Below are 57,671 nucleotides of genomic sequence, written 5' to 3'. Positions count from 1 at the left end.
GTCCCGGTGTTCATGGCCACGCCCACGTCGGCCTGGGCGAGCGCGGGGGCGTCGTTGGTGCCGTCGCCGGTCATCGCGACGAGCTTGCCGCCGGCCTGTTCCCGCTTGATCAGCGCCATCTTGTCCTCGGGGGTGGCCTCGGCGAGGAAGTCGTCGACACCCGCCTCCTCGGCGATGGCCTTGGCGGTCAGCGGGTTGTCGCCCGTGATCATGACGGTCTTGATGCCCATGCGCCGCAGCTCGTCGAACCGTTCCCGCATGCCGTCCTTGACGACGTCCTTGAGGTGGATCACGCCGAGGACCCGGGCGCCGCGGACGTCCTCGACGGCCACGAGCAGCGGGGTGCCGCCCGCCGCGGAGATCCGGTCCGTGAGGGTGCCGGCCTCGGCCGGGACCTCGCCGCCGCGCTCCCGGACCCAGGCGACGACCGAACCGGCCGCGCCCTTGCGGACCCTCCGGCCCCCGGTGTCGACGCCGGACATCCGGGTCTGGGCGGTGAAGGCGATCCACTCGGCGTCTTCGAGTTCGCCCTGGTGGCGCTCGCGCAGCCCGTACCCCTCCTTCGCCAGGACGACGATCGAGCGGCCCTCGGGAGTCTCGTCGGCCAGCGAGGAGAGCTGGGCGGCGTCGGCGACCTCGGCCTCGGTGGCGCCGCTCACCGGGACGAACTCGGCGGCCTGCCGGTTGCCGAGCGTGATCGTGCCGGTCTTGTCCAGCAGCAGGGTCGAGACGTCACCGGCGGCCTCGACGGCCCGCCCCGACATGGCGAGCACGTTGCGCTGCACCAGCCGGTCCATGCCGGCTATGCCGATCGCGGAGAGCAGCGCGCCGATGGTGGTCGGGATCAGGCAGACCAGCAGGGCCACCAGGACGACCATCGTCAGATGCGTGCCGGCGCGGTCGGCGAACGGCGGCAGGGTGGCCACGGCGAGCAGGAAGGCGACGGTCAGGGACGCGAGAAGGATGTTCAACGCGATCTCGTTGGGCGTCTTCTGCCGGGCCGCGCCCTCGACCAGGGCGATCATCCGGTCGATGAAGGTCTCACCCGGCTTCGTCGTGATCTTGACGACGATGCGGTCGGAGAGGACCTTCGTGCCTCCGGTGACGGCCGAGCGGTCGCCGCCCGACTCCCGGATGACCGGCGCCGACTCGCCGGTGATGGCCGACTCGTCGACGGACGCGACGCCCTCGACGACGTCACCGTCGCCGGGGATGATGTCGCCCGCCTCGCAGACGACGAGGTCGCCGACGCGCAGTGCGGTCCCGGGCACCTCCTCCTCGGGGCCGCCGTCCGGGGAGAGCCGGCGGGCGACCGTGTCGGTCTTGGCCCTGCGCAGGGTGTCCGCCTGCGCCTTGCCGCGCCCCTCGGCCACCGCCTCCGCCAGGTTGGCGAAGACGACGGTGAGCCACAGCCAGGCGCTGATCGCCCAGCCGAACCAGTCGCCCGGGTTCTCGAAGGAGAACACGGTCGTCAGCACCGAGCCGACGAGGACGACGAACATGACGGGCGACTTGACCATCACCCGCGGGTCGAGCTTGCGGACGGCCTCCGGCAGGGAGGTGACGAGCCGGCGGACGTCGAACAGGCCCGCGCCGACCCTTCCTTCGTCCTTGTGGCCGGTCGGCACATCGCTGTGCGGTGCCCGGGCCGGGGTGAGTGTGGACATCGCGTCCTCTGGGTTCTCGGTACGAGTGGTCATGACGCCAGCCCCTCGGCCAGCGGGCCCAGGGCGAGGGCCGGGAAGTAGGTCAGTCCGGTGACGATCAGGACCGCGCCCACCAGGAGCCCGGTGAACAGCGGTTTCTCGGTGCGCAGGGTGCCCGCGGTCGCCGGGACCGGCCGCTGCCCGGCGAGCGAGCCGGCCAGCGCGAGGACGAACACCATCGGCAGGAAGCGGCCGAGCAGCATGGCCAGCCCGATGGTGGTGTTGAACCACTGGGTGTCGGCGTTCAGACCGGCGAAGGCCGAGCCGTTGTTGTTGGCGCCCGAGGTGTAGGCGTAGAGGATCTCGGAGAACCCGTGCGCGCCGGAGTTGAGCGTCGAGTGCCCCGGGGTGGGCAGGGCCGTCGCCGCGGCGGTGAAGACGAGCACCAGCGCCGGGGTGACGAGGATGTAGAGGGCCGCGAACTTGATCTCGCGGGTGCCGATCTTCTTGCCCAGGTACTCGGGGGTGCGGCCGACCATCAGACCGGCGATGAACACCGCGATGACCGCCATGATCAGCATGCCGTAGAGGCCGGATCCGGTGCCGCCGGGCGCGATCTCGCCGAGCTGCATGCCCAGCATGGTGATGCCGCCGCCCAGTCCGGTGAACGAAGAGTGGAAGGAGTCCACCGCGCCGGTCGAGGTCAGGGTCGTCGCCACCGCGAAGATCGACGAGCCGCCGACGCCGAAGCGGGTCTCCTTGCCCTCCATCGCCCCGCCCGCGGCCTGGAGCGCGGGACCGTGGTGACTGAACTCGGTCCACATCATCAGCGCGGTGAAGCCGATCCAGATGGTGACCATCGCGGCGAGGATCGCGTAGCCCTGCTTCACCGAGCCGGCCATCACGCCGAAGGTACGGGTCAGGGAGAACGGGATCACCAGGATCAGGAAGATCTCGAAGAGGTTCGAGAACGGGGTCGGGTTCTCGAAGGGATGGGCGCTGTTGGCGTTGAAGTAGCCGCCGCCGTTGGTGCCCAGTTCCTTGACGGCCTCCTGCGAGGCGACCGCGCCGCCGTTCCACTGCTGCGAGCCGCCCATGAACTGACCGACCTCGTGGATGCCGGAGAAGTTCTGGATCGCCCCGCACGCCACCAGGACGACCGCGGCGACGAGGGACAGCGGCAGCAGGACGCGTACGACACCGCGCACCAGGTCCGCCCAGAAGTTGCCCAGTTCACCGGTACGGGACCGGGCGAAGCCGCGGACGAGGGCCACGGCCACCGCGATACCCACGGCCGCGGAGACGAAGTTCTGCACGGCCAGACCGGCGGTCTGCACGACGTGGCCCATGGCCTGCTCGCCGTAGTACGACTGCCAGTCGGTGTTCGTCACGAACGAGGCGGCCGTGTTGAACGCCTGGTCCGGGTCGATGGACCGGAAGCCGAGGGAGCCCGGCAGATGGCCCTGGACCCGCTGGAGGACGTACAGGAAGAGGACACTGACGGCGGAGAAGGCCAGGACACCGCGCAGATAGGCGGGCCAGCGCATCTGCGTGTCCGGGTCGGCGCCGATGGCCTTGTAGATCCACTTCTCGGCGCGCAGATGTCTGCGGGAGGAGTAGACCCCGGCCATGTAGTCGCCGAGGGGGCGGTGGACGAGGGCCAGCGCGGCGACCAGGGCCAGCAGCTGGAGCACGCCCGCGAGGACGGGACTCATATCGGTGCTCAGAACCTCTCCGGGAAGAGGAGGGCGAGGACGAGATAGCCCAGCAGGGCGACGGCCACGATCAGGCCGACGACGTTCTCGGCGGTCACAGCTTCGTCACCCCCTTGGCGACGAGGGCCACCAGCGCGAACACCGCGATCGTGGTGACGACGAAGGCCACGTCGGCCATCGTGAGCTCCTAGGGGAGATGCGGTCGGGAACTGACGCTTAGAGGAGAACTCCTCACCGGCCGGATCCGGCCACCGTTGACGCCACCCATACGGGACACAGCGCTCCTTTGACGCATCCCATACAGAGCCCCCCGGCCTTGTCGCAACGTTGACGCCATGGCTCGTCAAAGACCCGTCAACGCACATCGCCCCCGGTCCCGCGGCTCACTACCGTCGGACCCATGGACCCCCGCGACGACCCCCGCGCAGCGGCCGAGGCACCCCCGCCCCCGACCGGGGAGGTCGCGCACGACCTGCGCTGGGCCCAGGACCTGCGCAGCTCGATCCGCTGCGCGCTCGCGCTCCTGGCCCTGCTGGTCCTGACCGACGGCGTCGCCGGAACGCTCACCTTCCCGCGCGCCCTGCTGTGGTGCGCCCTCGCGGCGTTGCTCTTCCTCGTCCTGTGCCCCGCCCGGATCACCGCGGGCGAGGGCTGGCTCAGCTCCCACGGGCCGCTCGGCATCCGGCGGGTACGGACCGACCGGCTGGTGTCCGTGCGCTGCCTGGACGGCGTCGGACAGCGGCTCGTCCTGCGCGACGCCTTCGGAGCGCGACTGGAGATCGCCCCCCATGTGCTGGCGGCCAGCCCCGAGTTGTGGCACCGCCTCGACGAGGACGCGCGGACCTCCGCCCTGCGCGGCACCCTCACCTGCGGGGAGAGCGCGCTGCGCCGCGTCTCCGAGCGCATCGACCGCGAGACCGCGCGGACGGTGTTCAAGGTCTCGGGGCTGGACTGAATGTCCGCTCCCGACCGAGTGTCGGGGCCTCCCGGCCCGTCCCGGCGGGCTTAACCTCCGCCCGTGCTCAACGTGACGGGGATCCTCAAACGCCTGGTGATCGGCCGCGCGATGCGCAGCGAGGAACTGACCGAGACCCTGCTGCCCAAACGGCTGGCCCTGCCCGTCTTCGCCTCCGACCCGCTGTCGTCCGTGGCCTACGCGACCCAGGAGATCCTGCTCGTCCTCACCCTCGGCGGACTGGCGTACCTGCACTTCACACCCTGGATCGCCGGGGCGGTCGTGGCGCTGATGGCCGTCGTGGTGCTCTCGTACCGGCAGGTGGTGCACGCCTATCCGAGCGGCGGCGGCAGCTTCGAGGTGGCGACCACGAACCTGGGCCCCTCGGCCGGCCTGGTCGTCGCCGCCTCGCTCCTGGTCGACTACGTCATGACGGTCGCCGTCTCGGTCGCCTCGGGCGTCGACAACATCATCTCGGCGCTCCCCGGCCTCGCCCACCAGCGGGTCCTGATGGCGCTCGTCTTCGTCGCGCTGCTGGCGGCCATCAACCTGCGCGGGGTGCGCGAGTCGGGACGGGCCTTCGCGGCGCCGACGTATCTGTTCATCGGCGGCGTCCTGATCATGGTGGTCACCGGTCTGGTCCGCTACCTCCTCGGGGACCCGCCGGTCGCCGCGAGCGCCGCCTACGGGATCACCCCGGACCCGGCCGACGCGCATCTGACCGGTCTGGCCCTGCTGATGCTGGTCCTGCGCGCCTTCTCCTCCGGCTGCACGGCGCTGACCGGCGTGGAGGCGATCTCCAACGGCGTCCCGGCGTTCCGCAAGCCCAAGTCGCGCAACGCGGCCACCACCCTGGCCGCGATGGGAGGGCTCGCGATCGTCATGTTCGCCGGGGTCACCACCCTGGCGCTGGTCTCCAAGGTCCACATCACCGACGACGCCTGCCGGCTCACCGGACTCGACGGGGACTGCGCCACCTACACCCAGCGCACGGTCATCGCGCAGATCGCGGCCGCGGTGTTCGGCGGGGAGCACAGCGCCGGCTTCTACTTCATCCAGGCCGTGACGGCCCTCGTCCTGATCCTGGCCGCGAACACCGCCTTCAACGGCTTCCCCCTGCTGTCCTCCATCCTCGCCCAACACCGCTATCTCCCGCACCAGTTGCACAACCGAGGCGACCGGCTGGCCTTCTCCAACGGCATCCTGGCCCTCGCGATCGTCGCGGGCCTGCTGCTGTGGGGCTACCGCGCGAACGTCACCAGCCTCATCCACCTCTACATCCTGGGCGTGTTCACCTCCTTCACGCTCTCCCAGCTCGGCATGGTGCGGCACTGGAACCGTGAGCTGCGCGGCGAACCCGACGGCGCCACCCGCCGGCGCCACCACACCGCGCGCCTGATCAACGCGGTCGGCGCGGTCGTCACCGGCTTCGTCCTCCTCATCGTCCTGACCACCAAGTTCACCCAGGGCGCGTGGCTCGCCGTCCTCGCCGCGAGCGTGCTGTGGGTGACGATGCGCGCGATCCGACGCCACTACGACAGCACGGCGGCGGAACTGGCGGTCACCGACCCGCGCGGTGACCTCACGCCGCCCAGCCGGGTGTTCGCGATCGTGCTCGTGTCCCGGCTGCACAAGCCGACCCTGCGGGCCCTCGCCTACGCACACGCCACCCACCCCTACCGGCTGGAGGCGCTGACCGTCTCCGTCGACCCGGACGCCACGGCCGAGCTGCGCCGGCACTGGGAGGAGTACGGCGTCGACGTACCGCTGAAGATCGTCGACTCCCCGTACCGCGAGATCACCCGGCCCGTCGTCGGGTACGTCCGTTCCATCCGCCGCGAGAGCCCGAGCGACGCCGTCGCCGTCTTCGTCCCCGAGTACGTCGTCGGCCACTGGTGGGAGAACCTCCTGCACAACCAGTCCGCCCTGTGGCTCAAGAGCCGGCTGCTCTTCACCCCGGGCGTGATGGTCACGAGCGTGCCCTGGCGGCTCACCTCCTCCGTCCACGCCGACCGGCCGGCGGCCCGGGCTCCCGGCTCCGTCCGCCGAGGTGAACCGCCGGTGCCACCGCGGCCGCGGAACCGGTAGCCGGACGGCACCCGGACGGGTGACGGACCCCGCCCCGCCCGGCGCCCTCGTGATGCGGGACCAACCGGTCTTAACGCAAGATTGACGCCTGAGGCCCCTCGACGCTTGGGCCTGGGGATCACTCTCTGCATACGCTGATGGGCGCCGTCTCCTCGATGGCCGGAAAGTTCGAAGAGACGTACGTCAGGAGAGTCACCGATGGCCAGCACCGAGCCCGCCCCACCGAGCCGCTTGCGGGCGTGGATGCTGGAAGGCCTGTCCGACATCAGCAAGAGCAAGGGCCGCCAGCTGCCCAAGCCGGCCGAGCCCGCCCCCGTCCACAAGGGACAGCGCTGGTGGCGGGTCATGTGCCTGACCGGTGTCGACTACTTCTCCACCCTCGGCTACCAGCCCGGCATCGCCGCCCTCGCCGCCGGACTGCTGTCCCCCGTGGCGACCGTCGTCCTCGTCATCGTCACCCTCGCCGGCGCACTGCCCGTCTACCGCCGCGTCGCCGAGGAGAGCCCCCACGGCGAAGGCTCCATCGCGATGCTGGAACGCCTGCTCTCCTTCTGGAAGGGCAAGCTGTTCGTCCTCACCCTCCTCGGCTTCGCCGCCACCGACTTCCTCATCACCATCACCCTCTCGGCGGCCGACGCCTCCACCCACCTGGTGGAGAACCCCCATCTGAACAGCGCCCTGCACGACAAACAGATGGTGATCACCCTCTTCCTGGTGGCCCTGCTCGGCGCCGTCTTCCTCAAGGGCTTCCTGGAGGCGATCGGCGTCGCGGTCGTCCTCGTCGGCATCTACCTCGGACTCAACGTCGTGGTCGCCGTGGCCGGAGTCTGGGAGGTCGCCACCCACGAACACCTCGTCACCGACTGGTCCACCGCGCTGACCGCCGAACACGGAAACGTCTTCGCCATGATCGGCGTCTCCCTGCTCGTCTTCCCCAAACTCGCCCTCGGCCTGTCCGGCTTCGAGACCGGGGTCGCGGTCATGCCGCACGTCGAAGGCGACTCGGGCGACACCGAGGAGAAGCCCACCGGACGCATCCGCGGCGCCAAGAAACTGCTCACCACCGCCGCCGTGATCATGAGCGTCTTCCTCATCGTCACCAGCTTCATCACCACCGTGCTGATCCCCGAGAAGGAGTTCGAGCCCGGCGGCCAGGCCAACGGCCGCGCCCTCGCCTACCTGGCCCACGAATACCTCGGCAACGCCTTCGGCACCGTCTACGACGTCTCCACCATCTGCATCCTGTGGTTCGCCGGCGCCTCCGCCATGGCCGGCCTGCTCAACCTCATGCCGCGCTACCTGCCCCGCTACGGCATGGCACCCCACTGGGCCCGCGCCGTCCGCCCCATGGTGATCGTCTTCACCCTGATCGCGTTCCTCGTCACCTGGATCTTCGACGCCGACGTCGACAAACAGGGCGGCGCCTACGCCACCGGCGTCCTCGTCCTGATCAGCTCCGCCGCCATCGCCGTCACCATCGCCGCCCGCAAGGCCCGCCAGAAACACTGGGCCGTCCTCTTCGCGGTCATCTCGGCGGTCTTCCTCTACACGACCGTCGTCAACATCATCGAACGGCCCGACGGTGTGAAGATCGGCGCCTGCTTCATCGCCGGCATCATCCTCGTCTCCCTGCTCTCCCGGCTCGCCCGCGCCTTCGAACTCCGCGTGACCAGCATGACCATGGACGACATGGCCGAACGGTTCGTACGGGACATCGCCAGCCGCCGCATCCGCTTCGTCGCCAACGAACCCGACAAACGCGACATCGCCGAGTACCGCGAGAAGATCGAACAGATCCGCGCCGACCACGACCTCCCCGCCCAGGACGACTTCGTCTTCCTGGAGGTCACCGTCGGCGACCCCTCCGAGTTCGAGTCCGTCATGCACGTACGCGGCGAAGTCCTGCACGGCCGCTACCGCGTCCTCACCCTGGAATCCGCCTCCATCCCCAACGCCCTCGCCGCCCTGCTGCTCCACGTCCGCGACACCACCGGCGGCATCCCGCACATCTACTTCGAATGGACCGAGGGCAACCCCTTCACCAACTTCCTGCGCTTCTTCCTCTTCGGACAGGGCGAGGTCGCCCCCGTCACCAGGGAAGTCCTGCGCGAGGCCGAACCCGACCGCACCCGACGCCCCCGCGTCCACGTCGGCTGACCCCGCCCACGACACGACCAGGACCTTTCCGGGCACGTCCGACACACCGGAAAGGGGTGAGAGGCCGGTAAGAAGGCCCGTCACGGACCCGCTCACCAGCTCGCATACGGCCGACGGCTTGGCAGACTGGTCGAGTGCCCCAGAACGTACTGCTCGCCGAGGACGACCGCGCCATCCGCCATGCCCTGGAAAGGGCACTGACCCTGGAGGGCTACGAGGTCACGGCCGTGGCCGACGGGGTGGAAGCACTGGCCCAGGCCCACCGCACCCCACCGGACGTCCTCGTCCTCGATGTCATGATGCCCGGCATCGACGGCCTCCAGGTCTGCCGCGTGCTGCGCGCCGAGGGCGACCGCACCCCGATCCTGATGCTCACCGCCCTCGTCGAGACCGCCGACCGCATCGCCGGCCTCGACGCCGGCGCCGACGACTACGTCGTCAAGCCCTTCGACGTCGAGGAGGTCTTCGCCCGGCTGCGCGCCCTGCTGCGCCGCACCGGCAACGGCGCCCTCGACGAGGACGCGCCGCCGCCCGCGCCCCGCGAACCCCAGACGTCCAGCACACAGATCTCCGCGGCCGGACTGCGCATGGACATCCAGGCCCGCCGGGCCTGGCGCGGACAGCGCGAGCTGGAACTGACCCGCACCGAGTTCGAACTCCTCGAACTGCTCGTCCGCAACGCGGGCATCGTCCTCGACCACTCGACCATCTACGACCGGATCTGGGGCTACGACTTCGGACCCGGCTCCAAGAACCTCGCCGTCTACGTGGGCTATCTGCGGCGCAAGCTCGACGAGCCGGGGGCTCCGGCGCTGATCCACACCGTTCGGGGCGTGGGGTACGTCCTGAGGGAGGACTGAGTGCGAAGACGGCTGCGGCAGGTGTCGTCCCTGCGGACCACCTTCACCGTGTCCTTCGCGGCCGTCGCCGCCGCCGTCACGGTCCTCGTCGGATTCCTCAGCTACGACGCCGCCGCCCGGCTGGTGCGCGTCGACCAGCAGACGGTGTTCGCCGAGGTGGTGCAGGACCTGCGCGACCAGGTGCGCGAGCGCTCACTGGAACCGAGCGACTTCGCCTCCTCCGACCCCGACCACGACGGCCCCCTCGACGACATCATTCGGCCCAGCCGCACCGACGTGCAGGTGCTCGGGCCCAAGGGCGCGATCGTCGACCACGGCGTTCCGCCGCTGCCCGTGTACAGCCACGACCGGGCGATCTCCGACGACGCCAAGGCCGGCAGGCTCGAACAGCACAAGGACGTCGACGTCGCCGGCGACCGCTACCGGCTGGCGACCGTCTCGCTGGGCGGCGGGCGGGGTGCCGTCCAGGTCGCCCAGCAGTTCAGCGACACCGAGGATCTGCTCCGCACGCTCCAGCGCCGGACCGTGATCCTCGTCGGCGCCGTCGTGATCGCCGCCGGGCTGTTCGGCTGGTGGCTGGCCCGGCGCATCACCCGGCGCCTGGTCCGGCTCGCCGGGGCCGCCGAGGACGTGGCGCGCACCGGGCGTCTGGGCATCCAGGTGCCGGTGACCGGACACGACGAGGTGGCCCGGCTCGGCCGGTCCTTCGACCGGATGCTCGGCCGCCTCGCCCAGTCCGAGGAGGACCAGCGCCGGCTGGTCCAGGACGCGGGACACGAACTGCGGACGCCGCTGACCTCCCTGCGCACCAACATCTCCATGCTCCGACGGATCGACGAGCTGCCGCCCGACGCCCGCGAGGAACTCGTCGCCGACCTGGCCCTGGAGTCCCGGGAGCTGACCGACCTGGTCAACGAGCTCGTGGCTCTCGCGGCGGGCCAGTCGGACACCGAGCCCGTACGACGGCTCGACCTCGCCGAACTCGCCGAGGACGTCGCGACCGTCGCGCGGCGCCGCACCGCCCGGGAGATCACCGTCCGGGCCACCGGCGACACCACGGTCGACGGCCGCACGAGCGCCCTCCAGCGCGCGGTCTCCAACCTCGTGGAGAACGCCGCCAAGTTCGACCGGGGCGGAACGGCGCCGATCGAGGTCGTGCTGACGGGGCCCGTCGCGCGGTACGCGGGCGCGGACCGTCCCGGCGATCCGGGCACCCCCGCGGCCTCCGTGGTCCACCTCGGGGCCATCGGTTCCGGGAGCCGTCATGGGCTGGTCCGGGTCGAGGTGCGCGACCGGGGGCCCGGCATCGGCGACGACGACCTCATGCGGGTCTTCGACCGCTTCTACCGGGCCGCCGACGCCCGCAGCCTTCCCGGCTCGGGGCTCGGTCTGTCGATCGTCCGCGAGGTCTCGACGGCCCACGGGGGCGACCCGTTCGCGTACCCCCGCAAGGGCGGCGGCACGGTGATCGGCTTCACGGTGGAAGCCGCGCACGACCCGTCCTGAACCTCGGGTCCGGGTCCGGGTCTGGGTCCGGGTTCGGTCCGGTGGGTGGGTCGGGGCCGTGCCGGTGCATCAGCCCGTCGCCGTTGGATGAGGAGTGACCGTCGGTGGCGACGGGCATCGATGTACCGGCACGGCCCCTCGCGTCCCATCCCGGCTGCGGGTGCATCGTGGTGCCCGGTCCACCTTCCAGCCCCGGCCCGCGACGGTTTCAGCCCCTCCGGCGTTTGAGGAGCGGGGGGCCGGGGGCGGAGCCCCCGGGTTCGGGTCGGGTAGGGGCGGAGGGGGCGAAAAACGCTCGCTACGGCCGCAGCGCCGCCAGCTGTTCCTCGAAGGGGACCACGTGGAAACCGTCCGCCCGGCCGGGCAAGGCCGCCTGGGCCGGAAGCACGGCCTCGGCCCCACCCGGAGCCGAGGACACCGACTCCGAGCCCGCGGCAGGCGCGGGCGCCGGACGCGACATCAACCCGGCCAACTCCCCCGCCGCCCGCCCGACCCGCTCGGCCAGCCCCTCCGCGCCCCAGTCCTCCGAGGCCGCGTACACCCCGGTAGGCACGACCACAGCCCGCAGATAGGCGAACAGCGGCCGCAAAGCGTGATCGAGGACGAGCGAATGCCGCCCGGTCCCCCCGGTCGCCGCGATCACCACCGGCTTCCCCACCAGCGCGTCCTTGTCCAGCACATCGAAGAACGACTTGAACAGACCGCTGTAGGAGGCGGAGAAGACCGGGGTCACGACGATCAGACCGTCGGCGGAGGTCACGTCCTCGATCGCGGCGGACAACGCCCGTCCGGGAAACCCGTTGGTGAAGTTGTGCGCGATCTCGACCGCGAGGTCGCGCAGTTCCACGACCCTCAGATCCACCGGGCCGGACACCCGGCCGACGGTCGCGGCCGCCAGCCGGTCACCCAGCAGCCGCGTGGACGACGGAACACTCAGCCCCGCCGAGACGACGACGAGCTTCATACGCGGCTCACCTCCTCCTTCGCCGCGGCCACCCGTGCCGCGTGGGTGGGCGCGTCCGGCACCCCGGCCGGCCGGTTCTTGGCGAACTCCTCGCGCAGCACCGGCACGACCTGCTCGCCCAGCAGATCGAGCTGTTCGAGGACCGTCTTGAGCGGCAGCCCGGCGTGGTCCATCAGGAACAGCTGGCGCTGGTAGTCACCGGCGTACTCGCGGAACGCCAGCGTCTTCTCGATGACCTGCTGCGGCGAGCCGACGGTCAGCGGCGTCTGCTCGGTGAACTCCTCAAGAGAGGGCCCGTGCCCGTAGACGGGAGCGTTGTCGAAGTACGGCCTGAACTCCCTCATGGCGTCCTGCGAGTTGGGCCGCATGAAGACCTGGCCGCCGAGGCCGACGATGGCCTGCTCGGCCGTGCCGTGCCCGTAGTGCGCGTACCGCTCGCGGTAGAGCTCGACCATCTTCTTGGTGTGGTCGGCGGGCCAGAAGATGTTGTTGTGGAAGAAGCCGTCGCCGTAGTACGCGGCCTGTTCGGCGATCTCGGGCGAGCGGATGGAGCCGTGCCAGACGAACGGCGCGACACCGTCCAGCGGACGCGGGGTCGACGTGAACGACTGGAGCGGCGTACGGAACTTGCCCTCCCACGTCACCACGTCCTCGCGCCACAGGCGGTGCAGCAGCGCGTAGTTCTCGACCGCGAGGTTGATGCCCTGCCGGATGTCCTGGCCGAACCAGGGGTAGACGGGACCGGTGTTGCCGCGGCCCATCATCAGGTCGACCCGGCCGTCCGCGAGATGCTGGAGCATCGCGTAGTCCTCGGCGATCTTCACCGGGTCATTGGTGGTGATGAGCGTGGTCGAGGTGGACAGCACCAGCCTCTCGGTCCTCGCCGCGATGTAGCCGAGCATCGTGGTCGGGGACGACGGCACGAACGGCGGGTTGTGGTGCTCGCCGGTGGCGAAGACGTCGAGGCCGACCTCCTCGGCCTTCAGCGCGATGGCGACCATGGCCTTGATGCGCTCGCGCTCGCTCGGCTCCCGGCCCGTGGTCGGGTCCGGTGTCACATCGCCGACGCTGAAGATCCCGAACTGCATGGTCGCTCACCCTCCAAGTTGTTGATTGTTCAACCATACCCTCGAACCACCACCCTTCCCCAGCTATTCCGCACCCCGTCCGCACCTCCCTCCGCGAATACCGCTTGACCGCACCCCACCCCATGCGCGACATTTACCTGCGTGACACAGATACTGCACAACACAACAGAATCCAGGGAGCAGCACCCTCCCGCCCGCGCCCGCTGGGCGATCCTCGGCGTCGTCCTCGCCGCCGACGTCCTGGACCTCCTCGACGGCACCATCACCAACATCGCCGCCCCGACCATCGCCCACGACCTCGGCGGCGGCACCGCCCTCATCCAGTGGCTCGGCGCGTCCTACGCCCTCGCGCTCGGCGTCCTGCTCGTCCTCGGCGGACGGCTCGGCGACAAGTACGGCCGCCGCCGGCTCTTCCTGACCGGCCTCGCCGGCTTCACCCTCGCCTCAACCGCCTGCGGCCTCGCGCCGACCCCCGCGACCCTCGTGACCGCCCGGCTCGTCCAGGGCGCGTTCGGCGCCCTCGTCATCCCCCAGGGCTTCGGCATCCTCGGCGCGACCTGGCCCCGCGACCAGATCGGCAAGGCCTACAGCCTGTTCGGACCGGTGATGGGCCTCTCCGCCGTCGGCGGCCCCGTCCTCGCCGGGTTCATCGTCGACGCCGACCTCGCCGGCCTCGGCTGGCGCCCGATGTTCCTGATCAACATCGCCCTCGGCGGCGCCGCGGCCCTCGCCGCCGCCCGGCTGCTCCCCCGCGACACCGGAGACCGCACGACCAGCGTCGACGTCCCCGGCTCCGTCCTCCTCGGCGCCACCATGCTCGCCCTGCTCACCGGCCTCATCGAAGGCTCGGCACACGGCTGGAAGGCGCTCCCCGCCCTGTTCCTGCTCGCCGGACTCGCGCTGTCCGCCGGGTTCTGCCACCGCCAGCGCACCGCGCCCAGCCCCCTGATCCGGCCCTCCCTCCTGCACAACCGCGGCTTCACCTCGGGACTGCTCACCGGTGTCGCCTTCTTCGCCGCGGTCGCCGGCCTCCTCTACGTCGTCTCGCTCTTCCTCCAGCAGGGCCTCGGCCGCTCCCCCGCGGCCGCCGCGCTCGCCCTGACGCCCCTGTCCGCGGGCATCGTCGTCGCCTCGATCGCCGGCTACCGCCTGATCAACCGCCTCGGCCGCCGTCTGGTCCTCACCGGCTTCCTCGTCACCCTCGCCGGAACGGTCCACCTGCTCATCCTCGTCACCACCTCCGGCACGGACACCGGCGGCTGGGCCCTGGTCCCCCCGCTGTTCGTCACCGGCCTCGGCATGGGCGCCTGCTTCGGCTCGCTCTACGACGTCACCATCGGCGACATCGCCCCCGCCGAGGCCGGCAGCGCGGGCGGCTCACTCGGCGCCGTCCAGCAACTCGCCAACGCGATCGGAGCCGCGGCCGTCACCAGCGTCTACTTCCGCACCCACGGCGGCGGGACCCACGCCACCACCGTGAGCCTCACGGTCGTGGCCGCCATCACCCTCCTGTGCTGCCCCCTCGTAGCCCTGCTCCCCCACAAGGCACCGGACCAGCACCACTAGAGGCCCACGCCCCCGCACTCGGCACTCGGCACTCGGCACGAACGCCGTAAGCCCGTAGCCCGGAATCCGGAGCCCGGAGCCCGTCCGGTCGCGCTACGACACCTCGTCCGGGGCGTCCTGGAAGTCCCCCGACCGCAGCCGGGCCACCTGCACGGCGCTGAAGTCGACCGTGCGGCGCATGTGCCCGATGATCAGGGCGACCTCGGCGTCGTCGAGCCCGTCGAACAGGCCGTACCAGCCCGCGCCCAGCCGTTCCCACATCCGCCCGAACTCGGCGATCCTCTCCGGCACGGTCGCCACCAGCACCCGCCGCCGGTCCACCACATCGCGCTCCCGCACGACGTACCCGGCCTTCTCCAGCCGGTCCACCAGCCGTGTGGCCGAGCCGGTCGTCAGCCCCGTCATCTCGGCGATCCGCCCGGTGGTCACGGGCCCGTCCTCCAGGCTGAGCAGATTCACGCACTGGACGTCCGTCGGGTGCAGGCCGACGTGGTCGGCGAGGGCCTGGTTGAACAGTGCGTACGAGGCCATGTAACGCCGCGAGACGACCGCCAGTTCCTCCAGCAACCGCCCCCGCGCTTCCCCAGCCGTGGCCATACGGCCCCCTTCCACCAGCCCAGCCAAATCGTACGCCGCACATCCCCACCAACCACCGCCCCGCTCCCCCCACCAGCCTTCTTTCGCCCCCTCCGCCCCTACCCAACCCGAACCCGGGGCTCCGCCCCAGACCCCCGCTCCTCAATCCCCGGAGGGGCTGAACGCTCCCCGGAACCGGAACCGGAACCCGAAGGGCCGACCGGCGGAGAGACCACCCCCCGGGGCTCCGCCCCAGCCCCCGCTCCTCAAACGCCGGAGGGGCTGAGATTTCGCCGGCCCGGGGATGGCATGGCCACGGCCTGGGCCGACGTTGCGGCGGCCTGGGCTGACGTTTCGCCAGCCAGGGGCCGAATCTTCCGCGACCGGGGCTGACGATTCGCCGGCCCGGGGGCTGAAACCTTCCGCAGCCGGGGCTGAAACCTTCCACGGCCGGGGGCTGAAGCCCTCCGCGGCCGAGGGCTGGGAGGTGGACCGGGCACCACGACGCAGCCGCACCCGGAATGCGACGCGAGGGGCCGGGCCGGTACATCGATGCCCGTCGCCACCGACGGTCACTCCTCATCCAACGGCGACGGGCTGATGCACCGGCACGGCCCCGACCCCGCGCCCCTGGCAAAGTGACCCCATGCTGATCGCCCGCTCCGCCGCCCTCTTCGTCCTCGCCGCTCTCCTGGAGATCGGCGGCGCCTGGCTCGTCTGGCAGGGCGTACGCGAACACCGCGGCGCCCTGTGGATCGGCGCCGGCATCATGGCGCTCGGCCTGTACGGCTTCGTGGCCACCCTCCAGCCCGACGCCGAGTTCGGCCGCGTCCTGGCCGCGTACGGCGGAGTCTTCGTGGCCGGCTCCCTCGCCTGGGGCGTGGTCGCCGACGGCTACCGCCCCGACCGCTGGGACATCACCGGCGCCCTGATCTGCCTGGCCGGAGCCGCCGTGATCATGTACGCCCCCCGAGGGGGCAACTGACCCCGCCTATCCTGGCCGGAGACCTCAGACCGCAGACCCCGCCAAGGAGCAGCCGTATGACCCCCGCCGCCGCATCCCGTATCGCCGTCATCACCGGTGCAAGCAGCGGAATCGGCGCCGCGACGGCCCGCCGGCTCGCGGCCGAGGGCTACCGCGTCGTCCTCACGGCCCGCCGCAAGGACCGCATCGAGGCCCTGGCGGAGGAGATCACCACGGCGGGCGGCCAGGCGACCGCGTACGCCCTGGACATCACGGACCGCACCGCGGTCGACGAGTTCGCGACGGCGTTCAAGACCATCGGCGTGCTGGTCAACAACGCCGGCGGCGCCCTCGGCGCCGACCCGGTCTCGACCGGCGACCCGGCCCAGTGGCGCCAGATGTACGAGACGAACGTCATCGGCACCCTGAACATCACCCAGGCCCTGCTCCCCGCGCTCACCGCCAGCGGCGACGGCACGGTCGTCGTCCTGTCCTCCACGGCGGGCCACGGCACGTACGAGGGCGGCGGCGGCTACGTGGCCGCCAAGCATGCCGAGCACGTGCTCGCAGAGACGCTGCGCCTGGAGATCGTCGGCACGCCGGTCCGCGTGATCGAGGTGGCGCCCGGCATGGTCAAGACCGAGGAGTTCGCCCTCACCCGCTTCGGCGGCGACACCGAGAAGGCCGCCAAGGTCTACGCGGGCGTCGCCCAGCCCCTGACCGCGGACGACGTCGCCGAGACGATCACGTGGGCGGTCACCCGGCCCAGCCACGTGAACATCGACCTCCTGGTCGTCCGCCCCCGCGCCCAGGCGTCGAACACGAAGATCCACCGCGAACTGTGACACCGGACGAGCCCCCCGCCACAGAGCCGCCCCGGCCTCCGTCCCCGTCCCGGGCGGACGAACAGGCCCGCCTGGCCCTGGAGAAGAAACGCGAACGCTACGTCTGGTACTACCTGGCGTACTTCCTCTTCGGCATCCACATCGTGGCCTTCGTCATGATCTGGGCAGTCCTGTCAACAAAGTGACCCACCAACCGAGAGCAACGCCGCACCTCAACTGCCCGACACATACCTCGCACGGGTGAACCGACTCGATCACCCGCACGCCACCCGAACGCCCGACCTAGGCTCGCGCCACAACATCAGAACGACGGCCCCCGGCCGGGACTGCCATCCCGCCCGAGGGCCTGACCAGCACGGAAGTGAGCTTCCTGATGGCTGACCGCGAGCCTAACGCGCTCCCCTGCGCTCCGAACGAATCCCGCAGCACGGCACCAGAGTTCATGGATCTCGAAGTCCCCGACTACGCCTACATGTTCGGCTTCCTGCAAGCCGACGGGCACCTGTCCAAGGGGACGGGCCGGAAAGGCCGCCTGACCGTCGAGCTCAGCGCTCGCGACGTCGGCATCCTGCATGAGTTCCAACGCCTGACCCCGTACAACAGCAGCATCTCCGGACGGACCCGAACCACGAACTTCGCCGCCTCGCACGAATCGTCCATCTGGACCCTGTGCGCCCTAGAGGCAAGGACGAAGCTGAACGAACTCGGCCTGCTACGGCCGCAAGTCCAGGACCATCGCACCTCCGCGCGTCGCCTTCTCGCAACGCGACTATCTCCGAGGAGTGGTCGACGCGGACGGTTCGGTGGGCTTCACCGCCAAGGGCCTGCCATTCGTTTCTCTCACCACCGCCAGCGCCGCCATCGGCGCCTACCTGTGTTTCTACGCAGGCAGGATCACCGGCGTAGAGCGGTCTCTCAAGCGCAATGCCCGAGACGGCATCTTCAACATCCTGTACACGACAGAAGCGGCACAGAAATTGGGAGCCCACCTCTACTATCCGGGCTGCCTGTCACTGGACCGCAAGCGGACTGCCGCCGCAGCCCTCGGCACTTGGTCCCGCCCGGCCGACATGCGTGTAGCACCCGACCGCCGCCGCTGGACGCCATCGGAGGACCGACTGCTGTTGGCGCTGAACAACGACGCCGCAGCAGCCAAGGAACTCGGCAGGACCGAGAAGAGCTGCTACGTCCGCCTCTGGCGCCTGCGGACCGGCAAGACCCCCCTGCCTGCCGGCGCCTGACCGACCGAACGGTGAGGCCCCGAAGCGGGGCCCCACCGGCATCAACCCTTCACGCAGATGAACTGCTTCAGCTTCGCTACGACTTCCACGAGGTCACGCTGCTGCTCCATCACCTGCTCGATCGGCTTGTACGCGCCCGGGATCTCGTCCACGACGCCGGAGTCCTTGCGGCACTCCACACCTCGCGTCTGCTCCTCCAGGTCCTTCGTCGTGAACCGGCGCTTCGCGGCGTTGCGGCTCATGCGCCGACCCGCGCCGTGCGACGCCGAGTTGAAGGCCTTCTCGTTGCCGAGACCCTTCACGATGTACGAGCTGGTCCCCATGGAGCCCGGGATGATCCCGTACTCGCCGGAGCCCGCGCGAATGGCACCCTTACGCGTGACGAGCAGGTCCATGCCCTCGTACCGCTCCTCCGCAACGTAGTTGTGGTGGCAGGAGATCTCCGGCTCGAAGACCGGCTTCGCCTTCTTGAACTCCTTGCGGATCACGTTCTTGAGGAGCGCCATCATGAGCGTGCGGTTGTACTTCGCGTACTCCTGGGCCCAGAACAGGTCGTTGCGGTACGCCGCCATCTGAGGTGTGTCCGCCACGAAGACGGCGAGGTCCCTGTCGACCAGCCCCTGGTTGTGCGGGAGCTTCTGCGCGACACCGATGTGATGCTCGGCCAGCTCCTTGCCGATGTTCCGGGAACCGGAGTGCAGCGTAAGCCACACAACGCCCTCAGAATCGAACAAGAGTTCGATGTAGTGATTTCCGGCGCCTAGCGTCCCCATCTGCTTGACAGCCCGCTCCTCGCGGAACTTCACCGCGTCCGCCACCCCGTCGAACCGCCCCCAGAAGTCGTCCCACCCGGCCGTGGCCAGGCCGTGGAAACCGTCCGGGGAGACCGGGGAGTCGTGCATCCCGCGGCCCACCGGGATCGCCTGCTCGATCTGCGAGCGCAGTCGCGAGAGGTCGCCGGGGAGGTCGTTGGCGGTGAGGGAGGTCTTGACCGCGGACATTCCGCAGCCGATGTCGACCCCCACCGCCGCCGGGCACACGGCGTCCCGCATCGCGATGACCGAGCCGACCGTCGCGCCCTTGCCGTAGTGGACGTCCGGCATGACGGCGAGCCCCTTGATCCAGGGAAGGGTCGCCACGTTCTGGAGCTGGCGGAGCGCGACGTCCTCGACCGAGGCGGGGTCGGTCCACATACGGATGGGAACCCGCGCTCCCGGCATCTCTACGTACGACATATCGTCCTCTTCCCCCACAAAACCAACAGAAGTCTTAAATCGCAAAACCGGCGCCTAGGTCGACGTATAGGACAACGGACCGGCGTCCACGGCTGTGCGTGCGATACACATTGTCTCCAGGGGCCGCCCCCGCGCGGCAACCGAATAACCACAGGACACCCGGGCCGAAGCGCCGTCGGGAACCGTCGAGAGGAGCCTGACCGTGCAGCGGAAGGCGTACGTATCTGGCGCCGCCGTGCTCCTCGCGGCCGTGCTGGCGGGCTGCACGGGCGCCGGGGGCGCGGGCGGTTCGGCTCCGGACTCCAAGGGCGGCGACACGGGCACGACGGCCCCGGTGGCCCAGCCGGGCAAGTACCGCACCCTCCCGGAGGCGTGCGGGGCGGCCGATCACGACACGCTCGACACGCTGCTGCCCGGCATCCAGGAGAGCAACGACGAGGCGCAGCAGGAGAAGGCGTACGCGGGCGAGGCCACGCTCACGTACGACACGGACCGGCGTGACGGCTGCGACTGGAAGGTGGCGTCCGCCGCCGCCACGGACCACCTGTCCATCGACTTCGAGCGCGTGGTCTCGTACGACAACACGGTGAGCGACGAGAACAAGGCCGAGGAGCTGTACGCCTCCAAGCAGACGGCGGCCGACCTCCCCGCGCCCGCCGCCTCGGCCTCCGCGTCCGCCTCGGCGTCCGCATCCGGTGGCGCCACCGCGAGTCCGAGCGGCAGCGCGAGCGGCCAGGCCGACGACAACGCCGGCGGGGACAACGGCGCCGCCTCCGGCGCCCCTTCGGCCCCCGGCGCCTCCGCCTCGCAGACTCCGGCCGATCTCCGCTCGCGCGTTCTGGAGGATCTCGGCGACGAGGCGTACCTCGACGACAAGCTGAGCACCGGTTCGTCGACGGCTCAGCAGCGCACGGTGACTGTGGTGTTCCGCACGTCCAACGTGATCGTGACGATCGAATACTCGGAGCAGCCGACGGCTTCCGCGAGTGCCCCGGACAGCAAGGAATTGCAGGACAGGGCGCTGAAACTGGCCCAGAAGCTGGATTCCCGGCTCAACAGCTGACGGCCTCAAGGCCACTGGGTGCACCGGGGCGCAAACCCCCCGAACGGGAACCGTCCTGGCGCCCCACCGCGTACCGTGGCCCCTCGGACCCGACCGGTCGCACGTGCCATGTGCGGCCGTACCACGAGCCACGAGTGAAGGAACCATGCACCGACCAGTACAGCGAGCAGGCCGAGCCCAGCGACTCTCCCGCATCCTTGTCAGCGCGGCCGCCGTCCCGGTGATGTTCGTCGTCGCGGGCTGTTCCTCGGACTCCGGCTCCGGTGACGACGCGCAGAAGAACGAGAGCGCGGGACCGGGAGCGACGGTGTCCGCGAGCAGTGCGGCCCCCACCGTCCAGCCCGCCGCGTACACGACGCTGCCCAAGGCGTGTTCGGTGCTGTCGCAGAAGACGCTGGACGAACTGGTCCCGAAGGGGGCCAAGTCGGGTAAGTCGGGCAAGCTGGACGAGCCCAAGCAGCGCGGCAACTGCAACTGGAGCAGCCTCGACAACAACGGGGTGAAGGGCTCTCAGTTCCGCTGGCTGAACGTGGCGCTGCTCCGTTTCGACTCGGACGCGCGCGGCTCGGGCGACGACCAGGCCCACGCGTACTTCCAGAAGCAGGTCTCCGGCGCGCAGACGGTGGACGGCGCTCTCGGCAGCAAGTCGGCGCCGGTCGCCGGGACGGGCGCCGAGGCGACGGCCGTGCGGTACGGGCTGAAGAAGAAGGAAGGCTCCTTCAAGCAGCAGACGATCGTGGCGCGCGTGGAGAACGTGGTCGTGACGCTCGACTACAACGGCGCCGGTCTCGCGGGTGAGAAGACCCCGGACGCGGACACGCTGCTGAAGGCGGCCGAGAAGGCCGCGAAGGAGGCGGTGGGCGCGGTGTCCGCCGCGAACGGGGACGGTGGCTCGGCGGGTTCCGGCTCCCCGGACCCGGCCACCTCGTCCAAGGCTCCGTCCTCCGCCAAGTCGCCGTCGGCCTCGCCGTCGAAGACCGCCGCCGGGGACACGTCGAAGACCGCTTCGAAGAGTGCCTCGCCGTCCCGGTCGGCGGCGAAGAAGAGCTGACCCGGCCACCGCCGGATCCGGGGCACGCCCCGGCCTTCCGGAAGGCCCGTGGAGGGGGCCCGGTTCTCTTCGGAACCGGGCTCCGTCCATACCGCGCATCCGTACGCCACACACATGTGCCACTCTGTTGCGCGCAACAACACGCAAGGGAGGGGAGTACAGGTGGCCGCGCCCATACAGCTGACACGGATGCACAAGATTCTCATCGGCGTGGTCGTCGCCGGTGCGCTCGTCATCGCCGGAATCGGCTTCGCCGGTTCGTACGCGGCGGTCCGTGAGCTGGCGCTGAAGAAGGGGTTCGGGAATTTCTCGTACGTCTTCCCGATCGGCATCGACGCGGGTATCGGCGTGCTGCTGGCCCTGGACCTGCTGCTGACCTGGATCCGCATCCCGTTCCCGATGCTGCGCCAGACGGCGTGGCTGCTGACGGTGGCGACGATCGCCTTCAACGGCGCCGCGGCCTGGCCGGACCCGCTGGGCGTCGGCATGCACGCGGTCATCCCGGTGCTGTTCGTGGTCTCGGTCGAGGCCGCCCGGCACGCGGTCGGCCGCATCGCCGACATCACGGCCGACAAGCACATGGAGGGCGTGCGCCTCACCCGCTGGCTGCTCTCCCCGATCCCCACCTTCCTGCTGTGGCGCCGGATGAAGCTGTGGGAGCTGCGCTCCTACGAGCAGGTCATCAAGCTGGAACAGGACCGCCTCGTCTACCAGGCCCGTCTGCACTCCCGCTTCGGCCGCTCCTGGCGCCGCAAGGCCCCCGTGGAGTCGCTGATGCCGCTGCGGCTGGCCCGCTACGGCGTCCCCCTCGCCGAGACGGCTCCCGCGGGTCTCGCGGCGGCCGGCATCGAGCCGGCGCTGCTGCCGCCGGCGCCCGCGCCCGCGCCGGTTCAGACGTCGGTCCCGGCCGCCCCGGCGGCTCCCGAGCCGTTGGAGCTGGAGGCGAACGGCGGCGGCGAGCGTCAGCAGCAGGCCGCGTACGCCCAGCAGAACCAAGGCCAAGGCCAGGGACAAGGACAGGGACAGGCTCAGGGCGCCTATCAGGGCCAGGGGCAGAACCAGTACCAGGGCCAGGGCCAGAATCAGTACCAAGGTCAGGGCCAGGGCCAGTACCCGGGGCAGGCGGCGGACCCGAGTCTGAACCCGTGGTTCGCGACCCCGGTCGACCCCCAGGAGATCCCGTACGACGGTGGCTACGACCCGTCGTTCGGCCAGGAGGAGCAGTACCGGCAGTGGTTCGCCGAGCAGGAGGCACAGGCCTACGAGCCCGGCCCTGAGGAGACGGGTACCTTCCCGATCCCGGCGGGCCCCGGCCGTACGCGCCAGCTCGGTGAGGGCGGCGGCCCCGAGCAGCTGCCCATCCCGTCCCCGCGGGAGGAGCAGTCGCCGATCCTGGACGAGAAGGCCCAGGAGGAGGCGTACTACCAGGTGTTCCGTCAGTCGATAGACGGCAGCTTCCCCACGCCGCGGACGCTCGGCGACAACATAGAGGCCACGTACGGGACGAGGCTCGGCAGCACGGCGCTGAAGAACCTCACGGAGCGCTTCCAGAACCGTTTCTCCGCGGAGCTGGAGGAGGACCACATCGCCTAGCGGGCACGCCCGCGCGCGGCGGCACGCTGAAGCGGTACGAGGAAGGGGCTCCCGGTGATCACCGGGAGCCCCTTCCTCGTACCGCCTGGCGGTGCCTGGTTACGCGCTGAGCAGCTTGCGCACCCGGTCCTGGCCCACGGCGAGCAGCAGCGTGGGCAGGCGCGGCCCGGTGTCGCGGCCGACGAGCAGGTGGTAGAGCAGGGCGAAGAAGGTGCGCTGGGCGACCTTGATCTCGGCGGGGAGTTCCTTGGCGGTGGCGTCGGCGGGGAAGCCCGCCTGGACCTTGGGAACGCCGTAGACGAGGTGGGTGAGGCCGTCCAGGGACCAGTTCGTCTCCAGTCCTTCGAGGAGCAGGCGCAGCGACTCGCGGCCCTGGTCGTCGAGGGACTTCAGGAGCTCGGCGTCGGGCTCTTCGCGCACGACGGTGCGCTCCTCGGCGGGGACCTGGGTGTTGATCCAGGTCTCGGCCTTGTCGAGGCGCGGCCGGACCTCGTCCAGGGAGGTGAGCGGGTTCTCGGGGTCGAGTTCGCTGAGGATGCGCAGGGTCTGGTCCTCGGCGCCGGCGGTGATGTCGGCGACGGAGGCCAGGGTGCGGTAGGCCATCGGGCGGGGGGTCGGGGGCAGCTCGCCGGCGGCGGTGCCGACGGCGCGGCTGTACGCGGCGGCGTCGGCCGGCAGGACCGAGCCGTCGGCGACCTTGCCGGCGAGCTTGTCCCACTCGTCGTAGAGCCGCTGGATCTCCTGGTCGAAGGCGATCTTGAACGACTGGTTGGGGCGGCGGCGGGCGTACAGCCAGCGCAGCAGCTGCGGCTCCATGATCTGGAGCGCGTCGGACGCGGTCGGGACCCCGCCCTTGCTGCTGGACATCTTGGCCATGCCGGAGATGCCGACGAAGGCGTACATCGGGCCGATGGGCTGCTTGCCGCCGAAGATCCCGACGATCTGGCCGCCGACCTGGAAGGAGGAGCCCGGGGAGGAGTGGTCGACGCCGCTCGGCTCGAAGATCACGCCTTCGTAGGCCCAGCGCATGGGCCAGTCGACCTTCCAGACCAGCTTGCCGCGGTTGAACTCGCTGAGCAGGACGGTCTCGGCGAAGCCGCAGGCGGAGCAGGTGTACGACAGCTCGGTGGTCGCGTCGTCGTAGGAGGTGACGGTGGTCAGGTCCTTCTCGCACTGCCCGCAGTAGGGCTTGTACGGGTAGTACCCGGAGGTGGAGCTGCCGTCGTCCTCGGCGGCGGCGCCGGAGCCCTCGGCCGCCTCCAGCTCGGCCTCGTCGACCGGCTTCTGGCCCTGCTGCTTCTTGGCGGGGGCCTTCTTGGTGCGGTACTGGTCGAGGATCGCGTCGATGTCGCCGCGGTGCTTCATGGCGAACAGGACCTGCTCGCGGTAGGTGCCCGCGGTGTACTGCTCGGTCTGGCTGATGCCGTCGTACTCGACGCCGAGCTCGGCCAGGGCCTCGGTCATGGCGGCCTTGAAGTGCTCGGCCCAGTTCGGGTACGCGGAGCCGGCGGGGGCCGGGACGGAGGTCAGCGGCTTGCCGATGTGCTCGGCCCAGGACTCGTCGATGCCCGCGACGCCGTTCGGTACCTTGCGGTAGCGGTCGTAGTCGTCCCAGGAGATCAGGTGGCGCACGGTGTGGCCGCGGCGGCGGATCTCGTCGGCGACGAGGTGCGGGGTCATGACCTCGCGGAGGTTGCCGAGGTGGATCGGGCCCGACGGGGAGAGGCCGGACGCGACGACGACGGGTTTGCCCGGGGCTCGGCGCTCCGACTCCTCGATGACCTCATCCGCGAAACGGGAGACCCAGTCGGTGGTCTCGGTGCTCTGAGCCACGATCGGCACGTCCTTCTTCCTCAAACGCGAGTACGGCTGACGCGACCATTCTCCCAGCTCGGGCCTCAACCGCGAAAACGGCTTTTCACCGCGTGGGATACTGGCTTTCCCTGTACTCGGAGTCTCCGTATTTCAGAGTCTCCGTTCTCAGAGTCTCCGGAACCCGAGCAGAAACGGCAGCCACTCCATGGCCTCGGTCACGTCCCTCACCGCTTCCGTCCATCAGCGCCTCGCGGACGCCTTCTCGGCAGCTCTGCCGGAGGCCGGTTCCGCCGACCCGCTGCTGCGCCGAAGCGACCGGGCCGATTTCCAGGCCAACGGGATCCTGGCGCTGGCCAAGAAGGCGAAGGCGAACCCGCGCGAGCTGGCGACGCAGGTCGTGGCCGCGGTCGAGTCGGGTGAGGTGATCCAGGACATCGAGGTCTCCGGGCCCGGGTTCCTGAACATCACGATCACCGACCGGGCGATCGTCGCGAACCTGGCGGAGCGGTACGCGGACGGTGAGCGCCTCGGCGTGCCGCTCGCGGAGAACCCGGGCACGACGGTGATCGACTACGCGCAGCCGAACGTGGCCAAGGAGATGCACGTCGGCCATCTGCGGTCCGCGGTGATCGGTGACGCGGTCGTGCAGATCCTGGAGTTCACCGGCGAGTCCGTCGTGCGCCGGCACCACATCGGCGACTGGGGCACGCAGTTCGGCATGCTCATCCAGTACCTGATCGAGCACCCGCACGAGCTGGACCACAAGGGCGGCGAGGTCTCCGGCGAGGAGGCCATGTCGAACCTGAACCGGCTCTACAAGGCGGCGCGGACCGTGTTCGACTCCGACGAGGAGTTCAAGACGCGGGCGCGGCGCCGGGTGGTGGACCTCCAGGCGGGTGAGCCCGAGACGCTGGCCATGTGGCAGAAGTTCGTGGACGAGTCGAAGATCTACTTCTACTCGGTCTTCGACAAGCTGGACATGGAGATCCGGGACCCGGACGTGGTCGGCGAGTCCGGCTACAACGACATGCTGGACGAGACGTGCCGCCTCCTGGAGGAGTCGGGCGTGGCGGTCCGCTCGGACGGCGCGCTGTGCGTGTTCTTCGACGACGTGAAGGGCCCGGACGGCAATCCGGTGCCGCTGATCGTGAAGAAGTCGGACGGCGGTTACGGCTACGCGGCCACCGACCTGTCGGCGATCCGTGACCGGGTCTTCAACCTGAAGGCCGACAGCCTGATCTACGTCGTGGACGCGCGGCAGTCCCTGCACTTCAAGATGGTCTTCGAGACGGCGCGCAGGGCCGGCTGGCTGAACGACGACGTCAACGCGCACCAGCTCGCCTTCGGCACGGTGCTGGGCAAGGACGGCAAGCCGTTCAAGACGCGTGAGGGCGAGACGGTCCGGCTGGTCGACCTGCTGGACGAGGCGATCGACCGGGCGACGGCGGTCGTGCGGGAGAAGGCCGAGAAGGTGGGTCTGAGCGAGCGGGAGATCGAGGAGAACGGCCGGTACGTCGGCATCGGCGCCGTGAAGTACGCGGACCTGTCCACCTCGGCGGTGCGGGACTACAAGTTCGACCTGGACCAGATGGTCTCGCTGAACGGCGACACGTCCGTCTACCTCCAGTACGCGTACGCCCGTATCCGGTCGATCTTCGGAAAGGCGGGTGACCGTACGCCGGTTGCCCACCCGGAGCTCGAACTGGCCCCGGCGGAGCGGGCGCTGGGTCTGCATCTTGACCGGTTCGGGGAGACGCTGGAGGAGGTCGCGGCCGAGTACGCCCCGCACAAGCTGGCGGCGTACCTGTACCAACTGGCCTCGCTGTACACGACGTTCTACGACCAGTGCCCGGTCATCAAGCCGGCCCCGGCGCAGGAGGTCGCGGAGAACCGCCTGTTCCTCTGCGACCTGACGGCCCGCACCCTCCACCAGGGCATGACCCTGCTGGGCATCAGGACACCCGAGCGTCTCTGACCGCTCCGGCCCGCGGCGCGTTGTCAGTGGTGGGTTCTACAGTCACCGGCATGGCGACCCTTCCCAATCCGCTGCCGCGGTTGACGGCAGATCCGAGCGGGCGCGCGCTCGGGCTCGATCTCCCGGCCGGGAGACTGATCGACGCGACGAACGACGGCCCGTGGCACGAGCCCCTGCTGTGGCATGCCGAGGACCGGGCGGCTCCCGGGGACTGGGCGGCCCTGTCCGCGGCGAGGACCTCCGGTCTGCTGCCGGTGCTGCTGGACGTGGGCGGCCCGCAGCGCGGCCCGGAGGACTGGGAGTTGATGCCCGGTGAGATGTCGTATCCCGGGGACCACGATGCCGATGAGGTGCTGGCGGAGTTCTGGGAGGAGTACGCGGCCGACGAGCCCGGCCCGGACCAGGACTACCCCGGCAAGGAGAAGGTCGTCGAGATCTTCGGGGAGCAGCCCGGCCTCGACGAGACGATCGCCCCGTACGGCCCGCTCTGGCCCGGCCTGGCGGCCGCGGGGCCGCTCGCCGCGGATCCGGAGGCCCGCGCCGCCGAGATGGCCGACTCCCTGGCACAGCCCGGCTCCTGGCTGAAGGAGCCGCGGGTCGCCCTGGTCCCGGCGCGCCGCAGCGCCGACATCCCGGCGGTCCTCGGCTGGTCGGGTCCCCTGAACCACGAGAACGACGTGGCGCGTCTGGGCGCGGTGCTCCGCTCGTGGGAGGACCGCTTCGGCATACGGGTGGTGGCGCTGACCTTCGACCAGTTGGTGCTCTCGGTGGCGGCTCCGCCGGCCACGGTGGCCGAGGCCGAGGCGGTCGCGGCGGAGCACTTCGCCTTCTGCCCGGACAACATCGCCCAGGGCGATCACCAGACCCTGCGGGAGTACGCCGAGCATGAGGTGCTCAACGAGCGGGTGTGGTCCTTCTGGTGGGACTGAGCCCCTCGTCCGGGCGCCGGAGGACTCGTCGCCCGGAAGCGGGAACTCGAAAGCGGGCTGCGGCGGACAGCGGGTGACCCTGCCCCCGTCTTCGAGGAGATCCATGAGCCCGAGAGGCGACCGATGACCCTCTCACCGAGCGTCGGAGTCCCTGTTCCCCGTGCCGTCACCGCCACCGCCGTCGGGCACGACAGCGGTGGCGGGGCGGGCGAGGACGGCGACTCCGACGCCTCGGTGATCGAGCGGTCCTGGGACGAACCCGATGTGTTCGCCGAGCTGTTCCACCGCTACGCCGACGACATCCACCGGTACGCGGCCAGGCGGCTCGGCACCGAGGCCGCCGACGATCTCATGGCCGAGACCTTTGTGATCGCCTTCCAGCGGCGGCGCCGGTACGACCTGACGAGGCCCCACGCGCGGCCCTGGCTGTACGGCATCGTCACGCGTCTGATCGGCGGCCAACGTCGTTCCGAGGCACGGCAGTTGCGGGCGCTGTCACGCGTGGCCTCCCGGACCCCATCCGACGGGAGCGGCGGCGAGCCGCTGGCCGAACGGGTGACCGCCCGGATCAGTGCCGAGAACACGCGCGACGCCCTGACGGCGGCCCTGGCGAAGCTGCCCGCGCGCCACCGGGACGTCCTGCTGGTCATCGCCTGGGGAGACCTCGACTACGCGGAGGCCGCCGAGGCCCTGGGCATACCGGTGGGCACGGTGCGCTCCCGGCTGCACCGGGCCCGGAAGAAGCTGCGCGTAGCACTGGGCGGGTCGGATCCCACAGCCTTTCGAGAGGAAGAGGAGGAACCCCGCCGTGGATGACCTCAGCCTTGTACGCGGCCTCGGGGCCGACCGGGACGGACCGAGCGACCGGGCGCGGGCCGTCGCCTTCGCCCGGCTGACGTCCGCCATCGGTGAGGAGACCGGTGACGGGGGCACGGCGCTCGCGCGGCAGCGTCCGCTGTCGCGGCGGCTGGTGTTCCGCGCGGCGATCGCGGCCACCGGCACCGCGGCGGTGGCCGGCACGACGCTGTTCGCCATCCGCGCCGGCGGAACGCGGTTGACCGCGCTCAACGCGGCGCAGGTACTGCGCAGGGCCGCGGACCGGTCACGTGTGGACGACGACGGTATGCCGATCCCCCGCGACGACCAGTACATGTACTCCCGGGAGATCACTCATCGGACCTACGACAGGGGCGGGCGGAAGATGCGGCTCGTCGACGAGTGCTGGTTGTCCGTGGACGGCTCGAAGCCGACCCGGTACATCTACGACGGCAGGATCCAGGACGACCCGCCCCTGGGCAAGCACCAGGTGCAGTCGATCCCCCTCCAGTATTCGAAGCTGAAGAAGTGGCCGACCGATCCCGACGAGCTCCTCAAGTGGTTCGGGCACGGCACGGCCCCGGGCGGCAGCGAGGAGGACGGCCTGTTCGTGTACGCGGAGGCGTGCATGTTCCTGCGGGGCCCCCGGGTTCTGCCTCCGGGTCTGCGGGCCGCAGCGTTCGAGGCCGTCGCGAAGCTGCCCGCCGTCAAGATCGACCACGACCGGGTGGACGCGCTCGGGCGGCACGGCGTCGGGATCTCCTACCCCAAGATGGCGTTCGGGCTCGTCTTCGACCCGGAGACCTATGCCTACCTCGGGATGTTCGAGCGGGGGCACTCGGACAAGAACGGGGGGTTCTCACAGGTCAGAGCCGTCGTGGCGCAAGGGGTGGTGGACAGGATCGGCCAGCGGCCGACCGCCCGGGACACGGACCGGACGACTCCCTCCGCCTCCGCGGCCCCGTCCCAATCCCAATCCCCGTCCCCGTCCCCGAGCGACGCGACCTCGGCTCCCGCCTCCCCGTCCCCGGCCTCGTCGTCCCCGTCCGCCGCCCCGACCCCGTCCGCCCCCTCCTCGTCCCCGTCCGCTACTTCCGCAAGCCCGTCGCCAGCCGGCGCAACCCCTCGGCGATCTCCTCCGACGTCTGGGTGACGAAGCACAGGCGGAGGGTCGACGTCTCCGGTGTGCCCGCGTAGAAGGGGGCTCCGGGGACGTAGGCCACGCCCTGGTCGACCACCTGGCGGAGCAGGGCTGTGGTGTCGTACGGCTCGGGGAGGCGGGCCCAGAGGAACATGCCGCCTTCCGGGCGGGTCCAGGTGGATCCGGCCGGGAGGGCGGCGCCGATGCCCGCGAGCATGGCGTCCCGCCGTTCGCGGTAGACGGCCGCGACCCGGGCCACGTGGGAGTCCAGGTCGCGGTCGGCCAGATAGCGGGCGGCGGCCAGCTGGTTGACGGTCGGGGTGTGCAGGTCGGCGGCCTGCTTGGCGACGGCACAGGCGCGCCGCAGTGCGGCGGGCGCCCGCAGCCACCCCAGCCGCAGGCCGGGTGCCATGACTTTGGAGAAGGAGCCGAGGAGGACCGTCCGGTCCCCGGCGCCGTCGTGGGAGGCGATCCAGGGGACCCGCTCGCCCTCGAAGCGCAGTTCTCCGTACGGGTCGTCCTCGATGATCCACAGGCCGTGCGCGGCGGCGGCGCGGGCGACGGCGGCCCGCCTGCCGGCCGGCAGGGTGCGGCCGGTCGGGTTCTGGAAGGTCGGCACGGTGTAGAGCAGCTTCGGGCGTTCCCCGACCACGAGTTCGGCGAGGGCGTCGGGGTCGATGCCCTCGTCGTCGCCCGGCACGGCCACCACGCGCGCTCCGGCGAAGGCGAACGCCTGAAGTGCCGCCAGATAGCAGGGACTTTCGACCAGGACGGTGTCACCGGGTTCGAGCAGGGCGGTGGCGAGCAGCGACAGTGCCTGCTGCGAGCCGGTGGTGACGAGGACGTCGTCGGGCCCGGTCGGCAGTCCGCGCGCGCTCATGCGGTCGGCGAGGGCGGCCCGCAGTGTCGGTTCGCCCTCGGTCGTCGAGTACTGGAGGGCCCGTTCGGGTTCTTCGGCGAGGACGTCCCGGTAGGCGGCCGCGATGCCGTCCGCGTCGAACAGCTCGGGGGCGGGCAGACCGCCCGCGAAGTTGATCACCTCGGGGCGTGCGGTGACCGCGAGGATGTCCCGTACCGGCGAACCGCCGATCGCGGTGGCCCTCGCGGCGAGCGGGGGCACGGGTGCGGTCGCGGTGGCGGGTTCGGCGACGGTCACGATGACGGCTCCTTGTCCTTGCGGTCGGCGCCCGGCAGGTGGCGTCGTTGAGGTCGGCGCCCCGGCGGGTGGCGTCCTTGCGGGCGGCGCCCCGGCCGGCTGCGTCCTTGCGGGCGGCCCTGTCCTGCCGGGGGCGCCCTGACCGCACCCTAGGCCGATGCGTGGCGCCTACACCCGCCGATTCCGGGATACGGACGCGGACGCCAACCCCGTTGCGGTGCCTAGGGCTTGACGCCCGTGGCGACGTACACGTTGATGTCCGCGTCCGTGACGTCGCCGATGCCGAGGTGGCGGACCTTGTCGATGGCGTCGAGCGTGGCGAGGAAGGCGGGGTCGGCGGGCTCGGGGGCCGGGGCGTTGCCGTCGGGGCGCCAGTGGTGGGCGGGGACGACACCGGGCTCGTCCAGGATCAGGCCGTTCTCGGTGAAGAAGCGCTCGACCTCGGCCCTCGACCGCAGGACGAACGTGAACCCGCGCTCGGTGTACGTCCGTTGGACCGCGCGGACGTTCTCGGCGTTCAGGTCCTCGGTGAGGTGGCTGACGACCACACGGCTGCCGGACGGCAGCGCGTCGACGAGCGCGCGCACGATCGGGTAGGCCTCGGCGTCCTCGACGAAGTGCAGGACCGCGACGAGCACCAGGGCGACCGGTTGCCCGAAGTCGAGGGTCTCGGCGGCCTGTTCGAGGATCCGCTTGGGCTCCTTGAGGTCCGCGTCGATGTAGTCCGTACGGCCCTCGGGCCCGCTGGTGAGCAGGGCGCGCGCGTGGGCCAGGACCACCGGGTCGTTGTCGACGTACACGACCCGCGCGTCCGGGGTGATCCGCTGGGCGATCTGGTGGACGTTCTCCTGCGTGGGCAGTCCGGTGCCGATGTCCAGGAACTGCCGGATGCCGCCCTCCTCCGCCAGCGCGGTCACGGCCCGGCGCAGGAAGTCGCGGTTGTGCCGGACGTCGAGGTAGCCGCGCGGGTTCGCGGCGAGCGCGGCGGCGGCCGCGTTCCGGTCGACGGGATAGTGGTCCTTGCCGCCGAGAAGGACGTCGTAGACCCGGGCGGGGTGCGCCTTGGTGGTGTCGATCCTCCTTCTCAGCTCGGCGGGGTCCTGGCCGAGGGCGTCACCGGACATGAGGCATCTCCCTGGAGGGTCGCGTCAACCGACGGTCAACACCCTAGCTTCCAGGGCTACTTGGCGAGGTGGTTCAGCCAGGGGGAGGTGCCGTCTGCCATTCGCTGCTGCCCAGCGGGTGGTTGTAGGCGGGGCGCCCCACGTTCCCGCTCGTCCGGAACGGCTTTCCGTGGTCGTCGACACGCACCGTTCCGCTCCTGGCCCCGCTGGACCAGTCGAGTTCCAGGTACCAGCTCACGTCGTGCGCCTGAGCGCCGGCGATGATGTAGAAGACCTCGGGGTCGGACTCGCTGACCTTGTAGGGGAAGTTCCGCTGGCCGCCCTTGACCCCGACGGCCGGCCGGCCCGCGTCGAGGTCGACGGTGAACGATTTCGTGTCCACGTGGCCGCCGCAGCCCACGCCCACGGCGTAGTCGTTCCAGGCGAGCGGTGCGTTCTTGTCCAGGACCCGCACGTGCAGCTCCTTCAGGACGACGGTCGCCTTCCCGGTGCCCTGCACGGTGAGTGCGATCATCTGCTCCCCGCCAGGGACCGCGCCGAGTGCGGCGACCCAGCCGCGCGCGTCCGACTCGCCCGGCGGCGGGGGCACTTGGGGGGCGGGCCGGTTCACCAGGTAGTGCTGGCTGCACGGGTCCTCGAACTTGTACGCGTCGGTGACGACGGTGGGCGCGCCCGCTCCGTCGGCGTCCGCTCCCTGTCCGGCCGTCGCGTCGCCGCCGCCCCCCGCCGGGTCGACGGGCCCGCCGATGGAGGAGACGGACGCCTTGGGGCCGCCCTTGTGCGAGGCGGACGGCGAAGGCGAGCCGTGCTCCGCGCCGTTGGCCGCTCCGGTCTTCCGCAGGCCGGTGGCGCTCGGTACGCCGAGGGCCACCGCCTTGCCCCCGCTGTCGTCGTGACCGCCGCCGGACCCGATCCGTACACCCAGCGCGCCGGATACGGCGGCGGTCGCGACGACGGCGCCGACCGCGGCGAGCACCAGGGTCCGGCGGCGGCGCGAGCGGCCCCGCCCCACGGGCGCGGCTTCCTCGGCGTCAACCTCCTCGGTTTCCGTGGTCTCCCCGGTCCCCTGGTCGTCGTCCGCCGGACGCTCCGCCCGCGGGCCCGTCTCCGCGCCCGGCGCCGCGCTGCCCGAGCCCTCGCCTTCGCCCTCACCCTCCGGAGCGGCACTCTGCGGAGCGATGCCCTCCGGACCGGCGCCCGCACCCTTCCTCCCGCGCAGCGCGTCCGCGAGGACCCACCGCCGGTGCAGCTCCACCAGCTCCTGCGGGTCGGCCCGGCACACCCGCGCCAGCCGCTCCACGGGCGCGTAGTCCGCCGGTACGGCATCCCCGTTGACGTACCGGTGCAGCGTGGACGTACTCACGTGCAGCCGTTTGGCGAGCGCCCCGTAGCTGAGGCCGGACCGCTCCTTCAGCTCCCGAAGCAGTTCCGCGAACTCGTCCCCCGCCACCGTTCCTCCATCCCCCGTGTCCCGTACCGCGTTCCAAGGGAGGATTGTTTCCCCAGGTCAGACGGCATTTCGGCGTTCCAGCGTCCCACGTTCCCCGCCGGGCGTGGCGGCCGGGACGGATCACCGCGCAAGCTGTGGCCATCCAAGCACGCCGCTCCCGCCGACCGGTCGAGCGGCCGTCCCACCAGCGACACCACAGGGGGATCACCCATGTCCGCACGCACCACCCGCACCAGCCGCACCCGTCTGCTCGCCGCCTCCGCGATCGTGCTCACCGCGCTTTCGCTCACGGCCTGCGGCAACGGGAACGGCGTCCGCGACGAGGGCTCGTCCGCCCCGGCCCGTCCCTCGGCGGGGTCGGACGGCCCGGCGGCCGGCGGGGACACGACGGCGAAGCCCGCGGGGACCGGCACGACCACGGGCTCCGGATCGGGCTCGGGCTCGGGCTCGGCGAACGGTTCGAAGGGCACCGGCACCACCACGGGCGGCACCGGCACGGGCGGCAAGGGCTCGGCGGGCGGTTCGGGCGGCTCCACGGGCAAGACCGGCACCGGCACCCGGAACGTGGCGTGCGACGCCTCCAACACCCGTACGAGCGCGACGGCCGTCTCCCGGCCGCTGAACCACCTGCTGCTCACCGTCACCAACACGGGTTCGCGCAACTGCGACCTGACGGGCTATCCGATCGCCCGCTTCGGTGAGGCCCAGTCCGTCCCGCCGGTCGCGGAGGAGACCCACCCGCAGGCGGTCGTCACCCTCGCTCCCGGCGAGTCCGGCTACGCGGGCGTGCTGCTGTCGTCGGCCGACGGCAGTGGCGGCAACGGCTACACGGCCAAGACCCTGGAGGTCGGCTTCGGCAAGAGCCGCGGCGTGACCACCGCGCTCCCCGCGAAGGGTGTGTACGTCGACGACAAGCTCACGGTGACGTACTGGCAGCAGACCCTGGACGCTGCGCTGTCGTACTAACGCAGGCCGCGGGCCGCTTCGGTCGCCCAGTACGTGAGGATGTTCTGGGCGCCGGCGCGCTTGATACCGGTCAGGGACTCCAGGATCGCCCGGTCGCGGTCGATCCAGCCCTTCTCCGCGGCGGCCTCGACCATCGAGTACTCGCCGGAGATCTGGTAGGCGACGACCGGTACGTCGGACACGTCGGCGACGCGGGCGAGGATGTCGAGGTAGGGACCGGCGGGCTTCACCATCACCATGTCGGCGCCCTCCTCCAGGTCGAGCGCCAACTCCCGCAGCGACTCACGGGCGTTGGCCGGGTCCTGCTGGTACGTCTTGCGGTCGCCCCTCAGGGACGAGCCGACGGCCTCCCGGAACGGGCCGTAGAAGGCGGAGGCGTACTTGACGGTGTAGGCGAGGATCGCCACGTCCTCGCGGCCGATCTGGTCGAGTGCGTCACGGATGACACCGATCTGACCGTCCATCATGCCGCTGGGGCCCACGACATGGGCGCCCGCGTCGGCCTGGACCTGGGCCATCTCGGCGTACCGCTCCAGGGTCGCGTCGTTGTCGACCCGGCCCTGGTCGTCGAGCACACCGCAGTGACCGTGGTCGGTGGTCTCGTCGAGGCACAGGTCGGACATCACGAGGAGGTCGTCGCCGACCTCGGCGCGCACATCGCGCAGGGCGACCTGGAGGATCCCGTCCGGGTCGGTGCCGGGGGTCCCGACGGCGTCCTTCTTCTCGTCCTCGGGAACCCCGAACAGCATGATCCCGGAGACCCCGGCCTCCACCGCCTCCAGGGCCGCCTTCTTCAGGCTGTCCCGCGTGTGCTGCACGACCCCGGGCATCGACCCGATCGGCACCGGCTCGCTCACGCCCTCGCGCACGAACGCGGGGAGGATGAGGTCGGCGGGGTGCAGCCGGGTCTCGGCGACCATCCGGCGCATGACGGGGGTGGTGCGCAGCCGCCGGGGACGCGTACCGGGGAAGGATCCGTACTTCGTCATGACCTCTACGCTACGCCCGCCGGACCCATGCCTTTGCCGACGCCCAGTCGGGCAGGCCCGGCCCGGCCCGGGACAGTCGGACAGGGCCTGTCACGCCCGCCGGGGCCAAGGGGGCTGCACCGGGACGGGTCCGGGACTCGGCGTCACCTCGCCTCGATACAACCAACCGCCCTGGTCACGGGTCTAGTCACAGCCCCCTCGAACGGCCCGAAAGGCATCCCCTCCGTGAAGAACCCCACCTGGCTGAGACTCGTCGCCGCCGTCGCCGTCACCCTGGCGACGAGCGGCGGCCTGCTCGCCGTCGACGCCGGCCCGGCCGCCGCCGCCGACTGCGCCTCTCCGGTGTTCAAGCGCCAGTACTTCGCCAACACCACCTTCTCCGGGACCCCGAAGAAGACCGACTGCGACAGCGCGGTCAGCGAGAACTACGGCACCGGCGCCCCGGCAGGTGTCGCCCTGCCCAAGGACAACTTCTCCGTCCGCTGGACCGCCACCCGTGACTTCGGCTCCGGCGGGCCCTTCACGTTCGCCGCCGAGGCGCAGGACGGCGTCCGCGTCTACCTCGACGGTGTCCGCAAGATCGACGCGTGGAAGAACGTCTCGTCCACGCAGAAGAAGTCGGTCGCCCTCACGGTCCCCTCCGGCAAGCACACGCTGCGCGTCGACTTCGTCGCCTGGACGGGCGCGGCGAACGTCAAGTTCGCTTACACGCCCCGGACTTCCGCCACCGTCGACAAGGTGAAGCCGCTCACTCCGACCGGGGTGAGCGCGCGGCTCGACAACGCCACCGCGCAGGCCGTGGTGTCCTGGGCCGCGAACAAGGAGATGGACCTCGCCGGCTACCGCCTGTACCGCCGTGAGGAGGGCAGCAGCACCTGGCTGAACGTCGGGAGCACCACCGGCACCACCTACTCCAACCTCCCGACGGCTCCCGGCCGCACCTACTTCTACGAGGTCCGGGCCTACGACAAGGCGGGCAACGTCTCGGTGGGCAGCGCCGACCAGCGGGTGGAGACCGTCGCCCTCACCACGCCGACCGGCCTCACCGCCCAGGGTCTGGACGAGGGCATCAAGCTGACCTGGAGCCCGGTCCGCGGAGCGGTGCGCTACATCGTGTCGCGGAGCAGCGAGATCGGGGGCGACGTCAGCACGTCCGGCACCGGCTTCACCGACACCAAGGCCACACGGTCCCGGTCCTGGACCTACCGGGTGCGGGCCGTCGACGGGGCCGGCCGTGTCTCCGGGTACTCCGCCCTCGTGAAGGCGACCCGGCCCGTCGCCGCCCCGCACGACCTGACCGCGACACCCGACGCCCACCGGGTCGTCCTCAGATGGACCGTCGACCCCGACACGGACGGGCAGTACTACGACTTCAACGTGTACCGGTCTCTGTCCCTGCCGGTGAACACCTCCATCGAGCCGTCGAGGTGCGACACCACGTACACACGCCTGGCCGACGGCCGGTACCGGTACACCTGCACCCAGACCATGGCCCCGAACACCACGTACCACTACGTGGTCAAGGGCTACGACAACGCCGAGCGCGAGTCCCTGGCCTCTCCCACGGTCACGGTCACCACCCTCGCCTCCGACCAGGACACCACTCCGCCCGCCGCGGTCACCGGGCTGACCGCCGAGGCCACCGAGTACGGCGTCGTCCTGGACTGGAACGCCAACACGGAGACGGATCTCAAGCGGTACACGGTCTACCGCGGAGAGGTGCTCAGGGACGAGGAGGACGGCACCGCCGTGTGCTCCGGCTCCGAATGGGCCTACCTGAGCCCGGCCACCACGCACTACGTCGACGCGACCCTGCCCGACGGCGACGAGCACTGCTACTGGATCGACGCCGTCGACACGAGCTACAACTCCAGCTACAGGTGGACCGGAAAGGCCCTGGTCGTCGCCGTCACCGAACTCGACCTGACCCCGGCCGTCGCCACGCCCGAGGGCTCCCCGGTGTCCCTGGAGGCGTCCGCCGCGGACGCGGGCGGCGCCGTGGACCTGTCCTGGAACGCGGTCGAGGGCGCCACCGGCTACCGCGTCCTGCGGTGGGACCGGGACGCGGGCCGGTACGTGAGCCTGACCGGCGACACCCCCGTCACCGGGACCTCTTACGAGGACACCGCCGCCCGCTCCGGTACCACCCACTTCTACTGGGTGACCGCAGTCCTGGCGGACGGCACCGAGACCGCTCCGGGCGCCGACTGGGCCATCCTGGTGCCGCCGGGGTCCGACGGCTAGAACACCGATCGCCCTGGGCGAACCAGCGGCACCGGCCCGTCCGGCCGGGCGTGGGACGAAGAACGCCCCGCCGTCTCCCGGAGGAGGCGGCGGGGCGTTGCTCACCTGGTTCAGGTGGTGCGGCGCCGGCGCGAGCCGGGGCGGCGCTCGCTCGGGCGGGTCACCGGGTCGCCCGCGTCCAGTGCCGCGGCACGGCGGCGCAGGCCGAACTCGGCCAGGGCCTCGGCCAGCTTGTGCACCGAGGGCTCGGGGGCCATCACGTCGACCCGCAGCCCGTGTTCCTCGGCCGTCTTGGCCGTGGCCGGGCCGATGCAGGCGATCACCGTGACGTTGTGCGGCTTGCCCGCGATGCCGACCAGGTTCCGGACCGTGGACGACGAGGTGAACAGGACCGCGTCGAAGCCGCCGCCCTTGATCGCCTCACGGGTGTCCGCCGGCGGCGGCGACGCGCGCACGGTGCGGTACGCCGTGACGTCGTCGACCTCCCAGCCCAGCTCGATGAGCCCGGCGACGAGGGTCTCCGTGGCGATGTCCGCACGGGGCAGGAAGACACGGTCGATTGGGTCGAAGACCGGGTCGTAGGGCGGCCAGTCCTCGAGGAGACCCGCGGCCGACTGCTCGCCGCTCGGCACCAGGTCCGGCTTCACACCGAAGGCGACGAGCGCGTTCGCGGTCTGCTCGCCGACCGCGGCGACCTTGATGCCCGCGAAGGCACGCGCGTCGAGGCCGTACTCCTCGAACTTCTCCCGGACCGCCTTGACGGCGTTGACCGAGGTGAAGGCGATCCATTCGTAGCGGCCGGTGACCAGGCCCTTGACCGCGCGCTCCATCTGCTGGGGCGTGCGCGGCGGCTCGACGGCGATCGTCGGCACCTCGTAGGGCACGGCCCCGTACGACCGAAGCTGGTCGGAGAGCGAGGCCGCCTGCTCCTTCGTCCGCGGCACGAGCACCTTCCAGCCGAACATCGGCTTGGACTCGAACCACGACAACTGGTCGCGCTGGGCGGCGGCGGAACGCTCACCGACCACGGCTATGACCGGCCGGCCGCCGTCCGGGGACGGCAGCACCTTCGCCTGCTTCAGCGTCTGCGCGATCGTGCCGAGGGTGGCCGACCAGGTGCGCTGGCGGGTCGTCGTGCCGGCGATCGTCACCGACATCGGGGTGTCGGGCTTGCGGCCGGAGGCCACCAGTTCGCCGGCGGCCGCGGCCACGGAGTCGAGCGTCGCCGACACCACGACGGTGCCGTCGGAGGCGCCGACCTCGGTCCAGCAGCGGTTCGAGGCGGTGCGCGCGTCGACGAACCGTACGTCCGCGCCCTGCGCGTCGCGCAGCGGGACACCCGCGTAGGCGGGGACACCGACGGCGGCCGCGATGCCGGGCACGACCTCGAACGGAACGCCCGCGGCGACGCAGGCGAGCATTTCCTCGGCCGCGTACGTATCAAGTCCCGGGTCCCCGGACACCGCACGCACGACCCGCTTGCCGCCCCGTGCGGCCGTCATGACAAGATTGGCGGCGTCCCTCGACGCGGGGTCACCAACGGCTGTTGACGCGCTGTCAACAACCGTCAGCTGAGGCGTGCCTGTGCTCTGGTACGGAACCGGCGAAGTGTCCGGATCCGTGTTCAGAACAGCGACGCCTTGTCTGGCGTGAACGCGCACCACGTCGAGCACATCGTGCTCGGCGACGAGGACGTCCGCGTTCGCCAGCGCCTCCACGGCGCGCAGTGTCAGCAGCCCTGGATCTCCGGGTCCGGCACCCAGGAAGGTGACGTGCCCGTGGACCGGACCGGTGGGAAGGTTGGTGGGGCTCACAGTGCTCGCTCCCCCATCAGACCGGCCGCGCCCTTGGCAAGCATCTCGGCGGCGAGTTCACGGCCGAGCGACATCGCCTGGTCGTGTGTCTCGGGCACGGGACCGGTGGTGGACAGCTGCACCAGCGTCGAGCCGTCGGTCGTGCCGACGACGCCGCGCAGGCGCATCTCCTTGACAACCTGCCCGTCGGCCAGAAGGTCGGCGTACGCGCCCACGGGAGCGCTACAGCCGGCCTCCAGGGCGGCAAGCAGGGATCGCTCGGCGGTCACGGCGGCCCGGGTGAACGGGTCGTCGAGCTCGGCGAGCGCGGCGACGAGGTCCGCGTGATCCGCGGCGCACTCGATCGCCAGGGCCCCCTGGCCGGGGGCGGGCAGAACGGTGTCGACCGACAGGAAGTCGGTGACCTCGTCGATCCGGCCGAGTCGGCTGAGTCCGGCGGCGGCGAGCACGACGGCGTCGAGCTCCCCGGCGTGGACGTACCCGATCCGGGTGTCTACGTTGCCTCGGATGGCGACCGTCTCGATCGTCATGCCGTGGTTGCGCGCGTAGGCGTTCAGCTGGGCCATGCGGCGCGTCGAGCCGGTACCGACGCGCGCGCCGTCCGGAAGCTGCTCGAAGGTCAGTCCGTCGCGGGCGACCAGCACGTCACGGACGTCCTCGCGCACCGGCACGGCGGCCAGCGCGAGGTTCTCGGGCTGCGCGGTCGGCAGATCCTTGAGGGAGTGCACGGCGAAGTCGACCTCCCCGCGCACCAGGGCCTCGCGCAGCGCGGTCACGAAGACACCCGTGCCGCCGATCTGCGAGAGGTTCTCGCGGGAAACATCGCCGTACGTCGTGATCTCAACGAGCTCGACGGGCCGTCCGGTCACCTGGCTCACGGCTTCCGCCACCTGCCCGGACTGGGCCATGGCGAGTTTGCTGCGCCTGGTCCCGAGCCTCAAAGCCTGCTCACTCATGCTCGCCCTCGGTTCTTGGCGTTCTCGGTGTTGTTCTCGGCCCGCGAGACGGCGGCGACCGTCTCCGGGTCCAGGTCGAACAGGGTCCGCAGCGCGTCCGCGTACCCGGCACCGCCGGGCTCGGCGGCAAGCTGCTTGACCCGTACGGTCGGCGCGTGCAGCAGCTTGTCGACGACGCGCCGCACGGTCTGGGTGATCTCGCCGCGCTGCTTGTCGTCGAGGTCGGGCAGCCGTCCGTCCAGTCGCGTGATCTCGTTCGCGACGACGTCGGCGGCCATGGCGCGCAGCGCCACCACGGTGGGCGTGATGTGCGCGGCCCGCTGGGCTGCGCCGAACGCGGCCACCTCGTCGGAGACGATCCGGCGCACCTGGTCCACGTCGGCGGCCATCGGCGCGTCCGCGGAGGCCTCGGCGAGCGACTCCAGGTCGACGAACCGCACGCCGAGCAGCCGGTGAACGGCCGCGTCGATGTCACGGGGCATCGCGAGGTCGAGCAGCGCGAGCACCGGCGCGGGGCGGGGAGCCTCGGCGACGGGTTCGGGCCTGCGGCGCTCGGGGATGCGTCCGGTGGTCGCGGCCGCGGCGGCCAGCGCGGCGATGAGCTCGGCGTCGACCTCGGCGTCCTCGCCGGGTGTACGACGGCCGTCGCGGCGCTCGACGGTTCCGGTGCCCTTGTCCACCCAGGCCGCGTGCTGCTCGAGCGTGGCGGCGTCCATGCCGGCGACGGCCGCCTCCCCCATGACGGAGAAGCCGGTCGCGCCCTGCACGGCGGACAGGTCCAGCGGGCAGGCGTCCTCGGTGCCGGCGTCGGCGGGAGCGAGCCGGCCGGCCGGACCGGCCGTCGTCTCGCGCAGCGCCGCGGGCGTTCCCGTACGTCCCTCGACGGCGGCGGCGACGGTCTCGGCCGTCAGGACGAGCCCGGTCGCCCCGGTGCACGAGACGGCGATGTCGGCACGTGTCAGCTCGACCGGCACCGAGTCCATCGGTACCGCGCGGGCCAGCACGTCCGTGTCGTCGCCGCCGGTGAGGATCTCGGCGAGGCGCTCGGCGCGGTCGGGGGTGCGGTTGGCGATCACGATCTCGCCGACGCCGACGCGCGCGAGCGTGGCGGCGGCCAGCGAGGACATCGAGCCCGCGCCGATGACGAGGGCCTTCTTGCCCTTGGCCCAGGCCTCGACGGCCCGCCCCGCGGACAGCTGCTCCAGGCCGAAGGTGACCAGGGACTGTCCGGCGCGGTCGATGCCGGTCTCGGAGTGCGCGCGCTTGCCGACCCGCAGGGCCTGCTGGAACAGGTCGTTCAGGAGGCGGCCCGCGGTGTGCTGCTCCTGCGCGGTGGCGAGCGCGTCCTTGATCTGACCGAGGATCTGTCCCTCGCCGACGACCATCGAGTCCAGACCGCAGGCCACCGAGAAGAGATGGTGGACGGCCCGGTCCTCGTAGTGCACGTACAGATGGGGAGTGAGCTCCTCCAGGCCGACGCCGCTGTGCTGGGCGAGGAGCGTGGACAGCTCGGCGACGCCCGCGTGGAACTTGTCCACGTCGGCGTACAGCTCGATGCGGTTGCAGGTGGCGAGCACCGCGCCCTCGGTGGCGGGCTCGGTGGCGAGGGTGTCCTGGAGCAGCTTGACCTGCGCGTCCGCGGACAGCGCGGCCCGTTCGAGGACGCTGACCGGAGCGCTGCGGTGGCTCAGTCCGACGACGAGGAGACTCATGCCGGCATCACGGCGGGAACATCCCCGTCGGGCCCTTTGCCGTTGTTCTCGCGCTCGGCCGGGGCGGCGGCACCGGCCTGCGCCTCGGCCTCCTCGCCCGCCTTGCGCTGCTCGTGGAACGCGAGGATCTGAAGCTCGATGGAGAGATCGACCTTGCGCACGTCGACGCCGTCCGGGACGGTCAGGACGGTCGGCGCGAAGTTCAGGATGGAGGTGACTCCGGCCGCGACCAGGCGGTCGCAGACGGGCTGTGCGGCTCCGGCCGGGGTGGCGATGACACCGATCGAGACACCGTTCTCGTCGATGATCTTTTCCAGTTCGTCCGTGTGCTGCACCGGGATCCCGGCGACGGGCTTGCCGGCCATCGCGGGATCGGCGTCGATGAGCGCCGCCACCCGGAAACCGCGGGAGGCGAACCCTCCGTAGTTGGCCAGTGCCGCACCGAGGTTGCCGATGCCGACGATCACAACCGGCCAGTCCTGGGTCAGGCCCAGTTCGCGGGAGATCTGGTAGACGAGATACTCGACGTCGTAGCCCACGCCACGGGTCCCGTAGGAGCCGAGGTAGGAGAAGTCCTTGCGCAGCTTCGCGGAGTTGACCCCCGCGGCGGCGGCGAGTTCCTCGGATGAGACCGTGGGTACCGAGCGTTCCGACAGTGCGGTGAGAGCTCGGAGGTACAGCGGAAGCCGGGCGACGGTGGCCTCGGGAATTCCTCGGCTGCGGGTCGCCGGTCGGTGAGTTCGGCCAGTTGCCACGGTGCTCCTGCGGGTAGAGCGGGGCTGAAGGCGGTCACACCTACCTGGACCGCCCCGTCGAATGCAGGCTATGTCTTTGTGAACGCGTGCACAAAGACGGTGTCCGATTTGCCCGGCCAACGTGACCGGGGTCACGCATGCCCGGCGCGCCCGTATGGAACCGGCGCGCGGACGACTCCGTTCCGCACCTGAAGGGGGCAAAACCGCACACGCTCCTCAACGAATCCCGCCCCCGAGACCAATCGCCGTCGATCCTAGGCGACTTTCCGGACACCTTGGGCTGCTCGGTCAGGTCACAGTCGGGGTACGTCACGGGCGCGATCGGAGTCGTCGCGCACCGCTCACGGCGTGAGGGCTTTGCGAAGGCGTTCCTCGTTCACACGCCAGAAGGTGTGCTGGGCGCCGTCCACCAGCACGACCGGGATCTGCTCCCAGTACTGGCGGTGCAGTTCCTCGTCCTCGGTGATGTCCTTCCCCTCCCAGGGGACCCCGAGATCACCGCACACCTTCTCGATCACTTCCTGTGCGTCATCACACAGATGACACCCGGGCTTCCTTATCAGTGTGACCAGGTGCTCCGCGGGCACCTTGCTCTGCGTACGGCGGTCGCTGCGCCGGAACATGGGGCTCATGCACGCCATTCTCCCGCTCCGGGCGGGCAGGTGGGCACGGCTCGGGGCATCACGCGGGAGCGGGCGCTCGCGGGGGGCGACTCGCCGGGCGGCGGTGCTTCGGAGCGGTCGTTTAACGGCATGGCCGCGGAGAGTTCACAGCGTCGAATCCTCTCGACTCCGGAAGCACCGAACAGACTGGCTATGCTCACGACATGGCCGCTCTCGGATGGCTCACTCCCCGTAGGCGCTCCGCGACCGCGCGGAGCGTGTTGGCAGGCGAAGCCTCGGCGGAGGCAGCGCGCAAGTCCTCGCAGGAACTTCAGGAACTCGAAGAACAGGCGCCACCGGACGCCGTGGAGGAACCGGACTTCCCGGTGCTCGGCGACGACAAGGCCGCCGCGTTCTTCGATCTCGACAACACCGTGATGCAGGGTGCCGCCCTCTTCCACTTCGGACGCGGGCTGTACAAGCGGAAGTTCTTCGAGACCCGCGACCTCGCGAAGTTCGCCTGGCAGCAGGCGTGGTTCCGGCTGGCCGGGGTCGAGGACCCCGAGCACATGCAGGAGGCGCGTGACTCCGCGCTGTCGATCGTGAAGGGTCACCGGGTCTCCGAGCTGATGTCGATCGGCGAGGAGATCTACGACGAGTACATGGCCGAGCGGATCTGGCCCGGGACGCGGGCGCTCGCCCAGGCGCACCTGGACGCCGGCCAGAAGGTGTGGCTCGTCACGGCGGCGCCGGTGGAGATCGCCACGGTGATCGCGCGGCGGCTGGGGCTGACGGGTGCTCTCGGTACGGTCGCGGAGTCGGTGGACGGGATCTACACCGGCAAGCTGGTCGGTGAACCGCTGCACGGGCCGGCGAAGGCGGAGGCCGTGCGGGCGCTGGCGTCCGCGGAGGATCTGGACCTCTCGCGCTGTGCCGCGTACAGCGACTCGCACAACGACATTCCGATGCTCTCGCTGGTGGGGCATCCGTACGCGATCAACCCGGACTCGAAACTGCGCAGGCACGCGCGGGACTTCGACTGGCGGCTGCGGGACTATCGCACCGCGCGCAAGGCCGCGAAGGTCGGGATTCCCGCCGCGGCCGGGGTGGGTGCTGTGGCCGGCGGCACGGCCGCGGCGATCGCGCTGCACCGGCGGCGTCGCTAGCCCGGTCGCGGGCTCGGTCGCGGGTTCGGCTCCGGTCCGGTGGTGGGGCGGGGCCGTGCCGGTGCATCAGGCCGTCGCCGTTGGGTGAGGTGTGGGCGTCGGTGGCGACGGCCATCGATGTACCGGCACGGCCCCTCGCGCCGGATCCCGGGTGCGGGTGCGTCCACATTTCGGCTTCGAGCGGGGGAAGTTTCAGCCCCTCCGGCGATTGAGGAGCGAGGTCCGGGGCGGAGCCCCGGGTGTGGGACGGGTGGGCGGCGGGGGCGAAAACCTGTCCGGACCTGGGGGTTGAGCGCCGCTCCGGCAGGCAATCACATCGTCCTACCCACGCCGTGGGCCACTCAGTCGCGCTCCGCACAGGCGGGCACAACACGCTCTGTACTCAGACGGAACACGAACCCAACCGATCAACAAGCGGTCACCGAACGATACTTGAACAGGCATCGATCCGTGCCAAAAGCGTCGTAATCGATGATTTTAGCAACTGGGTGTAGTGCTGCCTGTACGAAGCGTTATTCTCCTCAGACGCAAACCGGTACCCCTCCGTCGCTACGACGGGTGAAAGGTCCCGCACTGCACGTGATGGAAGCTCTGCCTCTGGGAGTCCCGTGTACTCACACGTCGGGGTTGACGCCTCGGGCCTGGCTACGCTGCGCGCAACGGTCCTGGACCGTCTGCGCGGCTTCGTCCCCACCGCGTACGCCGTCCCCGCCTTCGCCCTCCCCACGCCCGTCGGGCCCTGCTATGCCCTGGCCGACGGCAACGCGACGGTCGGCCGGCGGGGCCGCTCGGGCTCGGCCACCACCGCACGCCGTCCGGCCGCGGACAGCGACAGCGCCCGGATGATGGATCTCGTGGAGCGCGCCCAGGCCGGCGAGGCCGACGCCTTCGGACGGCTCTACGACCAGTACAGCGACACCGTGTACCGCTACATCTACTACCGGGTGGGAGGTAAGGCGACTGCCGAGGACCTCACCAGTGAGACCTTTCTGCGCGCGCTGCGTCGGATCGGCACCTTCACCTGGCAGGGCCGTGACTTCGGCGCCTGGCTCGTGACCATCGCCCGGAACCTGGTCGCCGACCATTTCAAGTCCAGCCGCTTCCGGCTGGAAGTGACCACCGGCGAGATGCTCGACGCCAACGAGGTCGAGCGCTCCCCCGAGGACTCCGTCCTGGAGTCCCTGTCGAACGCGGCACTGCTGGACGCCGTACGACGGCTCAATCCCCAGCAGCAGGAGTGCGTGACACTCCGTTTCCTCCAGGGGCTCTCGGTCGCCGAGACCGCCCGGGTGATGGGCAAGAACGAGGGTGCGATCAAGACCCTCCAGTACCGGGCCGTCCGCACGCTGGCCCGGCTCCTGCCCGACGACGTGCGCTGAGCCCGTTTTCGACCACAGGGCCCCGCGCACGCTCAGCGACGTCCAACTCACCTTCTGTGAAAGTCTGTTGACTTCGCGGTCTGTGTGTCCGCCGTCCGTAACCGAAGTGCCGTGACACTCGTTGTGCGGGATACAGGCTCCCTGTGGTCACGCCCTGGCCAGCGCCGATCACCCGATCGTGTGCACACGGCCAGGGGGTGCAACCCTCAGGACCCCCTGGGGAGTCGACCGTCATGACGAGAGGAGGTGCCGCCAGTGATCGCGAACGTATCAGCCCACCGGCGGGCGAACGCCTTCGCCCAGGCCCTGGAGGAGATCGACCAGGGCACGGCGGCCGAGCAGCCCGATGGGTCGGCACCGTCACGGGCTGCTGCGGAACAGACCGAGCAAGGGCTGCTGTTGGCCCTCGCCACCGGTCTCGGCGAGCTGCCCCAACCGGAGCTGGACCCCGAGGTCAAGATCGTGCAGCGAGCCCAGCTCGTCGCCGCGATGGAGGCCATGCTGCAAGAAGGCACCGCCGCCGGAGGCGAGGGTCCGGGCCGCGCTCTGCCCGAACAGCGGTCCCATCGGGCCAAGGGCTCGCACCGGGCGACCGGACTGGGGAAGCTGCGGCCCCGGTCCCGGCTGTCCAAGGGGCTGGCCGCCGGCGGCCTCACCGTCGGTGTGGCCGCCGGAGCCTTCGGCGGTGTGGCCGCCGCGAGCTCCGACGCCCTGCCCGGTGACTCGCTCTACGGGCTCAAGCGCGGCATGGAGGACATCAAACTGGGCCTGGCCCACGGCGACAGCGACCGGGGCGAGCTCTACCTCGACCAGGCCTCGAACCGCCTGAGCGAAGCCCGCCGGCTGATGGAGCGGGGCCGTTCGGGACACCTCGACCACGAGTCCCTCGGCGAGGTCCGCCGCGCCCTGTCCGGCATGCAGCACGACGCCTCCGAGGGCCACCGGCTGCTGCACGAGGCGTACGAACGGGACGGCTCACTCGGCCCCATCCAGGCCCTGTCCGCCTTCTCCCAGTCGCACCGCCAGGCCTGGGGCGCGCTGCGCGACCGGCTGCCTGTGCAGCTCGGTGACGTCAGCGACCAGGTCTCGTCGGTCTTCGAGGCCATAGACGAAGAGGTCGACCCGCTGCGCTCGCTGCTGCCCAGGACGCCCGCCCCCGAGGGCACCGGACGTCACCGGGGCAAGAGCGAGGAGTCCACCCGCTCGCCGGGCACGGACACCCCGGCGCCCAGCGCCAGCGGCGGCTCCGCGGAGGCGAGCCACAGCAGCGGCAAGCCCAAACCGTCGAGTTCGAGCAGCAGCAGCGAGGGCCTGCTCGGCGGCGGTACGGGCGGCCTGCTCGACCCGCCGCAGGACAGCACCAGTTCCTCCCCGTCCTCCAGCGCCGGCGGCAGGAGCAGCGCGACCAGCGCACCCGACGTCACCCTGCCGCCGCTGCTCCCCGGTCTCCTGCCGGGCCTCGGCATCGACACGCAGAACAGCGACTGACCGGACCGCCGCGGTACGTCGATGGGGGCGCCCTCCTCGGGAAGGGCGCCCCCATCGACGTACAGGCATATCAGGACATGATCAACAGAATCGTAACTGCATGATCAGAAGAAAACCGACCTGCGCTGCACCAGCAGCTTGTACAGGGTGTGCTGGATCTGCTCCCTGACCTGGTCGGTCAGATTGAACATCAGCATCGGGTCGTCGGCCGCCTCCGGCGGATAGCCGTCCGTGCGGATCGGCTCGCCGAACTGGATCGTCCACTTGGTGGGCAGCGGGATCGCGCCGAGCGGGCCGAGCCACGGGAACGTCGGAGTGATCGGGAAGTACGGGAATCCCAGCAGCCGCGCCAGGGTCTTCGCGTTGCCGATCATCGGGTAGATCTCCTCCGCCCCGACGATCGAGCACGGAATGATCGGAGTGCCCGCGCGCAGCGCCGTCGAGACGAAGCCGCCCCGGCCGAACCGCTGGAGCTTGTAGCGCTCGCTGAACGGCTTGCCGATGCCCTTGAAGCCCTCCGGCATCACCCCGACCAGTTCGCCCCGCTCCAGCAGCCGCTCGGCGTCCTCCGCGCAGGCCAGCGTGTGACCCGCCTTGCGGGCCAGCTCGTTGACGACCGGCAGCATGAACACCAGGTCGGCGGCGAGCAGGCGCAGATGCCGGTTCGCGGAATGGTTGTCGTGGACGGCGACCTGCATCATCAGGCCGTCCAGCGGCAGGGTGCCCGAGTGGTTGGCGACGATCAGGGCACCGCCCTCGGACGGGATGTTCTCGACGCCCTTCACCTCGACGCGGAAGTACTTCTCGTACACCGGCCGGATCAGCGACATCAGGACCTGGTCGGTCAGCTCGTGGTCGTACCCGAACTCGTCGATCTCGTAGTCGCCCGTGAGCCTGCGGCGCAGGAAGGACAGGCCCCCCGCGATGCGCTGCTCCAGGCTCGCGCCGCCCTGACGGGGCGGCTCCTCCTCGTGCGTCACAGGAACATCATCCTGCGGGAGGGTCCGACCGGGCATGGGCTGGACCTCGCGTACGACCACGGGCTCGCCCTTGCGCCGGCTCCCCGCGGCCCGGCGCCTCGCCGGGCGCTGCACCGCAGCCCCGCGCGAGCGGTCGTCGTCGAACGGAATGACCTTGGCGTCCGCCATCGTTGATGCGCTCCTCAGTTGGCGCTCTGCGTCGGGGGGTGGCCGCCGCCCAGCACGGGCAGCGCGGCGATCTTGTCCACGGCTCCCGCAAGGGCCTCCGGGGGCAGGAGTCCTGGACCCCTGCTCTGGGCGAAGTCCGCGAAGGTCTCCGCCGTCGTGTACTTCGGCTGGTAGCCCAGGGTTTCGCGCATCTGGACCGTGGCGACCACCCGGCCGTGCGTCAGCAGCCGCAGCTGCTCCGGAGAGAAGTCCGTCACCCCCAGGGTACGCACGGCCGTACCGGCCCAGCTGAGGGCCGGCAGCAGCAGCGGGACCGTGGGCCTGCCGAGGCGCCGCGCGCACTGCGAGAGCAGCAGGACGCCGTCGCCCGCGATGTTGAACGTGCCGCTGTTGAGGGTGCCCCGCCGCGGCTCGTGCGAGGCGAGCCGCAGGACCTCGATGACATCGCTCTCGTGGACGAACTGGAGCCGGGGGTCGTAGCCGAACACGGTCGGCAGCACCGGCAGCGAGAAGTACGAGGCGAGCGGCGAATCGGCGCTCGGGCCGAGGATGTTGGCGAACCGCAGCACGCACACGGCGACGTCGGGCCTGCGGCGCGCGAAGCCGCGTACGTAGCCCTCGACCTCGGTCGTGTCCTTGGCGAAGCCGCCGCTGGGCAGTGACTTGGGCGAGGTGGTCTCGGTGAAGACGGCGGGGTCGCGGGGCGCGGAGCCGTAGACGTTCGTGCTGGACTTCACGACGAGCCGCTTGACCGTCGGGGACTTCTGGCAGGCACCGAGCAGCTGCATGGTGCCGATGACGTTGGTCTCCTTGACCGTGGTCCGGCTGCCGGAGCCCAGCGCCGTGCCCGTCACGTCCATGTGGACGACCGTGTCGACGGAGTACTCGGCGAGAACCCGGGCGACGGTGGGCTGGCGGATGTCGGCCTGCACGAAGTCGGCGCCGCCGATGTGGTGCTCGGGCGGGACCGCGTCCACGGCGATCACCCGGTCCACCTGCGGGTCACGCTGGATCCGTCGTACGAACCGGCCCCCCAGCTGCCGGGCCACCCCGGTCACGAGCACGACCTTCCCCAAGATCAGCGCCTTCCTTCCAGAACTGGACGTAGCTCCGCTCGTACTGCCGGGTTCCCCGTGTCCGGCCAACTTAGCGGGTTGATGTTGCGCTGTGATGACCGCCCGATGCACGAAGTGACGACAGGCATGGACGTACGACAAGACCCAGCCATTCGGCCCACAGGCACGGGCGGCGCGCATGGCCGAAGTCGTTCGACGGTCGAGCGGTCTTTCGGGGTTCCGCTTCGGCTTCCGCGGCCGCGGTGGAGGTCCCCGGTCGGCTCCGCGGCGCCCCGGCCGGCCTCGGGGTGGAATTCCCCGGCCGGGTACGCCTGTGGCCTCCCACCAGCCGGTGAGAGGCCACAGTACGCGTTTCCGCGGCGTCGCTTACTTCTTGTTGCGACGCTGGACGCGAGTGCGCTTGAGCAGCTTGCGGTGCTTCTTCTTCGCCATCCGCTTGCGCCGCTTCTTGATAACAGAGCCCACGACTACCCTCGCTCACTTCTCTTTACTCGGTGCTGGGCTGCATGGGCCCACACGACCTATGAGGGGCCAGCCTACCCGCCCGAGGGCTGAGGTCGTAATCGAGGTGATTCCGGGAGATCGCGAACGGTCTCCCGGAACGCCGTCAGGCGGTCTCCACCCCCACATAGCTCTCGCGGAGGTACTCGTGAACCGCTTGCTCCGGCACCCGGAAGGACCTGCCCACCCGGATCGCCGGCAGATGACCGCTGTGCACCAAGCGGTACACGGTCATCTTCGACACTCGCATCACCGAGGCGACTTCCGCCACGGTAAGGAACTGAACCTCGTTCAGAGGCCTCTCGCCTGCCGCCATGTCACACCTGAACCTTCCGCACTCGACGGCCACCGGCTTCCCCTTCCGGTGACTCTTCGTCGTTGCGCACTCACTCCCCAATGTAGGGGCGGGTGATGCGAGTGGGGAAGAGGGGATGCCATCGGCCGCCTACTGTGACAGACACGCTCGATTGAGTACATAGCGAGTAAGCGGTCGGTAGTAATCAGACCGCACAGCGTCATCAAGCGGAACGACGACGGACACCCGCCCCTCTGCCTCTCCGACGAACAGCGCGGGATCGTCCGTATCGGCGAGACCGATGGCCTCGAACCCCAGCTGACCTGCCCCGCAGACCCATCCGTGGTCTCCGATGACCAGCTCCGGGAGCGGGTCGCCGCGCTCCGCGGCGGCGGCCAGAACGGTCCGAACCGGGAGGGGTGAATGGGTGTGTGCGCCGGTCGCACGACCGGCGGCCCCCGCCTCCGGTTCGCGCACCAGCGCGACACCTTGTACGTAGTCGAGGTTGTACGTGCGTAGACCGAACCGGGTCGTTATGTCGATAGAGCTACCCTGCGCGGGGGTGAGGACGGTACATCCAGCCGCCGACAGGGCGTCCGCGAGCGCGGCGTAGAAATCGATCAGACGGTGCGGGTGACCGGTGCCGAGAAGCACGGGGTGACGGTGGCGGGCGGCTTCGCCGAGCCGTTCCGCGAAGGCGTCGAGAGCCGCCAGGGTCCGCTCCGGGTCGATCACATCATGCCCCGAAGTGTCCGACGGATCAGCCGAGACCCCGCATTTGTCGGCCATCAACCCGATCAGATCCCGCTGGCACCACGCCCATTCGGGATCAAGTCCGAGCAGAAGCCGAGGGTCACGGGCCGCGAAGAGCCGGTAGCTGCGCAGGCTCCGCTCGCGCGAGGTGGCCACGGGCCCGGCCAGCCGGGCGGCCAGCAGGTGTGCACGCAAAGCTCCGGTGCTCAACACGTCAGCCAGGCTGGCGCATTCACCCGTACCCAATGCCCAAAATGCCGAATATGCCCCACAGTTGGGCTAATGGCCCACCGGGATGCCGGGGAGGGACCGACGGCGGATGCGGGACCCGCATCCGGGGCATGGGCGAGAGGTCGTCGTCCGTGAAGGACCGACGAGCGGGGCCGTCGCGGGAGTTCGGTCCCGCGCGGGCTCCTACGGGAGCATCCCCCGCAGCGGGAACACGGCCTTGCGCGTCGCCACGATCGCCTGGTCGAGCCGGTCCGCCGGGTCGTACCCCGACTCCCAGTCCTTCCAGGACACCGGCCACCGGCCGTCCGTCATCCGCATCGGCGCCAGCTGCCGCGTACGGGCGAAGACCTCCTGCCGCCAGCTCTCCGGGACCACCGTCTCGGGCTCGACGGGACGGCCGGCGGCCACGGCCACGAGATGCGTCCACGATCGCGGCACCACCTCCACCACCGCGTAGCCGCCGCCCCCCAGCGCGACCCAGCGTCCTTCCGCGTACGTGTGCGCCAGGTCGTGACAGGCGACCTGCACCGCCCGCTGCGCGTCGAGGGAGACGGCCAGGTGCGCGAGCGGGTCCTCGAAGTGCGTGTCCGCGCCGTGCTGGGTGACCAGCACCTGCGGCCGGAAGTCGGCGATCAGCTCGGGCACCACGGAGTGGAACGCCCGCAGCCAGCCCGCGTCCCCGGTGCCCGCCGGCAGCGCGACATTGACGGCCGTGCCCTCCGCGCTGTCCGCCCCGGTCTCCTCGGGCCATCCCGTCTGCGGGAACAGCGTCCGCGGATGCTCGTGCAGCGAGATCGTCAGAACCCGCGGATCCTCCCAGAAGGCCGCCTGGACACCGTCACCGTGGTGCACGTCCACATCGACGTACGCGACCCGCTCGGCGCCCAGCTCCAGCAGCCGGGCGATCGCGAGAGCGGCGTCGTTGTAGACACAGAACCCCGAGGCGGCACCCGGCATCGCGTGATGCAGCCCGCCCGCGAAGTTCACCGCGTGCAGCGCCTCCCCGCGCCACACGGCCTCCGCCGCCCCCACGGACTGCCCGGCGATCAGCGCGGACACCTCGTGCATCCCGGCGAACGCGGGATCGTCCATGGTCCCGAGGCCGTACGACAGGTCGGCCGACCCGGGATCGGCGGACGCGGCCTTGACCGCCGCCACGTAGTCCTCGCGGTGCACCAGACGCAGGGTCGAGTCCCCGGCGGGCTTCGCCGCCACGACGTCGACGGCCCGGTCGAGCCCGAAGGCGTCGACGAGTCCCCGGGTCAGCCGGAGCCGGACCGGATCCATCGGATGGTCCGGCCCGAAGTCATACCCCGTTACTGCCTGGTCCCACATCAGCTGTGCGCGGCCGCTCATGCACGTCACCGTATCGGTCCGGTCGAGGTTCGAACGAGCGGGCGTACCCGAGGGTCGCCAGGACCAGAACCATCGGTACGAGCATGGCGCCCCGGTAGTTCCAGGCGTCACCCAGCGCGCCCACCAACGGGGACCCGACCAGGAACCCGACGTAGTTGAAGATGTTCAGCCGCGCGATCGCCGTGTCCGACGCCCCGGGGAACAGCCTCCCGGCGGCCGCGAAGGTCTGCGGCACGATCACGCACAGCCCGAGGCCCAGGAGCGTGAACCCCAGCATGCCCACCCCGGCCCCCGGCGCCACGGCGACCACACCGAACCCGAGCGCGGCGACCACGGCACCCAGCCGCACCACCGCCACGGCCCCGAACCGCCGTACCCCGAGGTCCCCGACGGCCCGCCCCACCAGGGTCATCACCATGTAGACGTTGTACGGAACGGTCGCCATCTGCTCCGAGCTGCCGAGCACGTCCTTGAGGTACTTCGCGCTCCAGTTGGAGACCGTCGAGTCCCCGATGTAGGCGAACGTCATCACCAGGCACAACGGCAGCAGCAGCTTGAAGACGAGGGGACCGGCACCCGCGCCGGCCTGCGCGTCCTGCGTCCCCTCCGCACCCGCGTCCGCACCCCCGTCGACGTACCACCGGCTGCCCACCAGGGCGAGCGGCAGCAGCACCAGCACGACCGGCAGGTACGACACGAAGAGCGACAGGTGCCAGTGCGCCCCGGCCCACGCGAGCGAGGCGCCCACGATCCCGCCCAGGCTGTACGCGGCGTGGAAGCCGAGCATGATGCTGCGTCCGTACGACCGCTGGAGACTCACCCCGAGCATGTTCATCGAGGCGTCGAGAGCACCGACCGCCAGGCCGAAGACGCCGAGGGAGACGGCCACCTCGGCGAGCTGGTCGCCCGCGCCGACACCGAGCAGGGCCAGCAGCACGACCGGCTGCGACCACCGCAGGATGCGGCTGGGGCGTATGCGCTTGACCAGATGCTCGGTGGTGACGCTGCCCAGCCCGGCGAGGACCGGGACGGCCGCCAGGAACAACGGCAGCAGCGCGTCGGAGATCCCGTAGCGGTCCTGGATGGCCGGGATACGCGTCACGAGCAGCGCGAAGGCGGCCCCCTGAGCGAAGAAGCTGAACGCCAAAGAGGCCCTACCGCGCCGCAGCACATCTGTCATGGCGGCGAGCGTAGGGCCCCGGCTTACCGGTGGGTAGATCAAGCCGAAGGTGAATTTTGCTCAGCTCTTCGGGGAGGGACTCCCGAGGGACTGCCGGGACGCTTGGGGCGGACCCGAACGGGCCCGCCGGCAGGGGGCGTTCAGCTGTGCGTCCCGGTTCCGGCGGCGAGCTCCCGCTCCAGCATCTTCTCCATCGGGACGACGGCGAAGCGGCCGCTGAGCAGGAAGGCGAGGACCATCGAGGCGATCGTGACGACCGTGCCGAGCCAGACCATGGTGTCGATCGGCAGCGTGTAGGCGCCCACGGCCTTCGCGACGCACTCGCTGAGCAGGACCGTGCCCCACACCAGCGAGAAGGTCCGCTCGGCCTTCCGGAAGGCCGCGGAGCCGGCCGCCAGCCGGTCCCAGGCCGCGGCCCGCGCCGCGTCACCCTTCACGAGGAAGGGCTTCATGGCCTGCGTCATCATCGGCCGGCCGAGCCTGACGGACACCAGGACACCGATCCCGATCGCGCTGCTGACCCCGCTGTCCTTCGCGAGCATCAGCCGCGGGTCGCCGGCGACCAGGCTGAGCGCGAGCCCGACCACGTTGACGACCAGGATCAGCGCGGCCATCGCGTTGACCCTGCGCTCCTTGACCACGCTCCACACGGTCCGCACGGCCGGCACGACACTGCTCCAGCCCAGGGCGGCCATCGTGCTCATCCCGAACCCGTTCTTGAGCAGGTAGTACGACCCGACGGGCACCGCCACGTCCACGATCAGCGGCAGAAAGCTCGGCCGGGGACCCGCGGTCTCCGGGACGGCGATCGTGCCCGCCCTGGCAGCGCGGGTGGTCTCTCCGGTGCTGATCCCGCCGGTGCTGATCTCCGTGACGGTGATGCTCATGATCGGGTCCCTCCGCGTCGCTGTGTACGTCCCGTTTCGATGTACTCAGCTTCGCGGTCGGACCCCGCCCGCCGACAGAAACGATCGTCCGGTGCTCGGCATGACAAATGTCAGCGCCGACCGATGGGTGCCGTCATACCAGCAGGTCAGCCAACTCGCCCATGTCCGCGAACAGTTGGGTGGCATCGGTCAGCCTGTCGGCCGGGGTCATGGCGGTGAACCCGTACACGTCCATCCCGGCCGCGTTGGCCGCCTGGACGCCCAGGGGGCTGTCCTCGACGACGGCGCACCGCTCCGGTCGTACGCCCATGCGCTCGGCGGCGTGGAGGAACAGATCGGGTGCCGGCTTGCCCCGCCCGACATCCTGCGAGCTGAAGACCCGCCCTTCGTCGAACCAGCGGTCGAGCCCCGTCGTGCGGTGTCCGACCCGGATCCGCTCATGGCTGCCGGAGGAGGCCACGCAGTACGGCACTCCGTCCGCGGCCAGCTTCTCCAGCACCTGGCCGGCCCCGGGGACCGGCTTCAGCTCCTGTTCGAAGGCGGCGAAGACCCGCGCGTGGAACACGTCGTCGAAGTCGTCCGGCAGCCGCCGGCCGGTGCGCTCCAGGACCAGATCGTGGATGCGGTGCATCGCGGAGCCCATGTAGTCCCGCAGGGAGTCCTCGTACGAGGTGGGGTGTCCCAGCTCGGTGAGATAGGCGGCCAGCAGGGTGTTGGAGATCGGCTCGCTGTCCACGAGGACGCCGTCGTTGTCGAAAATAATCAGGTCGTAGCGCATAACAAAGACCCTAAACGCAGAAAACCCCCGTACCGGTATCCCCGGCACGGGGGTTTTCTCAAAAATTGTTCGGCGGCGTCCTACTCTCCCACAGGGTCCCCCCTGCAGTACCATCGGCGCTGTGAGGCTTAGCTTCCGGGTTCGGAATGTAACCGGGCGTTTCCCTCACGCTATGACCACCGAAACTCTATGAAACTGTCAACCGGAGCCGTGGCATGGCTACGACGGTTGTTCGTGGTTTCAGAACCAACACAGTGGACGCGAGCAACTGAGGACAAGCCCTCGGCCTATTAGTACCAGTCACCTCCACCCGTTACCGGGCTTCCAGATCTGGCCTATCAACCCAGTCGTCTACTGGGAGCCTTAACCCCTCAAGGGGGTGGGAATACTCATCTTGAAGCAGGCTTCCCGCTTAGATGCTTTCAGCGGTTATCCCTCCCGAACGTAGCCAACCAGCCATGCCCTTGGCAGGACAACTGGCACACCAGAGGTTCGTCCGTCCCGGTCCTCTCGTACTAGGGACAGCCCTTCTCAATATTCCTACGCGCACAGCGGATAGGGACCGAACTGTCTCACGACGTTCTAAACCCAGCTCGCGTACCGCTTTAATGGGCGAACAGCCCAACCCTTGGGACCGACTCCAGCCCCAGGATGCGACGAGCCGACATCGAGGTGCCAAACCATCCCGTCGATATGGACTCTTGGGGAAGATCAGCCTGTTATCCCCGGGGTACCTTTTATCCGTTGAGCGACGGCGCTTCCACAAGCCACCGCCGGATCACTAGTCCCGACTTTCGTCCCTGCTCGACCCGTCGGTCTCACAGTCAAGCTCCCTTGTGCACTTACACTCAACACCTGATTGCCAACCAGGCTGAGGGAACCTTTGGGCGCCTCCGTTACTCTTTAGGAGGCAACCGCCCCAGTTAAACTACCCATCAGACACTGTCCCTGATCCGGATCACGGACCCAGGTTAGACATCCAGCACGACCAGACTGGTATTTCAACGACGACTCCACCCGAACTGGCGTCCGAGCTTCACAGTCTCCCAGCTATCCTACACAAGCCGAACCGAACACCAATATCAAACTGTAGTAAAGGTCCCGGGGTCTTTCCGTCCTGCTGCGCGAAACGAGCATCTTTACTCGTAGTGCAATTTCACCGGGCCTATGGTTGAGACAGTCGAGAAGTCGTTACGCCATTCGTGCAGGTCGGAACTTACCCGACAAGGAATTTCGCTACCTTAGGATGGTTATAGTTACCACCGCCGTTTACTGGCGCTTAAGTTCTCAGCTTCGCCACCCCGAAGAGTGACTAACCGGTCCCCTTAACGTTCCAGCACCGGGCAGGCGTCAGTCCGTATACATCGCCTTACGGCTTCGCACGGACCTGTGTTTTTAGTAAACAGTCGCTTCTCGCTGGTCTCTGCGGCCACCCCCAGCTCATGGAGTAAATCCAATCACCAGTGATGGCCCCCCTTCTCCCGAAGTTACGGGGGCATTTTGCCGAGTTCCTTAACCATAGTTCACCCGAACGCCTCGGTATTCTCTACCTGACCACCTGAGTCGGTTTAGGGTACGGGCCGCCATGAAACTCGCTAGAGGCTTTTCTCGACAGCATAGGATCATCCACTTCACCACAATCGGCTCGGCATCGGGTCTCAGCCTTAATGTGTGACGGATTTGCCTATCACACGGCCTACACCCTTACCCCGGGACAACCACCGCCCGGGATGGACTACCTTCCTGCGTCACCCCATCACTCACCTACTACCACCTTGGGTCGGCGGCTCCACCACTCCCCTCAACTCCGAAGAGATCAGGGCGGCTTCACGGCCTTAGCATTAATGGGCTCGATGTTTGACGCTTCACAGCGGGT

At 70.3% G+C, this 57,671-nt stretch carries 48 protein-coding genes and 2 rRNA genes (2 of these 50 only partly in view); 22 read left to right on the top strand and 28 right to left on the bottom strand.

Annotated features, from left to right (window positions below; genetic code table 11):
- The 3 genes in view from kdpB to kdpF are tightly spaced (at most 8 nt apart) and all read right to left on the bottom strand, a layout consistent with a single transcriptional unit that may run on beyond the window.
- Positions 1–1,700, bottom strand: the 5' portion of a protein-coding gene (gene kdpB / locus WJM95_RS18250; protein WP_339130783.1) for a potassium-transporting ATPase subunit KdpB. The gene continues 436 nt to the left of window position 1, outside the view; 1,700 of the gene's 2,136 nt are visible here — the first part of the coding sequence; its start codon is at positions 1,698–1,700; its stop codon lies off the left edge, out of view.
- The gene (gene kdpA / locus WJM95_RS18245) at positions 1,697–3,361 is read right to left on the bottom strand and encodes a potassium-transporting ATPase subunit KdpA (protein ID WP_339130782.1); all 1,665 of its coding nucleotides are present in this window, start codon (positions 3,359–3,361) and stop codon (positions 1,697–1,699) included. The genes kdpB and kdpA overlap by 4 nt, the downstream gene beginning before the upstream one ends.
- An 8-nt stretch (positions 3,362–3,369) precedes the next feature.
- Complete coding sequence (gene kdpF, locus WJM95_RS18240) at positions 3,370–3,459, bottom strand: K(+)-transporting ATPase subunit F (protein ID WP_210947791.1); 90 nt, start codon at positions 3,457–3,459, stop codon at positions 3,370–3,372.
- A 302-nt stretch (positions 3,460–3,761) separates the two neighbouring features.
- Here kdpF and WJM95_RS18235 point away from each other — a divergent pair, with 302 nt between their 5' ends.
- The 5 genes from WJM95_RS18235 (at position 3,762) to WJM95_RS18215 (ending at position 10,927) form a co-directional block, all read left to right on the top strand.
- Positions 3,762–4,316, top strand: a complete 555-nt coding sequence (locus tag WJM95_RS18235; protein ID WP_339130781.1) for a hypothetical protein — start codon at positions 3,762–3,764, stop codon at positions 4,314–4,316.
- Positions 4,317–4,379: 63 nt separating this feature from the next.
- A complete protein-coding gene (locus tag WJM95_RS18230; RefSeq protein WP_339130780.1) occupies positions 4,380–6,404 on the top strand; it encodes an APC family permease in 2,025 nt (674 codons plus the stop codon).
- 198 nt (positions 6,405–6,602) lie between these two features.
- The gene (locus tag WJM95_RS18225) at positions 6,603–8,561 is read left to right on the top strand and encodes an amino acid transporter (RefSeq protein WP_339130779.1); all 1,959 of its coding nucleotides are present in this window, start codon (positions 6,603–6,605) and stop codon (positions 8,559–8,561) included.
- 134 nt (positions 8,562–8,695) lie between these two features.
- Positions 8,696–9,421, top strand: a complete 726-nt coding sequence (locus WJM95_RS18220; protein ID WP_339130778.1) for a response regulator transcription factor — start codon at positions 8,696–8,698, stop codon at positions 9,419–9,421.
- The gene (locus WJM95_RS18215) at positions 9,422–10,927 is read left to right on the top strand and encodes a HAMP domain-containing sensor histidine kinase (protein WP_339130777.1); all 1,506 of its coding nucleotides are present in this window, start codon (positions 9,422–9,424) and stop codon (positions 10,925–10,927) included.
- Between the two features lie 298 nt (positions 10,928–11,225).
- Here the strand turns inward: WJM95_RS18215 and WJM95_RS18210 are convergent, their stop codons facing one another.
- Complete coding sequence (locus tag WJM95_RS18210; RefSeq protein ID WP_339130776.1) at positions 11,226–11,891, bottom strand: FMN reductase; 666 nt, start codon at positions 11,889–11,891, stop codon at positions 11,226–11,228.
- The gene (locus WJM95_RS18205) at positions 11,888–12,979 is read right to left on the bottom strand and encodes an LLM class flavin-dependent oxidoreductase (RefSeq protein ID WP_339130775.1); all 1,092 of its coding nucleotides are present in this window, start codon (positions 12,977–12,979) and stop codon (positions 11,888–11,890) included. The genes WJM95_RS18210 and WJM95_RS18205 overlap by 4 nt, the downstream gene beginning before the upstream one ends.
- Positions 12,980–13,120: 141 nt before the next feature.
- Here WJM95_RS18205 and WJM95_RS18200 point away from each other — a divergent pair, with 141 nt between their 5' ends.
- Positions 13,121–14,545, top strand: coding sequence for an MFS transporter (locus tag WJM95_RS18200; RefSeq protein WP_339130774.1), 1,425 nt, complete (start codon positions 13,121–13,123; stop codon positions 14,543–14,545).
- Positions 14,546–14,638: 93 nt separating this feature from the next.
- Here WJM95_RS18200 and WJM95_RS18195 read toward each other — a convergent pair whose 3' ends face one another.
- On the bottom strand, positions 14,639–15,142 hold the full coding sequence (locus WJM95_RS18195) for a MarR family transcriptional regulator (protein ID WP_339130773.1): 504 nt from the start codon (positions 15,140–15,142) through the stop codon (positions 14,639–14,641).
- Positions 15,143–15,767: 625 nt separating this feature from the next.
- Here WJM95_RS18195 and WJM95_RS18190 point away from each other — a divergent pair.
- From WJM95_RS18190 to WJM95_RS18175, 4 genes are all read left to right on the top strand, one after another.
- On the top strand, positions 15,768–16,106 hold the full coding sequence (locus WJM95_RS18190) for a YnfA family protein (protein WP_339130772.1): 339 nt from the start codon (positions 15,768–15,770) through the stop codon (positions 16,104–16,106).
- A gap of 56 nt (positions 16,107–16,162) precedes the next feature.
- Complete coding sequence (locus WJM95_RS18185) at positions 16,163–16,930, top strand: SDR family oxidoreductase (RefSeq protein ID WP_339130771.1); 768 nt, start codon at positions 16,163–16,165, stop codon at positions 16,928–16,930.
- Entirely contained in the window at positions 16,927–17,115 is a 189-nt protein-coding gene (locus WJM95_RS18180; protein ID WP_339130770.1) for a hypothetical protein, read from the top strand. Before WJM95_RS18185 ends, WJM95_RS18180 begins: the two co-directional genes overlap by 4 nt.
- Before the next feature lie 597 nt (positions 17,116–17,712).
- Positions 17,713–18,171 (top strand): hypothetical protein, encoded by a 459-nt coding sequence (locus WJM95_RS18175; protein WP_339130769.1) that lies wholly within the window; start codon positions 17,713–17,715, stop codon positions 18,169–18,171.
- 41 nt (positions 18,172–18,212) lie between these two features.
- Here the strand turns inward: WJM95_RS18175 and WJM95_RS18170 are convergent, their stop codons facing one another.
- Positions 18,213–19,406, bottom strand: a complete 1,194-nt coding sequence (locus WJM95_RS18170) for an RtcB family protein (protein ID WP_339130768.1) — start codon at positions 19,404–19,406, stop codon at positions 18,213–18,215.
- Positions 19,407–19,608: 202 nt separating this feature from the next.
- On the opposite strand from WJM95_RS18170, the gene WJM95_RS18165 reads away from it, so the two are divergent.
- From WJM95_RS18165 to WJM95_RS18155, 3 genes are all read left to right on the top strand, one after another.
- Positions 19,609–20,469: a DUF3558 domain-containing protein gene (locus WJM95_RS18165; protein ID WP_339130767.1), complete on the top strand. Its 861-nt coding sequence runs from the start codon at positions 19,609–19,611 to the stop codon at positions 20,467–20,469.
- A 145-nt stretch (positions 20,470–20,614) separates the two neighbouring features.
- Entirely contained in the window at positions 20,615–21,520 is a 906-nt protein-coding gene (locus tag WJM95_RS18160) for a DUF3558 domain-containing protein (RefSeq protein ID WP_339130766.1), read from the top strand.
- A gap of 162 nt (positions 21,521–21,682) precedes the next feature.
- Positions 21,683–23,113, top strand: a complete 1,431-nt coding sequence (locus WJM95_RS18155) for a DUF2637 domain-containing protein (RefSeq protein WP_339130765.1) — start codon at positions 21,683–21,685, stop codon at positions 23,111–23,113.
- A 99-nt stretch (positions 23,114–23,212) separates the two neighbouring features.
- Here the strand turns inward: WJM95_RS18155 and lysS are convergent, their stop codons facing one another.
- Positions 23,213–24,955 (bottom strand): lysine--tRNA ligase, encoded by a 1,743-nt coding sequence (lysS, locus tag WJM95_RS18150; RefSeq protein WP_339130764.1) that lies wholly within the window; start codon positions 24,953–24,955, stop codon positions 23,213–23,215.
- Positions 24,956–25,133: 178 nt separating this feature from the next.
- Here lysS and argS point away from each other — a divergent pair, with 178 nt between their 5' ends.
- The 4 genes from argS to WJM95_RS18130 all read left to right on the top strand — a co-directional run bounded on the left by argS (position 25,134) and on the right by WJM95_RS18130 (position 29,801).
- Positions 25,134–26,903 carry an arginine--tRNA ligase gene (gene argS / locus WJM95_RS18145; RefSeq protein ID WP_339130763.1) on the top strand — a complete coding sequence of 590 codons (1,770 nt, stop codon included), beginning with the start codon at positions 25,134–25,136 and terminating at the stop codon, positions 26,901–26,903.
- A gap of 50 nt (positions 26,904–26,953) precedes the next feature.
- Entirely contained in the window at positions 26,954–27,832 is an 879-nt protein-coding gene (locus tag WJM95_RS18140; RefSeq protein ID WP_339130762.1) for a DUF4253 domain-containing protein, read from the top strand.
- A 123-nt stretch (positions 27,833–27,955) separates the two neighbouring features.
- The gene (locus tag WJM95_RS18135; RefSeq protein ID WP_339130761.1) at positions 27,956–28,648 is read left to right on the top strand and encodes an RNA polymerase sigma factor; all 693 of its coding nucleotides are present in this window, start codon (positions 27,956–27,958) and stop codon (positions 28,646–28,648) included.
- Entirely contained in the window at positions 28,641–29,801 is a 1,161-nt protein-coding gene (locus WJM95_RS18130; RefSeq protein ID WP_339130760.1) for a CU044_5270 family protein, read from the top strand. Before WJM95_RS18135 ends, WJM95_RS18130 begins: the two co-directional genes overlap by 8 nt.
- Here WJM95_RS18130 and WJM95_RS18125 read toward each other — a convergent pair.
- The 3 genes from WJM95_RS18125 to WJM95_RS18115 form a co-directional block, all read right to left on the bottom strand.
- On the bottom strand, positions 29,737–30,945 hold the full coding sequence (locus WJM95_RS18125; RefSeq protein WP_339130759.1) for a PLP-dependent aminotransferase family protein: 1,209 nt from the start codon (positions 30,943–30,945) through the stop codon (positions 29,737–29,739). The two genes, WJM95_RS18130 and WJM95_RS18125, sit on opposite strands and share 65 nt — an antisense overlap.
- 221 nt (positions 30,946–31,166) lie before the next feature.
- Positions 31,167–32,069 carry an SAM-dependent methyltransferase gene (locus tag WJM95_RS18120; RefSeq protein ID WP_339130758.1) on the bottom strand — a complete coding sequence of 301 codons (903 nt, stop codon included), beginning with the start codon at positions 32,067–32,069 and terminating at the stop codon, positions 31,167–31,169.
- A 73-nt stretch (positions 32,070–32,142) separates the two neighbouring features.
- A complete protein-coding gene (locus WJM95_RS18115; RefSeq protein WP_339130757.1) occupies positions 32,143–33,519 on the bottom strand; it encodes a helix-turn-helix transcriptional regulator in 1,377 nt (458 codons plus the stop codon).
- Between the two features lie 210 nt (positions 33,520–33,729).
- Between WJM95_RS18115 and WJM95_RS18110 the strand changes: the two genes are divergently transcribed.
- Complete coding sequence (locus WJM95_RS18110) at positions 33,730–34,485, top strand: DUF4232 domain-containing protein (RefSeq protein ID WP_339130756.1); 756 nt, start codon at positions 33,730–33,732, stop codon at positions 34,483–34,485.
- Here the strand turns inward: WJM95_RS18110 and hemB are convergent.
- A complete protein-coding gene (gene hemB / locus WJM95_RS18105; RefSeq protein WP_339130755.1) occupies positions 34,482–35,474 on the bottom strand; it encodes a porphobilinogen synthase in 993 nt (330 codons plus the stop codon). The two genes, WJM95_RS18110 and hemB, sit on opposite strands and share 4 nt — an antisense overlap.
- Positions 35,475–35,699: 225 nt before the next feature.
- On the opposite strand from hemB, the gene WJM95_RS18100 reads away from it, so the two are divergent.
- Positions 35,700–37,718: a PA14 domain-containing protein gene (locus WJM95_RS18100; protein WP_339130754.1), complete on the top strand. Its 2,019-nt coding sequence runs from the start codon at positions 35,700–35,702 to the stop codon at positions 37,716–37,718.
- A 110-nt stretch (positions 37,719–37,828) separates the two neighbouring features.
- On the opposite strand, the gene WJM95_RS18095 is transcribed toward WJM95_RS18100, so the two are convergent.
- The 5 genes from WJM95_RS18095 to WJM95_RS18075 form a co-directional block, all read right to left on the bottom strand.
- Positions 37,829–39,532: a bifunctional uroporphyrinogen-III C-methyltransferase/uroporphyrinogen-III synthase gene (locus WJM95_RS18095; RefSeq protein ID WP_339130753.1), complete on the bottom strand. Its 1,704-nt coding sequence runs from the start codon at positions 39,530–39,532 to the stop codon at positions 37,829–37,831.
- A complete protein-coding gene (gene hemC / locus WJM95_RS18090) occupies positions 39,529–40,488 on the bottom strand; it encodes a hydroxymethylbilane synthase (protein ID WP_339130752.1) in 960 nt (319 codons plus the stop codon). Before hemC ends, WJM95_RS18095 begins: the two co-directional genes overlap by 4 nt.
- On the bottom strand, positions 40,485–42,200 hold the full coding sequence (locus tag WJM95_RS18085) for a glutamyl-tRNA reductase (protein ID WP_339130751.1): 1,716 nt from the start codon (positions 42,198–42,200) through the stop codon (positions 40,485–40,487). Before WJM95_RS18085 ends, hemC begins: the two co-directional genes overlap by 4 nt.
- Complete coding sequence (locus WJM95_RS18080) at positions 42,197–42,955, bottom strand: redox-sensing transcriptional repressor Rex (RefSeq protein WP_339130750.1); 759 nt, start codon at positions 42,953–42,955, stop codon at positions 42,197–42,199. The genes WJM95_RS18085 and WJM95_RS18080 overlap by 4 nt, the downstream gene beginning before the upstream one ends.
- Positions 42,956–43,296: 341 nt before the next feature.
- On the bottom strand, positions 43,297–43,596 hold the full coding sequence (locus tag WJM95_RS18075) for a glutaredoxin family protein (protein WP_339130749.1): 300 nt from the start codon (positions 43,594–43,596) through the stop codon (positions 43,297–43,299).
- A gap of 185 nt (positions 43,597–43,781) precedes the next feature.
- Between WJM95_RS18075 and WJM95_RS18070 the strand changes: the two genes are divergently transcribed.
- From WJM95_RS18070 to WJM95_RS18060, 3 genes are all read left to right on the top strand, one after another.
- Positions 43,782–44,723, top strand: coding sequence for an HAD-IB family hydrolase (locus tag WJM95_RS18070; protein WP_339130748.1), 942 nt, complete (start codon positions 43,782–43,784; stop codon positions 44,721–44,723).
- A 608-nt stretch (positions 44,724–45,331) separates the two neighbouring features.
- On the top strand, positions 45,332–46,102 hold the full coding sequence (locus tag WJM95_RS18065) for an ECF subfamily RNA polymerase sigma factor, BldN family (protein ID WP_339130747.1): 771 nt from the start codon (positions 45,332–45,334) through the stop codon (positions 46,100–46,102).
- Positions 46,103–46,357: 255 nt separating this feature from the next.
- Complete coding sequence (locus WJM95_RS18060) at positions 46,358–47,590, top strand: DUF5667 domain-containing protein (protein WP_339130746.1); 1,233 nt, start codon at positions 46,358–46,360, stop codon at positions 47,588–47,590.
- Positions 47,591–47,694: 104 nt separating this feature from the next.
- Here WJM95_RS18060 and WJM95_RS18055 read toward each other — a convergent pair whose 3' ends face one another.
- The 11 genes from WJM95_RS18055 to WJM95_RS18005 all read right to left on the bottom strand — a co-directional run.
- Entirely contained in the window at positions 47,695–48,738 is a 1,044-nt protein-coding gene (locus WJM95_RS18055; RefSeq protein WP_339130745.1) for a lysophospholipid acyltransferase family protein, read from the bottom strand.
- A 14-nt stretch (positions 48,739–48,752) separates the two neighbouring features.
- The gene (locus WJM95_RS18050; protein ID WP_339130744.1) at positions 48,753–49,814 is read right to left on the bottom strand and encodes an NAD-dependent epimerase/dehydratase family protein; all 1,062 of its coding nucleotides are present in this window, start codon (positions 49,812–49,814) and stop codon (positions 48,753–48,755) included.
- A 366-nt stretch (positions 49,815–50,180) separates the two neighbouring features.
- Positions 50,181–50,279 carry an AURKAIP1/COX24 domain-containing protein gene (locus WJM95_RS18045; RefSeq protein WP_003948845.1) on the bottom strand — a complete coding sequence of 33 codons (99 nt, stop codon included), beginning with the start codon at positions 50,277–50,279 and terminating at the stop codon, positions 50,181–50,183.
- A 142-nt stretch (positions 50,280–50,421) separates the two neighbouring features.
- Positions 50,422–50,631 (bottom strand): helix-turn-helix domain-containing protein, encoded by a 210-nt coding sequence (locus tag WJM95_RS18040; protein WP_093781815.1) that lies wholly within the window; start codon positions 50,629–50,631, stop codon positions 50,422–50,424.
- A gap of 129 nt (positions 50,632–50,760) precedes the next feature.
- Complete coding sequence (locus WJM95_RS18035; protein ID WP_339130743.1) at positions 50,761–51,576, bottom strand: phosphatase; 816 nt, start codon at positions 51,574–51,576, stop codon at positions 50,761–50,763.
- A gap of 201 nt (positions 51,577–51,777) precedes the next feature.
- Positions 51,778–52,950 (bottom strand): acetoin utilization protein AcuC, encoded by a 1,173-nt coding sequence (locus tag WJM95_RS18030; RefSeq protein WP_339130742.1) that lies wholly within the window; start codon positions 52,948–52,950, stop codon positions 51,778–51,780.
- Positions 52,901–54,130: an MFS transporter gene (locus tag WJM95_RS18025; protein ID WP_339130741.1), complete on the bottom strand. Its 1,230-nt coding sequence runs from the start codon at positions 54,128–54,130 to the stop codon at positions 52,901–52,903. Before WJM95_RS18025 ends, WJM95_RS18030 begins: the two co-directional genes overlap by 50 nt.
- Before the next feature lie 140 nt (positions 54,131–54,270).
- Positions 54,271–55,017: a VC0807 family protein gene (locus tag WJM95_RS18020; protein ID WP_339130740.1), complete on the bottom strand. Its 747-nt coding sequence runs from the start codon at positions 55,015–55,017 to the stop codon at positions 54,271–54,273.
- Positions 55,018–55,150: 133 nt separating this feature from the next.
- The gene (locus tag WJM95_RS18015; RefSeq protein WP_339130739.1) at positions 55,151–55,795 is read right to left on the bottom strand and encodes an HAD family hydrolase; all 645 of its coding nucleotides are present in this window, start codon (positions 55,793–55,795) and stop codon (positions 55,151–55,153) included.
- Between the two features lie 67 nt (positions 55,796–55,862).
- Positions 55,863–55,979, bottom strand: a 5S ribosomal RNA gene (gene rrf, locus WJM95_RS18010).
- 86 nt (positions 55,980–56,065) lie between these two features.
- Positions 56,066–57,671: ribosomal RNA gene (locus WJM95_RS18005) — 23S ribosomal RNA — on the bottom strand (it continues 1,516 nt past the right edge of the window).

It is taken from the genome of Streptomyces sp. f51 (assembly GCF_037940415.1).
Classification (GTDB): Bacteria; Actinomycetota; Actinomycetes; order Streptomycetales; family Streptomycetaceae; genus Streptomyces.
The sequence above is the reverse complement of the archived record's forward strand: the minus strand, read 5'-3'. Positions and strand labels throughout refer to the sequence as shown.

What these genes read in the sequence shown, in the direction of transcription:
- kdpA (WP_339130782.1), bottom strand. Translation starts at nt 3,361, where the DNA reads ATGAGTCCCGTCCTCGCGGGCGTGCTCCAGCTGCTGGCCCTGGTCGCC.
- WJM95_RS18235 (WP_339130781.1), top strand. Translation starts at nt 3,762, where the DNA reads ATGGACCCCCGCGACGACCCCCGCGCAGCGGCCGAGGCACCCCCGCCC.
- WJM95_RS18225 (WP_339130779.1), top strand. Translation starts at nt 6,603, where the DNA reads ATGGCCAGCACCGAGCCCGCCCCACCGAGCCGCTTGCGGGCGTGGATG.
- WJM95_RS18210 (WP_339130776.1), bottom strand. Translation starts at nt 11,891, where the DNA reads ATGAAGCTCGTCGTCGTCTCGGCGGGGCTGAGTGTTCCGTCGTCCACG.
- WJM95_RS18205 (WP_339130775.1), bottom strand. Translation starts at nt 12,979, where the DNA reads ATGCAGTTCGGGATCTTCAGCGTCGGCGATGTGACACCGGACCCGACC.
- WJM95_RS18195 (WP_339130773.1), bottom strand. Translation starts at nt 15,142, where the DNA reads ATGGCCACGGCTGGGGAAGCGCGGGGGCGGTTGCTGGAGGAACTGGCG.
- WJM95_RS18190 (WP_339130772.1), top strand. Translation starts at nt 15,768, where the DNA reads ATGCTGATCGCCCGCTCCGCCGCCCTCTTCGTCCTCGCCGCTCTCCTG.
- WJM95_RS18185 (WP_339130771.1), top strand. Translation starts at nt 16,163, where the DNA reads ATGACCCCCGCCGCCGCATCCCGTATCGCCGTCATCACCGGTGCAAGC.
- WJM95_RS18170 (WP_339130768.1), bottom strand. Translation starts at nt 19,406, where the DNA reads ATGTCGTACGTAGAGATGCCGGGAGCGCGGGTTCCCATCCGTATGTGG.
- WJM95_RS18160 (WP_339130766.1), top strand. Translation starts at nt 20,615, where the DNA reads ATGCACCGACCAGTACAGCGAGCAGGCCGAGCCCAGCGACTCTCCCGC.
- argS (WP_339130763.1), top strand. Translation starts at nt 25,134, where the DNA reads ATGGCCTCGGTCACGTCCCTCACCGCTTCCGTCCATCAGCGCCTCGCG.
- WJM95_RS18140 (WP_339130762.1), top strand. Translation starts at nt 26,954, where the DNA reads ATGGCGACCCTTCCCAATCCGCTGCCGCGGTTGACGGCAGATCCGAGC.
- WJM95_RS18135 (WP_339130761.1), top strand. Translation starts at nt 27,956, where the DNA reads ATGACCCTCTCACCGAGCGTCGGAGTCCCTGTTCCCCGTGCCGTCACC.
- WJM95_RS18120 (WP_339130758.1), bottom strand. Translation starts at nt 32,069, where the DNA reads ATGTCCGGTGACGCCCTCGGCCAGGACCCCGCCGAGCTGAGAAGGAGG.
- WJM95_RS18110 (WP_339130756.1), top strand. Translation starts at nt 33,730, where the DNA reads ATGTCCGCACGCACCACCCGCACCAGCCGCACCCGTCTGCTCGCCGCC.
- hemB (WP_339130755.1), bottom strand. Translation starts at nt 35,474, where the DNA reads ATGACGAAGTACGGATCCTTCCCCGGTACGCGTCCCCGGCGGCTGCGC.
- hemC (WP_339130752.1), bottom strand. Translation starts at nt 40,488, where the DNA reads ATGAGTGAGCAGGCTTTGAGGCTCGGGACCAGGCGCAGCAAACTCGCC.
- WJM95_RS18085 (WP_339130751.1), bottom strand. Translation starts at nt 42,200, where the DNA reads ATGAGTCTCCTCGTCGTCGGACTGAGCCACCGCAGCGCTCCGGTCAGC.
- WJM95_RS18075 (WP_339130749.1), bottom strand. Translation starts at nt 43,596, where the DNA reads ATGGCGTGCATGAGCCCCATGTTCCGGCGCAGCGACCGCCGTACGCAG.
- WJM95_RS18070 (WP_339130748.1), top strand. Translation starts at nt 43,782, where the DNA reads ATGGCCGCTCTCGGATGGCTCACTCCCCGTAGGCGCTCCGCGACCGCG.
- WJM95_RS18055 (WP_339130745.1), bottom strand. Translation starts at nt 48,738, where the DNA reads ATGGCGGACGCCAAGGTCATTCCGTTCGACGACGACCGCTCGCGCGGG.
- WJM95_RS18040 (WP_093781815.1), bottom strand. Translation starts at nt 50,631, where the DNA reads ATGGCGGCAGGCGAGAGGCCTCTGAACGAGGTTCAGTTCCTTACCGTG.
- WJM95_RS18030 (WP_339130742.1), bottom strand. Translation starts at nt 52,950, where the DNA reads ATGAGCGGCCGCGCACAGCTGATGTGGGACCAGGCAGTAACGGGGTAT.
- WJM95_RS18025 (WP_339130741.1), bottom strand. Translation starts at nt 54,130, where the DNA reads ATGACAGATGTGCTGCGGCGCGGTAGGGCCTCTTTGGCGTTCAGCTTC.
- WJM95_RS18020 (WP_339130740.1), bottom strand. Translation starts at nt 55,017, where the DNA reads ATGAGCATCACCGTCACGGAGATCAGCACCGGCGGGATCAGCACCGGA.
- WJM95_RS18015 (WP_339130739.1), bottom strand. Translation starts at nt 55,795, where the DNA reads ATGCGCTACGACCTGATTATTTTCGACAACGACGGCGTCCTCGTGGAC.